Genomic DNA, 57,671 nt, shown 5'->3' on the forward strand with positions numbered 1-57,671 from the left:
CGATCTCCAAGCATCTTATTATAGATGAATCTTGCACAGCCGAAGGTCTTTTCAAACATAATCCTTTGTTCAGTTGTCGGATAGAGCCTGTATCGATACGCCTTGTTCATCATAATCACCTGCTCTGACTTTCTATGTATTTACGTATTATTTCTATTGGAGCGCCACCTGTTGTCAGCAAGCAATAGCTTCTTGACCAAAACATTTCCTTCCACAGCTTTCGTCTGACTTCGGGAAAATCTTTTTTATCAGCCTTGAACTGGCACTCTTGTAAGCGTTTATGAATTTTGATATTTCTGTGTTAGGATGGGCACGAAACATGATATGAACGTGGTCATTGTCATGGTTCCATTCTTCCAGAGTGATGTTATAAGAAGAGCTTATGCGAATGAATATATTTTTTGCATATTGGCTCATCTGGTCAGAGAATACCTTGCGACGATACTTTACCACCAGTATAAGATGGTAGTATAGCAAGAATACTAAATGATTATTAGTATCTAATTCCATAGTATAATCAATCCTTTCCATCCTATTACTGATTATACTGCAAAACTATATTCGAAGCAATTGTCTGGCTCAATTACTTACGTAAATTCGCCAGACCTGCCTTCATCCCCTACCTAAGAGGTGGAGGACGTCTGGCAGATTAGTTTAAAAGCTCCGGGTGCTTCACCAGCCAATTCGTTATACCAATCAACATATTACGCTCATCTTCATATTGCATATCACCATAAACCATATCAGCATTTTCTGAAGATTCTCCTAATTGCTGATAGATATTGTCATTATAATATCCTATGCAGGCGCTATTCATCCAGCTATACGGCGTAACCACATGCTCTATATTATCAAACAAGGAGCCCTTGAGGCTATAATATTCAAAGCCTTCTGGTGCTATCAGCTCAATCAGCGTAGGCAAAATATTCAGGTGTTCTCCCAAAATGGTGTCACCGAATATTCCACTATGCAAACCAGGATGGTGCATGGAAAAGGATGTCAAAATGCGCTCCCTCAGCAATGAGTCATTACGCGGCAGTATCCCCTTATCAAAAGGTGCCACAGCCGAAGCATGATCACCTGTCAAGACAAACAAGCTGTCCGGATATGCCTCGCGCATATCATGAACAAAATCAGCTACAGCTCGGTCAGCATACAATATTCCAGTAAACCTCCTCATATCCATGTCGCCATTTTGGAGCCTGCCCAAAGGCAGCTGCACTGCATCCTGCTCATGAATACCATAATCTTCATATGGTATGTTGTATGGCCCATGATTGGACGTTGTGTATATGAAATGAAGCTCCGGCATATTTGAAGCTTCCGCCTTGATTTTTTTTGACAATTGATTCAAAAAAATATGGTCGTACACACCAAGCCAGGTCTGTGGCGAACCAACCGGACAAAACTCCGGACCTCCTGCACACACATCAAAGCCAACCGCCGGCAGGAAATGCACCAAACTCCCCCAGTTAAGACCGCCTCCGTACCAAAAATGTGTCTTGTAGCCTAGTTTTTTTAATTGCCCGGCAAAATTTGTGGGAATCCCTGCCAAATTACAATTCCAGATATCCACATTTTCATTCAGCTCTATATCGCAATCATAGATGCCCAGCAAAAAACTGCTCAATGATGTCTGGGATATCATTCCGCCAGGTTGAAAATTATTAATTGCCACAGCATTATTTTCAGCACGCAGTTTTTTTGTGTATTTCGCCACATCCAGCATACTATAGGACTGATCATATAACAACTGACAATGACTTTCTTCTAAAATTACAAATATATGACTAGGCTTTTTGATTCTTGCACCTTCCGCCTTACGCTTACAAAATGTTAGTGGATTTTCTCCCGCAGCGCCCGTAAACTCAGGAATTATTTTTTGTATATCCTGCAATACACTCTGCTCATCCTTTTTCATAAACTCCGGCACAGGATTTCGCCAAAGTATTTTCAAAGCCACTAAATCATCAACCGTTGCCTTTCCCAAAAACACATCATTTTTAACTTCCGGCGGAACCTCATCCCACTCCGGCTTCAATCTATGGCGAAAAGTACCGCCAAAATTAAACCAGTAGTACAAAGCGATGGAAAACAAAAACACAAAAACATTAAAGCCATACTGCACTACGTTGTTTTCAAAAGACAAAAATGGTAACGATGGAATTTCCTGTATCCAATGCCCAAGGCAGGCACTGATAAGCATATACGGAACGATACTAAACAAAATCAATAAACCATGATTTTGATTGAAAAAAATATCCAGCAAATTCTTTTTATCCGCATTTTTCCCCAACCAAACATTCCTATTGTAAATGTCATGAAAGTGATAAAAAAATAGCATTTTACCAATAAACGCTATATACAAAATCAGCAGGTACAAGCTGAACCACAACAATCTTACTGTCTGTCCCACATCATACCATACAGAAAAAAACATCCCTGGCAAAGTAGCTACAATCAGGCTTATCAGATAATAGCGTGAATTTATATCCATTCCCCACCAAAAGCCATACGAAAAACATTTTTGCAACGTTCCCTTATCCCACTCGCCAAACCTACGTGGACCGTGTATATATATAAACAAAAAACGGAACACGGCACATATAATTGGTGGCACTATTGCCAACCGCAAATCTTGCTGCCAGCCATACCAAAATACTTCCATCCCAGACATATTCATTCACCTCAACCGCCCATTTTATCTATCTCTGATGCGCTAGCCTTAGATAAGAGGCCACCCAGAAATAACCCCTGAATGGCCTAATGCTCACAACACTGCTGCTTTCTTGCCGATTGCCATGACCTGTTCAGCTGTCATCTTGACAATGCGGGCAATCGTATTTATATTCATACCATCACGCAGCATATTTGTTATAATTTCATATCGTTCTTCCTCACGGCCTTCCTCGCATCCAAAGCGTATGCCATTTTGAAATATAGTCTTCGCCTCGTATTCCAAAATCTTGCCATTCACAATATCTTCAACTCCCTTCCTTACCACAGCATAAATCCTAACTGAAGAAAACCAACACTTTATCAAAGTACAGCTGCTTGCCTGCCTATGCTGACAATCTTCTCCATCGTCAAACCAGTTATGGTCACAATCTGCTCCAGGCTAAGCTTGTTTTTTAACATACTGATAATCATAGAATTCTCTTTTTCCTCACGTCCCAAGCGTACACCATTCTGATAAATAGTCTTTGCCTCGTATTCCAAAATCTTGCCACCCATGATATCTTCAGCTCCCTTCCTTACCATAGCATAATTTCTAGCTAAATGAGTATTTACCATATTACTAAATTCCAAAATGGAGTTTCTTGTTAATTCATCAATATCTCCCAGAAGCAAGAGCGCATCCAGACCTTTCACGATAGTTTGCAGGGAATTCAGCAATTCTGCCAGCTTATCACTATCTGACTCGCATTCTTTTAAAGATTTCTCCACAACAAACAAATAAAAAGGCAACAAAATCAACAACCGCTTCTTGAACATAATATCTATAGTATAATTCTGCATCTTGGCAACTGGAATCCTATAACTTATGCTGCCATCAGGTGTTTTCAGCTCTATAGACATATAATCCGGCGTATTGCGATTTGAGCGCAAAAACAAAACCGCTGCATTGGGAAATTCCAGAACAATCCGATTATTTTCCTGCACAGCATCATCCAGAGCTATGCAGGCGCCATATTCAAACAATCTTACCAGCATACTGCTATCCGCTGTACTCTGGCACTCAAGATGATACTTCTTGGCAGTGCCATCTTTGTCAATAATTCGAAAATAAGTATCCGTTATACGTTTCTCCACAGTACCATCTGGCATTTTCTGCTCATGGGTATCCTGCAAAAACTCCACCCTGGCATCCTTGCTGTAGCTTTCCGAAAATAGCTCATTCACGAAAGCTATCAAGAGATTTGGAAAATCATGTACTATCGTGCGCCACACATCATCGTAAATTGTAGCTTTGTACTCCCCTATTTTCATTATACCCACCCCTGTATATATTATACCAAATCGCAGATAGCAACACAACATTTGTTTTGTGTTTTATTTTGCCCCCTGCAACATTTCCTTCCTATACTTAGGAACATTCTTTAACGCCAATCCAGCCAACAAAACACAATAATGCCCAAAGACACCAATACCTTCATCAGCATGTATAGATAATTTAGATATATCCATTTTCTCTAATGCAACACAAATATATCGTACAATATCCTTAGTAGAATCTATAGCAAATGTATTGTTTGCCCAATAACACTCATCAAAAACACCTAATATACACAAAACAGAAATTTGCACAAATAATACATATTCGTACCAAAATAATACTCTACAAAATGACCATGCTGGATGTTCATCAGACATCCTTGCAACTACATGGTATAACCAAAAATAAGGATATATGATCCCCATGCTAATAAATAATAATAATCCAAATATATTATCTAACTCAACAGCACTTTTTAACCACAAAGGGAAATTTTGTATTAAAACAAATGAATAAGATATTAATATCATAAATGATATTAGCGCATCTAATTTACTATTTTCAGAGTACATACGATACAAAAACCATAATACCATTAAATTTAAAAAAAGAAACGCCAAACATGGCATAATCAAGCTCTTAGATATACTATTCTGAACAAACACACAAAGTCCTAAAACTATACAATAAACAGAAAAATTACTAAATACAATATTTTTTAATCTCACCAACTCTACCTGCAATTGATTTTTAAATCGATTAAATGCACCCATCAGCACAACACACTTTTCTCGCCATTCATGTAATTTATTTGACATAAATACCATAAAAAAATACCAAATCCACATACCATTCCTTACTCACAAAACAATATTAAAATATTCTACAATGAGAACACATTTTACATTTCCAAACTCCCGCGAAAACTATATGAACACACGGATAATCTTTCAATAATGAAATGGCGTCTTAAAATATACTCAATCCAAATCGCCTATTCCTTTCTCCAAAATACCAAAACCTGCATCATCCATCCACAATCTTACGCTCACCATACAAAGTCAAAAACCTGCTCGAATCAGCATCATACGAACTGCTGCTTATGTCATTTTCTTGAACCTTAATAATTACATCCAAAAAACACTCTATAAAAAGAACACTTCCACATCATGCAATCTATACTGGAAACAGTTATTCCAGTATAGATTCTATTTTATGTAACAAAGTTTTTACTATGGCACTGCTAGTATATTTTTCTTTCACTATCTTATATCCATTAGCAGCAATAGACTTCCGCTCATCATCATGAGATAAATAGTAATCTATCTTCTTTACTAAATCCTCTTTACCAGAAAATTCTATTATGTCCCTTCCTGCTACTATGTCTACAAAATCCAAATGCCCTGCATCAATGAGTTCAAAAGAATTACAACCCATTATTTCAAAAGTTCTTGGATTAACACCTGTATGCCACTCAGGATTTCTTGTTCCTTGATTTATATTTAGACAAATTTTACTGCCATTGTATAATTTGCGTAAATCCTGCCCTAATATAGGTTTATTTTGAATAACTTTGAGGCATCATCAGTTTGTGTGGAGGAATTCCCAGCCTGCTAAGCAGCCTCATAATCCCATGGCAACCTTACATCAATATCGGAGCAGCGTAGCATAATCATATCGATCATGTTGTCTATGTTACGAAATCCGTAGGCCATGTAAACGGATAGCTTGATTTTCCGATTGGTCGCCTCCAGTACGGCGTTGGACAGATAATGCTCCATTGTTGCCAGTATGGCATCGTAGTGGCGACGTATTTTCCGTTGGAGCTCGACAAACACCTTGATGCGGCAGTGCTGGGCCCATTTTATCCATCCGTCCAGTTCTTCCTTGGCGATAGCGACATTCTCGCACTGGAAAACAAGACGGAGTTTCTCTTTTAGCAGATAGGCACGATACAGCCGCTTGTCAGCCTTGGCAATGAATTCAAGCTGAGCCTGCTGTTTCTTGGTTAGATGCTCCGGAGCCTTTCCCAGAGCAAACCGAGAGCCTTTCAAGTCCTTGGCTGTGGTATCTTTCTCGGTAGCACCTTTCTTGGGTCGGCCACGTTCCTTCGTAGTCTTATCCGCTGAATTCTTCAAGGCATCACGCCATGCTAAACGACGCACCTCGTCAAGGGCTTCGGTAGCCCACTGTACAACGTGGAACGGGTCAATGCATCGCTTGGCCGCCGGACAGAAATCGTTGATGCATTCCTGAATCCATTTGGCACCATCCCCAGATACAAGCTGTATATTGGCCAGTTGCTCTTTGCTCAGCAGTTTGAAGAACTTGGTGGAAATTGTCTTGCCATGTCCTTCATGAGCCCAGATAACCTTGCCTGTGTCATGATTGATGACCACTGTTATGTACTTGTGTCCCTTCTTGTAGCTGGTTTCGTCAACGCCTATGCGGACAAGTCCCGCGAAGCGTGCGGCTGGATTGGCATCAAGTTCAGCCCGCATCCTGCTAATGACAGGGCCGATGGTATTCCAGGAAATCCCGAGCAAAGAAGCAACAGCGGTTTTCGTGCAGGACAAGGAGAGCCAAGTGGCCAGCTCCTCAAATTCCTTTGTGAAACGGGACTTATGCCTTGCCCAAGGAACAGATGCCGTAACAACCCCATGCTTGGGACACATGACACGATGTATATCTGCTACAATATAGACCTTGTGGGTATTCCAGTCGCAAATCCGCCAAGAACGGGTGCCACCACGGCCATTGTCATAGCGGACAGATTTTCTGCCGCATATGCCACAACGGCATTGTTCGCCTTTGGTAGGATGTGCCTTGATGGCAATTGTTCCATCTGGCAAAATTTTCATGTCATCTATAGCGGTATGCTTGACATTTAGGATTGATTTTAGTATCTTTTTGTTGAGCATACATTTCCCCCGTACGTCGTTTTTTTTTGCAGAAAATATCGTACAGGAAAATGTATGCTTTTTCAATAGCTATAAGGGATGAGGAGAGTTAGTTCCCCACACATTCTGATGGAGTGCCATTTAATATTAATTTTGTTATACCTGCAATTAGTCCAAGAAACAAGTCACCATAACCCTGTAAAATGGTGCACTGCATATGTATCATTAGTTATATTCCATTTTCCATCCACTTGTTCTGGACACAGCAAGCTTCGTTCAAATAACTTGCCTCCTCCAATCGGTAGATCCTGTGTCCGTCCATGCATCCGTATGCCATACTGTACCCTGTTCTTTTTAGACATAATTCTTGTACTGGCAATTTCATTATAATCTGCACAAAAATCAACATCTTCATACCATGTAAACATGTCATATATCCAAGGATGATGCTTTTTAGCACCAAAAGTAGCCGTAGATATTAAATTTGGACTTTCATATCCTATAAAAGCGTTATATCGTAACAAATCATCAAACGGCTTCAATATCTCTACATCCGTATCCAAATAAATTCCACCGTAGTTATATACAGCATACCACCTTGCAACATCTGAAACAAACACATATTTTTTCTGTTCATAGGCCTGTTTAGAAAATCTGAACATCTCTATTGGAAACGTATCCTCATCCCATAATTTCAGCTCATAATCTGGTAAAACCTCTCTCCAAGTGTTAATACATTTTTTTAACAAATCTGGCAATTCCCCCTTGCCAAACCAACAATAGTGAATAATTTTGGGAATACTCCCTTCTTCATCAAATGGTAACCTATTAGATCTAAGATACTTGTTTCTATAACAATTACTATAAACATCTTTATAAAACTTCAACATCTGTCGTCGTCCATGCAACCAATTTTCAAAACCCATTTCAAAGTCTCCAATCTTTAGCTCAACTGCAAAAGTCTGACTCCAACTCTTACTTGTATTCTAAAATATATTTACACACAACTAAGACAAAGCATTTTTCACAGCCTTCTCTATCGCTGCATCAACTTCATCCAAAAAAGCAAACCTGCGCCTATAAACAGCACGCTTCCTGGTAGGAACTTCTTCCATCGTCTTACGCTTTTCTATAAGAGGCACTTTATAAAAACGCTTATCCTCATCTTCTCTGCCACCAGCTTCCAGCCAAAAATCCCCAAAATTGGTTTTAAGCTTTCGGTCTGTTCTAACATGATTATTAGCATAATAACCATAATTAGACACAGCATATATATTTCTCAGCCCCAAACTACGCGCTACAGCCTGAGTCATATACAATATAAGATTTTTCGTCCTATATCCATGTGCCCACTTGGTCATGCATTTAACTATCTCCCGGGCTTCATCTACATTAGGTCCTTGCATTGCCCCAATATACATTGATTCCTGACCATTTCGGTCTTTATTTATCCAAAAAACAATTTGATAAAAATCCCTTCCTTCATACTGCAAAGTAACAGCAAGGCAACCTTCTTTACGCTGCCCAGCTTTCATCAGAAGATACAAAACAATCGGCTTTCCCTCAAACTCACCTTCCCACAATTTATACCTTGGCTCCGAATCATGACAGCAAATCTGCATAAATGCATCCGGCTGTAGGACACTGCTCAAATATCTATATGTTTCACATACCAGCTCCATGCGTTCTTTGAATGTTGCCCCATTATAGAAGAAGCACCTGGTAACCTGTTCTATATGAAACTGATGGCGAAGTTGAAATTTTCTTAGCACCTCATTACCCTCAAAAAAAGCCATCAGCTTTTTCATATCAGCATCATGCCACATAGCACGCAGCACAAACACAACCATACGCCTCTGCTCACGCGGATTGCTGGTATCATATATTTTTTTGCCCAATTCAATATAATTAATCATACAACACTCATTCCTTATGCGTCCTGCCAAAGTCTCCTTCTGCCAATGCCACGATATTCTCAGCCAACCTCCGTGGAGAAAAATCACTATAAGCCTTTTCCAGCGCACTACGGTACTTTTCCTTGTTCTCGTCATATGTATTGACAAACAATTCAATGCATTGCTTTAAAGCTGCCATATTACCATCTACAAAGCCCATTCCCATAGCATAATGCGCCAAAATCTCAGGATTGACATTGTGAGCTGCAATTATTGATTTCTTATACCCCATAGCGTTAGAAATAAGCGCAGCTGTATGATATAAATAACGTGGATTGCCATACGGGAGCACCAAAGTATCTACACTAGCCAGCCCCTTCTGCCATTCCGTGCCAATCAATGGACGATTCCAGAATTCGACATTTTCTACATCCTTGTACTTCTCAATGATACGGGCAAAATCATCCGCATCCTCCTGTGTCTGAGTAGCTCCCTGGCAGATCAATTTAACAGGTCGCTTGAAATCACAGGATATAAATGCATCCAAAAAAGCCTCAATCTTCTTTTCCTTACGATACTGTCCGAAAAAACCAAGCCTCAGCACATCAGCATCGTACTTATTGCGTTCAGCCTCTCCATCTATATCACGAGGAATATAATTAGGCGGTCCATACACTTTGATATTAGGCGAACTAAGCCGTAACTTCTTGGGAGCAAAAGTCTGCACCCCCACCCTGATATTTTTGTTATGCTTGAAGTAAATAGCTACCTTATTCAACCTTAGAGCTTCCTCAGGCGTAGCCCCATGAATAAGAAACAGTACTGGTACCGGAGAATGCTGCAAAGCACTCTTTTTCAACGCACGTAAATAACGATATGTGGCTGATGGAAATATAATTGCATCAAATTTATCCTGACAGGCATTTACATACATATTTTTATACCATTTCTGACGATGCCATTCACGCTTCACAGATAGCAACAGCTTTTTGACCCCTTTAGCTCCTTTATATGATACCCCTGTCCCCGGCAAATGATGCACTGGCACACCATAATTCCATTTAAATTCATGACCTTCTGGAACGTAAAATTCCACACTATGCCCTAACGCCGTCAATTCCTCAACCAGCAATCGATCAAAATCTATCTCATGACCGCCCGGCGTAACAACACTTTCCATTATTGCAAATCGCATAACACTACTCTTTCTCCGATGTGTCCATATACATCAGCTTTAAATATTTTACCATAGTATAAAACATGTGATTAACCGCAAATATAAAGCCAAGCTTGCCTTCCCGGAAGCCTTGCTGCAAAAAGTAAAAACGGATAAAGGCAAAAACAGGATGCAGAATAATATCCCTAAAAGAAGCTCGCTTACCACTATTATACATCTTTTCCGCCATCATGTTAGTATAAAGATTAAACTTTATATAATATGCATTCCATTCCGTGTAAGTATAATGCTCTAAGATACCATCCAACAGCCTTACTTCCAAATCTCCGAACTTAGCCTGTTCATGTACTATTCCCTGCCAGTGCACAGCTTCCCTCGGATAAAGACGCAAAGACATATCCGGCCCATGGCCACCATACCTCATCTTCTGCCCGAAGACAATCTGATACCTTTTGATATTGTAGACACAACTAATGCCACTTGCTATGGCCTTTTTTATAGAATCTGCCGCCTCGGAAGTAATCCTTTCATCTGCATCTAGATAAAATACCCAGTCTGTATCAATCTGCTGTAGTGCAAAATTGCGTTGTCCTGCAAAACCGTCTTCGCCCATTGGGTGAAGAATAAATCTGGCCCCCGCAGCTTTTGCAATTATTTCAGTCCTGTCCTCACTGCCGGAATCCACTACCAAAATATCATCCGCAAAAGAAGCACTTTTTATACATGCCTCTATGTTTTTTTCCTCATTTTTAGTCAAAATCACAACTGCCAAAGTTGCCATTGCTTCACCTTCTATCCCAATACCAGTCACAATTTCAGGTCGCATTACTATCCTCAGCCATACCAGTAGCAATCCACTGATAAGACATACCCAGGCCAAACCAAAACAGCTTCATTACAATCGAATCACCCATAGTATATTCCGTCATGCCCTGCAGCATAATTCCGGCAAATATCCCAAGAAAAGTCAGATAGCCTATATTCCTGCTGCCCAGCCAGCCACGAATGCAGTAAATAGCCGTACCAAGCCACCATGCAAGCAGACCGGTCACACCTAATATACCGCCCTCCGCCATAACCTGGAAAAAATTGCTATGTGCATGTCCCAGATACCGTTCCTTCGCTTCAGGCAATATATACTTCTCCTGATAATTATCATGAAATTCTCCATACCCGACACCAGTGATAGGATAATCCGCAAACATATTGCGGGCACTCTGCCAAAGCAAAAGCCTTTCGTTATTGCTCTGCATCTTGGTGTCAGTAATGGTCACCAACCTATTCTGCAAAATAGGAACACTATAAAAAATACCTGCTATGAATATGGCCAACAGGGCAATTACAGCAATCCCTTTAAGTTTTGATTTCATGAAAAACAAAATCAAGACAGGAGCAATAATCCCTATCGCCAGCCAGACACCACGAGTAGCATTAAGCAGGGTTGCCATCAACGCCACTACTAACACGCCATAAAAAACATATTTCTTCAAGCCGGATATTTTGTTTTCCATGGTCAAGACTATAAGTACTGGCATCCACATGACAAGATTACCTCCTGTCATCATATATCCTATGATACCTCCTACTCGAAACTTCCCTTCGACAACCCCCTGATAAATGCACACTGCATCATTAACAAAATGCGACAACAGAGCCATGCAAAACAGCACAATCAGCTGCTTTCTATCCCTGATAAATAACCAAAGCAGATAAAATCCTGCCATGCGATACAAATAATGATCTCCCAGTACCCGCAGGCTCCAAACCAAATCAGTCGAAAAAAGCGATGAAACCAGCATCATGCCCACAAACCACAAAAACGGCACTGCCAGCTTTTTGTCAATTTGCAGCAATTCACGCCAATCATCATGCTTTTTATATACCCTGAACAATGCAGCAACAATAGACAGGCTTAAAAAGACATTTCCCACAGCTATTGATGTACTGCTAAACAGAGCATATCCGCAAAGAAAATAGAAAATCCAGCGTTCCACCTTTTTTTCACTTCCGACAATACTCAAATCTCCCATGCATTCCTCCATCTGTTATATTTTAATTATTTGTCATCTATTATTTTTTGTGTATTCAGCATTTATTATTTTTTCAACTCTCAAGGCAAAAGCCTCCGGCAGGAGTGCTTTCTGATTAATACCTTCCAAAATTTTACTATCCATAACCCCTATATCAGCTTCCTGCACAGGAGGATAGGTGGAAAATAAACTTTCCAGCCTTTGCGGAAACAAATGCCCATCGAAAGTTAATGCAACAATACGCAAATTTTTGTGTCCCGACATTTTTTTAGCTTCCCTGAATACTTTAATTGCAGAACCAGCAGTCAGGTTGTGAACAAAAAAAAGAATCGGCACAGATGAATCCCGCAAGTTATTTTTCTGCACAGCTCTCAGACAACGATAATCAGCAAAAGGAAAAATAACCGCATCCAATGCATCCTTCTCTGTAGCCAGAAACAACTGACTGAACCACCCCTGCCGACTAAACCCAAACTTAACATACGATATTATCTTTTTCAAGCCACCAGCCTGATTGGAGGATTCAGACTTTCCCACCAGATGTACCGTATTTTTAGCTCCTGAAAAACCACATTCCATATTCTCCGGCACGTATAATGAAATTTCATGTCCACGCTTAGATAATTCACTCACCAGCAAACTCACGAAAAATTTTTCATAATCATTATAAACATTCAGATCAACAAAAATACCAATCCGCACATATATCCTCCAATCCATTACCTCTGCTCCACAGCCCGCTTCACGCACGCCAGCAGGCTGCCGCCTTCATACAGCACGCCCTTTGCCCCGGCGGCCTCGCCACACTCCACATCCCGTGGCTTGTCCCCCACCATAAAGGACTGCGCGGCATCAATGCCCAGCTCCCGACAGGCGGTGAAAATCATGCCCGGCTTCGGCTTGCGGCAGTCACAGTCCACCGCATACTCCGGCACAGCAGCCCCGGGATGGTGCGGACAGTAATAGAGGCCGTCAATTGGTGCGACACCCTGCCTCGCCAGTTCCTCATTCATCCACTGATGGAGGCGCACCACATCAGCTTCCTCATAGTAGCCCCGCGCCACACCGCTCTGATTGGTGACCACCACCACCAGATAGCCCTGCCGGTGGCAGTAGGCGATAGCCTCCACCGCCTCCGGCATCCACTGGAAATCCTCTATCCTGTGCAGGTAATGCACATCCACATTCAATGTGCCATCCCTGTCAAAAAAAACTGCTTTCTTCAAACTATGCCTCCGCATCTTCCCTGACCTGACGGTATCACGGCACAACGCCCATCATTTGCACTGCCCCCATCATTTACATATTGCACAATATTGCACCAACATGCGCCTATTATTTTCCGTACTTGAAATATCCCCCATTGTCCAGAAAATCGCAATATTCCTTTACAGCATCCCTCATATCATAGAAGCCTTGGTCATAGCCTGCTGCCAGCAGCTGTGTCTTATCCGCCTCTGTAAAGCACTGATACTTGCCCTTCAGCACCTCCGGGAATTCCCGGTACTCAATATGCCCTGTGCCCAGTGCATCAATCACCGCCTGTGCCACCTCATTGTAGGAATGGGCATGGCCGGTACCGCAGTTGTAGATGCCGCTTGGCCCCTCATTCTGCCAGAACCAGAGGTTGACCTTTACTACATCCTTTACATAGATAAAGTCACGGCGATGCTCACCATCGCCATATTCGCCATAACCGCCAAAGAGTCGGCATACGCCATTATCCTTGACCTGATGATACAGCTGATAGAAGATAGAAGCCATGTTGCCTTTATGATGCTCCTGGGGGCCGTATACATTGAAATACTTCAGCCCTACAATCTGGCTCTGGGCATAAGGCAGCTGCTGGCGCACATAGCGGTCAAAAAGCAGCTTGGAGTATGCATAGGGATTCAGGGCATCCTCGCACTCATCCCCCTCCCGGAAGCCATTCTCGCCACCGCCATAGGTGGAGGCGGAAGATGCGTACAGGAACGGGATGCGGTGATTCATACAGAAATGCAGCACGGCCTTGGAATACTCATAATTGGCCTCCATCATATAGTTCACATCGTACTCCATGGTATCGGAGCAGGCCCCCTCATGGAAAACCACATCCACATCCGTGCCATCAAAATCATCATTCAGAACCGCTTCCAAAAAGGCATCCTTGTGCATGTAATCCATGAACTGCAAGCCCCTGAGATTTCTATAGCTCTGATTCTCCTTCTTGCGATTATTCAAATCATCCACAATAAGAATATCAGTACGTCCCTGACGATTCAATTCCTTGACAATATTGCTGCCGATAAAACCGGCTCCCCCTGTAACAATAATCATAAATCTCGCTCCTCACAATTCTTCACAAGTCATACTACTACGGATATACTACTCCAGCTATATTACTCCAGTTATGTTATTCCAGTTATGTTATTCCAAATGTACTACTCCACATCCGTCAGCACCTTCTGCAGCTCCTGATTGCTGACAGCATAGGTGCCCAGCTTTGCTACTACCACGCTGGCAGCCAGGTTTGCCAGATAGGCCGCCTCCACAGGCTTCAGGCCACCGGATATACCCAGGGCAAATACGGAAATCACTGTATCACCAGCACCAGATACATCAAATACCTCCTGAGCCTTGGTCGGGATGTGAACCACGCCCTCCTCCGGCTGCACCAGTGACATGCCGTACTCGGAACGGGTGGCCAGCACATTTTTCACATTGTACTTGTCCATGACCTGCCGTGCCGCCTGCTCTATGTACTCATCCCGGTTGCGGATGGGCTTGGACAGGACAGCATTCAGCTCCTTGAAGTTTGGGGTGATATAATCAGCTCCTGCATACTTCTCCCACTCTACACCCTTTGGGTCCACAAATACCGGCACCGCCATATTGTGGCACTCATCAATAATCCGCGTGCACACATCCTCCGTGCAGGCTCCCTTGCCGTAATCAGAGATAATCACCGCATCCAGCCCATTCTGCAAGGACTGCTCCACATAATCTATCAGCCGCTCCGCATAATGCTCACTTACCGGCTCCGTATCCTCGAAGTCCAGCCGCAGCATCTGCTGATGGCCGCCGATTATCCGCAGCTTGGTAGTAGTCGGGGCCTCCCGGCGAATAATCCCCTTGTAATCTATGCCCCGTGCCGTAAACTTGTCCAATAGATTCTGGCAGTGATAGTCATTACCTGCAAAGCCTGCAATAGATGTCCGGCAGCCCAGAAGTGCCAGATTGTGTGCTACGTTGGCAGAGCCGCCCAGGGTATCCTTGGTGCTGGTGACATGATTAATCGGCACCGGTGCCTCCGGCGAAATACGGGTTACCTCGCCATAATAATACCTGTCCAGCATCACATCGCCCACTACCAGGATTCTTACCTTGGCAATATCGTTCAGCACAAAATCCAGCAATTTCTTCCTATCAACAGTCATCGCTTATTCTTCCCCCTTTGTTACGCTTCAATCATCAGCTAGCAGCTTAACTCACTACGGCAACATAATTGTTCTAATTACAGCAACACAATTATCAACACTAAAGCAACATAATCATCAATATTACAGCAAAATAATTATTCACATCATAATAACATTATAGCAGTCACAGCTTTGCCATATCAATCACACGGCATTCGTATTTTCCATACTCCCTTGGCATTTTTCCTGCCATGTTTTCATACTTGCCCAGCAGTTCCCACACATACTGCATCACGATTTCCACCGTAATCTTCTTCATGCAGGCCATGTTGTCCGCTCCCTGCTTCGGACACTCATGAATGCCGCAAGGGTGGCATGGCTCCGGCGTCTTAATGAGCACATCCCGGGCATCATAAGGGTAAAATCCCGGCACCGGCGATGCACCGAACATGGTGACAACAGGCACGTTCTGGGATACCCCCACATGCATAGGTCCCGAGTCAGTAGTCAGGAACAGGGCGCACTTCTTCAGGAGAGCCCCCAGCTCCCCCAGGGAAACCTTGCCGGTGAATACCTTGATATCACTGCTGTCCCTGTGCTTCATCTGGGCAATGCAGTCCTCCACCAGCTCCGTGTCCATAGGACCGCCAAAAAAGGCAACGCCGTAGCCCTTTGCCAAAAGCTCATCTGCACAGCGGGCAAAATAGGTATCAATCCACCGCTTCGTCTTCCAGCTGGCACCGATATTGAAGGCCACCACCTTCTTATCAGGAGCAAAATTCTCCTGCCAGATTTTAGCCGCACTCCTGACCGCCGCCTCCGGCAGCCACATCTCCAGTCCGCCATCGTCAATCCTGTCAATACCCACGGCCTGCTCCAGCACATCAAAGTGGGAATGAATCTGATGCTTGACCGCCTTCAGATTTGGCAGTACCTGGTCAAAAAGCAGGGCAAAGCCCGGCTTGGCGTAGCCCACAATCCTGTCAGCGCCGCTGAAGGCCGCAATAGCGGAAGCCCTCTCGTTGCGATGGAGATTAATCACCAAATCAAACTTTTTCTTTCGTATGCCCCAAATGTATTTAATAAAGGACGGCAGGCTGTCATCCCTGCCCTTCTTGTCAATCAGCAGGCATTCATCAATATGCCTGTTATACTGCACCAGATCTGCCAGCTTCTTATCTGCCAGCAGGGAAATCCGTGCCTTGGGATAGTTGGTGCGCAGGGTTCTCAGCACCGGCGTCACCAGCATCAGGTCACCGATGTGCATCAGGTTTATCACCAGTATATTCTTGTAGTCCCGTGTAATGCTCATGCCTTTGTTTTCACCTTCTCAAATGGCTGGATAGAAGCCAGTGCCTCCAGCACCATATTTGCCTTGATGCGCTCCATGCAGCGGCTGCCGCTGCACTCTCCCTTGCCCCAGCAGGGAGAGCAGCTTTCTGCCAGATAGATTGTCCTGCTGTTGCTGTTTTTCGGCCCCCATACCTCGGGAGCAGTAGGCCCGAAAACAGCCACCGTTGGACACTGCACCGCCTGTGCTATATGCATAGGCCCCGTATCCACGGATACCATGGCCGCCGCCCGTTGCAGGAACACTGCCAGCTCCGGCAATGACAGGCTCCCTGCCAGCACCCTGTCCTCGCCAATATGACCTGCCTTGGCCATAGCCGACAGGGCCGCCTTTTCACCGCTGCCGCCGATGAGGTACACCGGCTTCTCTCCTTCCAGCTGGCGAATCAGCTGCACCGCCAGGGGCAGGGGCAGGTTTTTCCGCTCATAGCTGCCTATCGGGCACAGCACATAATATCCGCCCTGCCCCGATAGCTGCCATTTAGCAGCCTTGGCCTCAAAGGAAGCTACAGCTTCCCTGCCCGGCACCAGCTTCAGCTGCAAGGCTTCCTCATCAAGGCTGTCAGCCCCTACTCCCCAAGGCTTCAGCACTTCCAGATGATTCAGGGTTTCATGCTTGATTCCGCCCCGGATATGGCTTGCCGCCCAGGTCAGGAACCAGCCTGCATGCTGGGCATCATAGCCCAGCCTGTAGGGAATCCCTGCCAGCCTTGCCACCGCAGCCCCCCGCAGGGCAAAATTCATGCAGACAGCCAGATCAAACCGCTCACGCCGCAGCTCCTTTGCCATCTGCCACATGCCCCCAAGGCCTCGATGGGCGCCCTTTTTGTCATAGGCCAGCACCCTGTCAATAGCAGGCAGCATCTCCGCCACAGGCGCCGTCAGGGGCACCGTCAGCATCACCAGCTCCGCCTCTGGCCACTTCTGCCTGATTGCCATAGTCAGGGGGCCTGACAGTATCACATCCCCGATAAAAGCCAAATCTATAATCAGTATTTTCTTTATATCCAGCTTGTCAATATCAGGCATAACCACAACTCCGTAACGCACATGCAAAATTCATTTATATATTTATCAGACTTATCAAATTTATCAGCTTGATAAGATTTATCCGCCGCATCAGCTTCATCTGAGATACCTTGCCAGCTTTTCCTCAATCATCTCCGGCATAATCTTCGCCAGGCAGTCCAGCCCCTTGGGGCAGGCACGCTTCCAGCAGTACCGGCACTCCCGTGGCACCTCCACGGCATTTTCCAGCTGGCCATACGGGCCGTTGCGGTTGGCATCTGTAGGTCCCATGAACATCACCGTGGGAGTGCCCATACCGGCAGCCAGATGCACCGGCCCCGTATCGCCGCCCACCACGGCCTTTGCTTCACGCATCACATAGGCCAGCTGCTTCAGATTTGTCTTGCCCACCATGTTCACCGGCGGAATCTCCGCCAGGCGGCTGATATCCTCTGCCAGCTGCTCATCCAGGGCACCGCCCCCCACGATTACCGGCAGCAGCCCCCTGCTGTAAATCCAGTCAGACAATCTGGCAAAATACTTCACCGGCCACCGCTTGTTGGGCCAGTTGGCTCCTACCGCCAGCACCACATAGGGAATATCCCCCTTGCAGCCTGCCACATAGAGATAGCTCCTGGCCAGCTTGGCATCATCAGCCGAAATCACCACGGGAAATACTACCTTGTCCACCCGGCAGCCAAGAGCCCGTGCCACATCAAGGTATCGCTCCACAATGTGCCCATTGGCATGGGCACCGATTACCGGACTTGACACCTTGTCACTCAGCTCACGCATGTTGCAGGTGCCCAGCTTCAGGGCAGCCTTGGAGCTCCACGCGATGGCCGCGGACTTGAACAGCCCCTGCAAATCAAGGGCGGCATCGTATTTATGCTGCCGAAGCTTATCGCAGAAAGGGCCATAATTGGCCAAAAATCCCCCCAGGGATTTAAACTTCTTTTTCTCAAAAACAATCAGCTCGTCAATATAAGGATTGCCCTGCAAAATATTATAGGCCGGCGGCTCCACCACCCATGTAAGCCGCGCCTCAGGATAAGTTTCCTTGATGGCGTAGGACACAGGCAGGGCATGAATTACATCCCCTATGGCACTCAGCTTCACTACCAGCACATTCTGTATATCCATTACGCTACTTCCTTATTTTTCTCCTTTGATTTTGGCGATGACATTAGTGGTGGAACGCCCTTCCACCAGATTCACCAGCTCCACGCTGCCGCCATAGCCCAGCACAATCTGCCCTTCCGGCAGGGTTTCAATAGTATAATCCCCGCCCTTGACATACACATCGGGATGCACCTGGCGGATAAGCTCCTCTGCCGTAGGCTCGTCAAAGAGCACCACGTAGTCCACCGCCTTCAGGGCACCTACTACCTCCGCCCTGTCCAGCTCATTGTTGATAGGACGGCTGGGTCCCTTGATGCGGCGGACAGAGCTGTCCGTATTCAGCCCCAGCACCAGGCAATCCCCGAAGGACCGTGCCTTGTTCAAATACCTCACATGGCCTGCATGAAGAATATCAAAGCAGCCATTGGTAAAAACCACCTTCTGCCCCCCGTCACGCAGCACCTGGCAAAAATCTGCAATCTTGTCCCTATCTATAATCATCGAAACTTGCTCCTTAACTCGTCTGCACTGACCACTGCCGTGCCCATCTTCCTGACGGCAATGCCGGAAGCCTCATTGGACAGGCGGCTTGCCAGCACAGGCTCCACCCCGGCTGCCAGCCCGAGAATCACCGTGGCAACGCAGGTATCTCCGGCACCGGATACATCATAGACCTCGCTCTTGTCCGTAACAGGGATGTGGGCTACACTGCCGTCCTTCTGGAACAGCGTCATGCCGTCCTCCCCCCGGGTAATCAGGGCACCCTTTGCCTCCATGCGCGCCAGCAGTTCCCTGCCTGCCTCTATCAGCTCATCCTCAGTCTCCAGCTGCCTGCCTACGGCTGCCGCCAGCTCCGCATCATTCTGCTTTATATAGTCAACAGTCTTGAACCTGAATATATCGTATCGGGAGTCAACTATGGTAGGAATGCCATGCTTCCGGCAATAGCTGAAAATCTGCGCCAAAAGCCCATCCGTAATGGTGCCGCTGCCATAATCGCTGAGCACCACGCCCTTTACCTTTGGCAGCACCTCTGACAGGTATGCCTCCAGCTGCTTCTCGCAGTCAGGCGGCATGGGCTCCCGGCTCTCCTTGTCCACCCGGACAATCTGCTGGCTGACAGTAGTTCTGCCCCCTGCCACAATCCTGGTCTTGGCAATAGTAGGCCGCCCGGCATCCCGGACAAAGCCCCTGACATCCACGCCCCTGCCGGACAGAATCTCCACCAGTCCGTCAGCGCCACTGTCATCCCCCACCAGACCGGCGGCAAAAACCTTGCCCCCCAGGGTTGCTGCATTATTGATTACATTGGCGGCACCGCCTGCCACCACTTTTTCATGGGATTGCTCCAGCACCAGCACCGGAGCCTCCCGGGAAATTCTGGAAATATTGCCATACAGATAAATATCCGCAATCATGTCACCGATGACCAGCACCGGCTGACCTGCCATCTTGTCTATTGCCTCCAAAGGACTCATGCCTTCACCCCTTATACACGCATAAAAACTCTGCCACTGCAAAACCAAAGCACCTGCACAGGCATCACCACGGGGTAAACTGTAACGTTATTCTGTACTGGTCCCGCTTCTCACGATAGCGCACAATCAGCTCCGCGCAGTGTATATTGTGATACCAGTAATAATCCGTATCCATCAGCTTATTGGTCATCCCGTCAAACGCCCAGCCAACAACAATCCTGTCCTTGGGGCTGAAGGTGTAGCTGAAGCCTGCCGTAATCTTCTTGGAATAGCTGTCCAGGTCAAAATCGAAGACACTGTTCTGGCTGTTGCTCTCGCTGTAATGGTACCCAAGATAAGTAACCCAGCGGTCATCAAACTCCTTCAGGGCCGTAATATCATAGCCCATGCCCTTTACCCTGGACTCGTTGTAGCTCTCATCCGTAATATCATAGCTGATGCTTGGATAAACACGCCATGTGCCCAGCCTGATAGGATCGATGCTGATACCTGCCTTGTAGTAGGTATGCATGGAACACCTGTCATTCTGCGTCCAGGCACCACGCTCATAGGCAAAGATATAAGTAAATGGTGCCTTGCCAATCCGCAAGCTGTAATCCCAGCGGAAGTTAGGTGCCTTATGAATCCACTTGGCATCTGAATCTTCAAAGAAACCGCTCTGCAGCTTGAATGTACCGATACCTTTGGTAGTATAAATCAAGCCGCCATGAGATGTAAACTTGGTCTTCTGGGCCAATATCCAATCATAATACGCATTTACATTATCCATCACCGGGAAGTAATGGGTATCCTTGATAGCGAAGCCTTTATCATTGTCGTAGGAGGCCTTCGGCATGTACGGGCCTTTATCCCCTTCCTTGCTGACCTGCTTCGGCACGGAGTACACAGGAATGCTGCCCAGCCAGTAGCTGACACCGTAGGAAATAGTCTGGATGCCGGGATAATACTCAATCTTCTTCGCAGTCATATGATAATCTGGATTTTTGGCACTGCACTTGGTAGCACTGGCATTGTACAGCACCACCTTGTCAGGATAAAATTCAATCCGCTTTGCCTTCACATACTGATGGTCAATCTTGCCCTCTGCATTCTCCATCTTGCCGGTTTCCTTGCCCCAGTTGTACTGAGTCTTGTAGCCGTTCAGGATAATCCTGGCCTGGGCATCCGTCAGCTGCAGCATATATGCCTTGTCGTCCACCTGCACATCCTGGGAGGCAAGGTTGCCATCTGCATGCTCCGTAATAAACCGCCGCTTATCCAGGGAGGTCATCACCACATTTCCCTGCACCACAAAATCACCGGTGTTCTCATCATAAAAAAGCTCATCGCCCTCTACTGCCACCGGCACATTCTTGGTTGGATCCAAAGGCTCCCGCAGATTTTCCTTCATCTCGTAGGCATCCAGCAAAAGCTGCTTTTGATCCTCATTCAGGGCATTTTCCCGGGCAGTGCGCTTGCTATTTTCCACATAGTCCAGGATGGTCGCATCCGTATCACTTTCACTGTTATACACTGCTTCTGCCCTTGGCAAATCCAGCACACCGCTGCCGGAAGCGAAGGTCACTGCCACCGCCAGCCCGGCAGCCAGCCCACATATTTTTTCCTTATTCTTCAGCATCAAATCATACTCCGCCTATAATACTTTATAAAAAACATACTACCTTCTATAATACTTCATTCCCACCGCAAATACAAGCAAAAAGGCTCTCAAAACGAGAGCCTCCTGCAACTTATTTTTTGATTTTATCGTACATGTGGCAGCTTATTCAGCCGTAGTCGGAATAGCATAAATCACTTCGTCATTCAAGGTCTGGATATACAGCTCCGTTCCCTCCGGCAGGTCGATATTCTTGCCCTGCACAAAGGCACCGCCAATAATGCCGATAGGCCCCAGCACCAGCATGCCTGCCACGCTGGCCCCTGCGGCCATGCCCAGCTGCTCCATGCTTTTCTTGGATTCCTCACCCAGCACCATGTTCAGCTGGCGGCCATCCACAGCAGTCAGATACTTGAAGTCCAACTCGATTTCTGCATTCCTGCCAAAATTCTTTGCCTGGGAAACCTTGGTAACAACGGCCTCACCAGCTGCCCCCTGGGTAAAGAGCAGCATGCCATCCTCTACCACATCCTCGGCAGCCTGCAGGCGAACCACATCCCCCACCTTCAGGTTCTTGGCGTTCAGCCTGTCCACCAGAGCCACCTTGGCAAGGGTATTGGCTGGAATGCTGGTCTGCACCAGAGGGATTGTCTTGGATCCGAAGGCATCCTGGGACAGCCCTTCCACCCGATGCTTGAAGGTACCCTCGGAGGTCTTGCCCCTGAGGCTCATCTCCATGGCATTGACACGGTCCTGCATGCACGCCATGCTGACCTTGTGGGAAACAGCCCACTCCAAGGCATTCATCTGGGTAATCAGGGACGGGCCATTGGAATTGTCATAGGTGGCATCATACAGGTCATTAATCCTGTCCATGATGCTGCCACCCGGATGACCTCCCTCATAATCCTTTTCCAGCTTGTTTATCCTGTCCAGCAAGGGGCCTGTCTGCACCGCACCGTACAGGGTGGTCTCCACAGCGGCCAGCTTATCATCCGCCGTATTTGCTACATCTGCAAAGGCAGTCCCCGACATGGTGAACATAAACACGCCGCACAAAATGATCCTAAAAATCTTTTGAAGCATACACACTCCTCCTTTAAGCAACTACTTGCAAGCATTCTGCAAAATTTCCATGCTACCATTATACTTGCAAACCAGCCTAAATGCAAAAATACCGAAGAAATATAATACAATTTTAATTTACCGAAAATTTACTAGACAAAAAAGTCTTTTTCCCTTATACTAGCATGGAACGTAATGTTCAACTCAAAAGCACTTATATTTTTTGTTTTTTCATGTACTGGGCCGGGGCGATGCAAGCTCCGGCCATTTTTTTGCGGAAAAAATCCGCCCGGTAGCTGCACGCCCGGGCGGATTTCTTACAAGCATCTAAAAGATTATCTGGCAGCCAGATAATCTGCCACCTTTTTCAGTGCCACACCGGCCGCCTCAATGGTGCGGTCAATTTCCTCATCGGTATGGGCGCCGGACATGAACAAGGTCTCAAACTGGCTAGGAGCCAGGTAAATCCCCTGCTCCAGCATGGCCTTGAACCAGACCTTGAAGGCCTCCTGATCGGCAGCGGCCGAAGTCTCATAATCTGTAACTTCCTTGTCACTAAAGAAGAAGCCGAACATGGACCCGGCCTGCTGTACCTGCAAGGTTACCCCTGCCTCCTTGGCCTTCTGAGCTACCCCCAGCACCAGCTTCTTGGTCCTGATGGTCAGCACCCGGCTGTAGTCAGGCTCTCCCGGCTCCGGCGGTGCCGTAATAATCTTCAGGGTTTCCAGCCCGGCTGTCATAGCCAGCGGATTGCCGGAAAGTGTTCCTGCCTGATACACAGGCCCTGCCGGGGAAACCTTTTCCATGATGTCCCTGCGTCCGCCATAGGCAGCCACCGGCAGGCCGCCGCCAATAATCTTGCCCAGGCAGGTCAGGTCAGGCTTCACCGCATAGGCAGCCTGGGCTCCCCCCAGGGAAGCCCGGAAGCCGCACATCACCTCGTCAAAAATCAGCAGTGCCCCATGCTCCGTTGTAACCTTGCGCAAAAGGTCAAGATACCCCGGCTTCGGCAGCACCAGCCCCATGTTTCCTGCTACTGGCTCCACAATCACCGCGGCAATCTCCGCTCCCTGCTCTGCAAAAACAGCCTTGAATGCCTCAAAGTCATTATAAGGGATGGTGATGGTATCCTGGGCCGTCCCCGGCGTAACTCCCGGGCTGTCCGGCACGCCGAAGGTAGCCATGCCGGAACCGGCCTTTACCAGCAGGCTGTCGCTGTGGCCGTGATAGCAGCCGATGAACTTCACAATCTTGTTGCGCCCCGTATAGCCCCGGGCCAGACGCAATGCGCTCATGGTGGCCTCCGTGCCGGAATTCACCATGCGGATAACCTCCATGGAAGGATATACCTCCATGACCTTTTTGGCCAGCTGGCTTTCAATCAGGGTAGGCGCACCGTAGCTGGTGCCACGGGCTGCCGCCTCCTGCAGTGCCTTCACCACCTGGGGATGAGCATGCCCCACCACCATAGGCCCCCATGAGCCTACATAATCGATATATTCATTACCATCAATATCAAAGATATGGCTGCCCTCCGCCCTTGCGATGAAAGGCGGATTGCAGTCCACGCTCCGATAGGAGCGCACCGGGCTGTTGACTCCCCCCGGCATCAGCTTCTTGGCTTCCTCAAAGGCAGCCGCAGACTTTTCCAAATTCAGCATACAGTCATCATCCCTTCAGCCAATATACAGGCATTATTCCTGCAACCAATGTACCAAACTTATCCCTTCAGCCACTTTGCCGCATCGATGGCATGGTAAGTAATAATAATATCCGCTCCGGCACGCTTCATGCTGGTCAAGGTTTCCAGCACAATGCGCTTTTCATCAATCCAGCCGTTGGCAGCAGCCGCCTTTACCATGGCGTACTCACCGCTGACATTGTACACAGCCACCGGGTGATGGATGCTGTCCCGCACCTGGCGCACCACGTCAAGATAAGCCAGGGCAGGCTTCACCATGATGATATCCGCTCCCTCGGCAATATCCAGCGCCACTTCCTTCATGGCCTCCCGGCTGTTGGCAGGGTCCATCTGATAGGCACGGCGATCGCCGAACTGCGGGGCGGAATCTGCCGCATCCCTGAATGGCCCGTAGTAGCCGGAAGCGTACTTCACCGCATAGGACATGATGGAAACATTGGCAAAGCCCTTTTCATCCAATGCCTCCCGGATGGCAGCCACCCTGCCGTCCATCATATCAGAAGGAGCGATAATGTCCGCACCTGCCTCCGCCTGGCTCACCGCCACCTTCTGCAAGAGCTTCAAGGTAGCATCGTTATCCACATAGTGGCCGCACAGCTGGCCGCAGTGGCCGTGATTGGTGTACTGGCACAGGCACACATCGCCCACAATAGCCAGCTCCGGCACCTTGGCCTTGATGGCCTTGATGGCACGCTGCACCGGGGAATTCATATCCCAGGCGCTGGAACCGATTTCATCTTTGTACTCCGGCAGGCCAAAGACCTCCACGCTGGGAATGCCCAGGCAGGAAATCTCCCGTGCCAGCTCCACAGCCCTGTCCACGGACAGGTGATAGCACCCCGGCATGCTGGGGATTTCTTCCTTCACGTTCTCCCCCGGCACCACGAAAATCGGGTACACGAAATCCTTTACGGACAGGCTGGTCTCCCGTACCATGGCACGGATATTTTCCGTTATTCTCATGCGGCGTGGCCGCAGCTTCTGCTCAATCATGACAATGCCTCCACTAATCCATCAACTAACCCATCAATGGTATACTCCTTGGCCTCTATATCCACCCGGATACCCTGCTCCCGGCAGGTAGCAGCGGTCACAGGGCCGATAGCGGCTGTCTTTGCGCCGTTAATCAGCTCTGCTGCCCCTTCACCCAGAATCTTTGCCAGGTTTTTCACCGTGGAGGAGCTGGTGAAAGTAATCACATCAATCTCCCCCTCAGAAAGCTGGCGGCAGATTTCACTGCCATCCGCCTCCCCTGCCACCGTCTCATAGGCAGGCACCACAGTCACATCAATGCCCTTTCTGCCAAGCTCCTCCGGCAGCACATTCCTGGCCTCTGCCGCCCTAGGGAGCAGCACCTTGTCTTCAGTGCTTACCTTGCCCTCCAGGGCAGCCAGGATGCCTTCCGCCCGGAACTCCGACGGAACCACATCAGCTATGATACCATATCCCTGCAAGGCCTTGGCAGTGGCACTGCCGATGGCGCAGATTTTTGCCCTGCCCAGGGCGCGGCTGTCCCTGCCGGCAGCCAGCAGCCGGTCAAAGAAGTAATTCACCCCGTTGGCAGAGGTAAAAATCAACCAGTTGAAGCTATCGATTTTCCCCACAGCTTCATCCAATGCCCCGAAGCCATCAGCTGGCGGCTGAATACGGATGGCAGGCGCCTCTGTGCAGGCCGCTCCCAAGGTTTCCAGCTTTTCTGCCAAAAGGGATGCCTGTGCTCTCGCCCGGGTAACCAGCACCCTTTTGCCAAAAAGGGGCTTTAGCTTCGGATTATCAAACCATGCCAGCTTTTCCCGGAGCTTCACCACGTTGCCCACCAGGAAAATGCATGGCGGCTTGATGGACTCACTTTTCACCAAATCCGCCGCCTCGGCCACTGTAGAGGTCCATACCTGCTGCTGTGCCTTGGTGCCCCAGCGGATAATCGCCACAGGGGTATCGCCGCTCCTGCCGTTTTCCATGAGCCTTGCCGTGATCTTCGGCAGGTTTGCCACCCCCATCAGGAACACCACTGTGTCCGTAGCTGTAGCCAGCTGCTGCCAGTTGATATCCGAGTTTTCCTTGGTCGGGTCCTCATGGCCTGTCACCACTGCAAAGGAAGCAGCCACTCCCCTATGGGTGACAGGGATGCCTGCATAGGCAGGCACGGAAATGGCCGAGGTCACCCCCGGCACAATCTCAAAGGGCAGCCCGTTCTCCTGCAAAAGCAGTGCTTCCTCACCGCCCCTGCCAAATACGAAGGGATCGCCTCCCTTGAGCCTGACCACGGTTTTGCCCTCCTTGGCCAGATCCACCAGCAGCTGGCAGATCTTGTCCTGAGTCATGGTGTGCTGGCTGGATGCCTTGCCCACATAAATAAACTCCGCCTCCTTGGGCGCATACTGCAAAATCCGCTCATCCGCCAGCCGGTCATACACTACTGTATCCGCCATCTTCAGGCAGTCACATGCTTTCAGCGTCAGGAGGCGGTAATCACCCGGCCCTGCCCCGATCAGATAAACCTTTCCATTCATGCCATTCATAAAAACTTCATAACCTCCTACCGCTTACAGCTCTATGCCAAGGGAGCGCAGGATTTCCCTGCCTCCCATATCCAGCAGCTTATTCGCCAGGGAAATGCCCAGGTTCTCCGCCTCGTCAGCAGCCCCCTCCACGCTGTCCCTGAAAAGCTTCCTGCCATCCAGGGAGGCAATCACCGCCTCCACCCGGATAGCCTCCGCCTTGCCTGCATGGGCATCTTGCAAAATATCTGCGTTATTTACCGGCTGGGCATATACCCCCACCGGCACCTGGCAGCCCCCCTCCACCGTGGCGAGAAAGCCCCGCTCCGCCGCTGTGCAGGCACGGGTAATGCCATCATCCAGAAAAGAAAGCAGTTCCCGGGTTTCCCTGTCATCTATCCTTGACTCAATGGCCAGAGCCCCCTGCCCAACCGCCGGCAGGCACAGAGACCGGGGCAGCACCTGACGGATGCGCTCACCGAAGCCCAGCCGCTTCAGCCCGGCACAGGCCAGGATAATACCGTCAAAATTCTCCTCCTCCAGCTTCCGCAGCCGGGTATTTACGTTGCCCCGCAAATCAACAATCTGCAGGTCAGGCCGGGCATGGAGAAGCTGCGCCCGGCGCCGGAGGCTGGATGTGCCTACCTTTGCTCCCTCCGGCAGTGCCCCAAAGCTCCCATATCGCTGGCTTACCAGGGCATCCCCCGCATCAGCCCTTTCCGTAACAGCCGTAATCACCAGTCCCTCCGGCACTACCACCGGCATGTCCTTCAGGCTGTGCACCGCTATATCTATCTCACCTGCCAGCATGGCAGTCTCCAATTCCTTGGTAAAGAGCCCCTTGCCACCGATTTTTGCCAGAGGTGCATTGAGGATTTTATCCCCTTTGGTGGTCATGAGCCGCTTCTCAATTGCCAGATCAGGATACCTTTTTCGCAATTCCCCAATGACAAAATCCGCCTGCCACAGGGCCAGCTGGCTGCTTCTGGTTCCCACTATCAGCTTTTTCTTACTCATCGGCATCAACCTCGTTTCCCATCTCGCCTATATCCTCCAGCTGAAAAAGATTCTGCATGGCGCCTTTCAGCTCCTGCTCATGAGCCGTGCCCACCGCATCATGGACGCTGCTCATAGGCTCCCTGAGCAGCTTTCGCACCAGCATCTTCGTCATGTTCTCCACTATCCGCACATCGTCCTCGGACAAGCCCTTCAGCTTGCGGAATGCCCTTTTCAGCTCAATCTGCCTGATCTGCTCCGCCTTTTCCGACAGCCGGCTCATCACCGGCTGCATGGAAAGATACTGATACCTGTCCAGAAGGGCTGCCGTTTCCTCCAGCACAATGGCTTCTGCCGCCACAGCCTCCTGCTGGCGGTGCTGCAGGTTGTCATCCACCACCGACTCCAGGTCATCAATGTTAAACAAGCTGATGCCGGGCAAATCCCCCACCGCCGGGTCCACATCCCGGGGCACGGCAATATCAATCAGCACCAGCTGCCGCTCTGACCTGCGCCTCTCCATGGCCTTGGCCATCTCCCTGGGGCTGATGACATAGTGAGGGGCTCCCGTGGAGGTAATGATGATATCCATATCCCCCATCAGCTCATAAACCTGGGTCCATGGCACGGCCTGCCCCAGAAAACGCATGGCAAGGGCCTCCGCCCGCTCCAGATGATGATTTGCCACAAAAAGCTTCGGTGCCCCCTGGCTGAGGAGATGGGATGCCGTCAGCTCCGCCATCTTGCCTGCCCCAAAAAGCAGTACCCGGCAGCCATCCACATGCCCTAGTGTCTTCTTGGCCAGCTCCACTGCCGCATAGCTGACAGAAACCGCGCTATAGGCAATCCTGGTCTCCGTCCTCACCCTCTTGCCCGTGGCAATGGCCCTGTGGAACAAAAGGTTCAGCATGGTGTCAGTGCCGCCATTTTCCAGGGCAACTGCATAAGCATGCTTCACCTGGCTGAGAATCTGCCCCTCGCCGATAACCAGCGAGTCAAGGCTGGACGATACCCTGAGCAGGTGGTCCACGCACTCCCTGCCCCAGTAGGTATAGGTATAGTCCGCCAAAAACGCCTCATCCAGCAGCACCCCTGTCAGCCAGTGCCACACCTTCACCACAGGGAATAAATCCCCTGCCTGCTCCACCACCGCATAAACCTCGCTGCGGTTGCAGGTGGACAGCACCACAGCCTCCCTGATGCCGGACACCTCCTCCAGGTTGGCCAGCACCATCATGATCTTTTCCTGAGGTATACTAAATTTTTCCCTGATCTCCACCGGTGCTGTCCGATGATTCAGCCCCAGCACCACTAATCTCTTTTCTGACTTCATCTTTCGCCTGTTCCATTCTGCCCTGTAAAATCAAATCCATAATCTCCTGCTTCATGGCCTGCCGCCACAGCTTCTGCCGCCTCTGGGTGCCTTCCACAGTCTTCAGAAGCTCCTTCCTGGCTGTGCCCAGCCATTCAAGAAACTCGCCCACTCCCGGGTGATAGCGTTTTTCCATGTCCGCCTTCACCAGCCTGGCAAAAGCCGGGCTGCTGCCGCCTGTAGCCACTGTCATTTCCAGCTCTCCCTGCCGGATGACCGCCGGCACAAAAAAATCGCAGTCCTTGGGCTCAGTGGCACTATTCACCAGCGCCCCTGCCGCCCTTGCCTGGCGGCATACCTCCGCGTTGGCGGCAAAATCATCCGTAGCCGCAAAAACCAGCCGGAAGGCACCGTAGCGCCAGCGGAATTCCTCATGGGTGGATTTCTGCCAGATAACCCTGCCGCTGGCCATCAGTTCCTCTATCTCAGGCAGCACCCGGGGCGCCACAACCACCACAGTAGCCTTTTCCGCTACCAGATGCTTTATTTTCCTATAAGCAACGCTGCCGCCGCCCACCACAGCTGCCGCCTGTCCTTCCAGGCGCATATTAATCGGATACATAGCCGCCCCCATTTATCACACAAATTCGTCACAAAAACGAATAACATTCACCTTTCAACCATACCAATTATATTACAAACCACGGCAAAAAAAAAGACCATGATGAACTATCACGGTCTTTCCTGCAAAAAATTATTCCAATTCCATAATATTGTGCTTCAATACATAAATGAGTGCCTGAGTCCTGTCATTGACATTCAGCTTGCGGAAAATATTTGTCAGATGATTTTTGACGGTCTTCTCACTGACAAACAATGCCTGAGCGATATCCTGATTGCTGAAGCCCTTGGCGATGCATGCCACCACATCCATCTCACGGGCAGTCAGCCGCTCGTTGCGGCCTTCCCGCCACAAGGTCTTTGCCTTCTCCTGCACATCATCACTAGGCTTAATGCTGCCAAAGATGCGCTTCTGCAGCTCCGGCAGGAGATAAAAGCCTCCCTCTGCCACCGTATGGATTGCCTCCAAAAGCACGCTAGGCTCCACGCCCTTCAACAGATAGCCATAGGCACCGTTCTTCAAAAGTTCCAGGACATAATTGTCGTTGTCATGAATGGTAAGTGCAATAATCTTGACATGGCACCGTGCCGCTACCAGCTGCTTGCACACTTCCATACCGCTCAGCCCCGGCATATTCAAGTCCAGCAGCAAAACATCAGGCTGTAGCACCAAAGTCCTAGCCAAAGTTTCCTGGCCGTCCTCAGTTTCGCCTACAACCTCTATGTCGCTCTCAAAATCCAATACACCTTTGATGCCCTGACGAAGCAATGTATGGTCATCCGCTATCAAAACTCTTATTGGCATACTATAATCCCCCATTGTATATTTTGACCGATTTCAAAATACAGTTTGGGTATATTATACCACACTTGAACAATTTATGAAACTATTTTAGCCTTTAATATGATAAAAATTTCTGAATTAGCTACACTGGAGTGTACACTTTTAAATAAATTCCCCAAAATAGGCAAATCCCCCAGGAACGGCACCTTGGACATGGATTTGATTTCCTCGGAGGAAATCAGCCCGCCTATCACCATGGTCTCACCGTCCTTCAGCCGCACCATGGTATCAGCGGAACGCTTCTGGAAGCTGTAGGCATTCATTTCCTCCACATACTGAGGCGAGCTGACCTCGGTATGGATTTTCGAAGTAATATAGCCATCCTCGTTCACCATGGGCAGGCACCGCAGGATGATGCCTGCCGGCCGGTACTCAATAGAGGTTGTCACCGTGGAATTAGTGGTGGAAACCGTCGGCACCGGCACCTCGCCGCCAATGTTGATGACCGCTTCCTGCCCCTGCATGGTGACGATGTTTGGCCTAGACAGCACATCCGCCTTGCCATGGCTCACCATGGCCTCAATAGCCGCTGAAAACTGCCACTCGTATGGCTTGCCGCCAGGCCCCTTGCCAAAGCTGACAATGCCTCCTGCCGTGCCGGATTTCTCAAAGACAGGGCGTTTTGCCTCATCCCCATCGTAGTTGTACTGAGGCAGGGTTGTCCAGTCCCACTGTATGCCCAGCTTGCTGGCATCCTCCTTGTTGACGGACACCACCTTTGCCTCAATGGAAACCTGCCTGGCAGGCACATCCAGCTTCTGTACCAGCTCCCGCGCCCTCTCAGCCTCCTCTGCCGTACCATAGACCAGCAGGGAGCCCGTGCTCACATCCGCCAGCACCCGCTGCCTTTTTTCACTATTCACGGCTTGCAGCTTTGTGCTCTCCTTCGTCTCTCCCTTTGCCGCCTCCTTGACGGATTTGCCTGTACCGGCTTGCCCTTTGCTGTCTCCCTGCCCCAAATACATGGCCACGGCATTTTTTATATCCTGCAAAGGAGCGTATTTTACCGGCAGCACATGCACACGGCCAAATCCCTGCTGCAAATTCCCTCTGCCTGCCACAATCCAGGTATTGCCATCCCTGGTTGCATCAAATCCGCCTGCCCGGATAATCTGCATCAGCATCTCCTCAGGCTCCGCCTCATCTACTTTCAATGAAATGCTGCCCGTTACCGACCTATCCAAAATGATATTTATGTTGCCCATTCTGGCAATAGAACGGAGCAATTCCCCCACATCCCCATCCTGCACATTCAGGGACATGGCATCTGCCCTGCCGCTCCCCAGCAGCATCAGGCATACCACCATACTAATAAAAAACCGTTTCATCATATTCCCCCATTTCTCCCCCAAGATACTCACATCAGCCTTTCGCCTATTCGCAGCCTGTGCGCACAGCCATTGACTGCAAGCACTGCCTCATCCTGCTCCACGCCCTCTAGGCATATCCCCGACCATGCTTCTCCTGCCAGAAGCAGCCTGCTTTTTCCCCCTGCCAGCACCAGGGCTCCCATGCCATCCCCGGCATGAATTATCCCCTGCAGCTGAAGGCCGCTATCCTTTTCCTTGCTATCCGCCCCGTCTCCTGCCTTGCCAGCAACCGGTCCGGCACTGGCAGCTGCCTGCACCTGACCGGCTGCTGCCTGTCCTTTTCCTTGTATAGTTCCTGTATTCACCTTGCTATCTGGCAACCTCCCCCTGGCTGTCTTCTGTCCGGCAGCTGCCTGTCCTGATTTCTGCTGCCCCTCAGACGGATGCTCCACCAAAAAAGGATTGCGCAGATTTTCCCTGTCCAATGCCCTGCTGCCGCCACGAATGGGCAGGGCTGCCGCCCGCTTTTCCATCCCTGCCCTCTCCATGCTTCCGGCAGACAAGACTGCCTGCTCCTGCCCCTCTGCACTATCTGACAGCACAAAAAGAGCCATAACGGCACAGGCAGCCAGCGTAAAAAACACTGCCGCCCGAAGCCGCCATGACTCCTTAAATTTCTGCAAAAACCGCTCTCCCCACTGCCGGAAATTCTCCCTGCCAAGCTCCCAAAACTCCATCCTGATGCTCCCCCTTGATTTCTGCGCAGGCACCTGCTGAAAGGACATCTCCCTGCCATGCCTGCATCCGTATAAAATTTTCAAGGAGCATCCCCTTATATCCGCAGAACCCCTCCGCAGATAATCCACTATAGCGCACAGGACACCCACTGCATCCCGGCTTAAGCTAAGTATACTTCATCTTCATCAATAAATCAAGTAAAGTTTTCAGAATTTTTGCACAATTAATATTAGTATAGATATATATATTAATATATATATATTAATTCATACTCATTTAAGCAACTTCCTCATAACCATGCCCAGATGCTTAAAATTCAGCGGCTTGGACACATGCTCATTCATGCCGGCATTTTTCGCCGCCCGCACATCCTCCGCAAAGGCATCCGCCGTCATAGCCACAATGGGCACCGTCTTGCAATAAGGCAGCCCCATAGCCCTGATGGCGCAGGTAGCATCATATCCGTTCATCCGCGGCATCCTCACATCCATGAAGATAATATCATAATACCCATCCTCATGCTGGGACACCTGCTGCACAGCCTCCTTGCCATCAACGGCTTCCTCCACGGCCAGCCCCGTAGTCTTCAAAATCTCCATGGCAATCTCCCGGTTCAGCTCATTATCCTCCACCAGCAGGGCACGCCGCCCGGAAAAGTCAAGGCTCTCAATCCCTGCCAGGGACTCATCGCCACCTGAGGAATCCATGCCTGTGCCATTTGTGCCCTCATCACCGGCACCATTTTCCTGCAGCTTCAGATACACCGTCACCGTAAAGCGCGAGCCTTTTCCCAGGCGGCTCTCCACCTGGATATCCCCGTCCATCATCTGCACGATGCTGTGGGTAATGGCCATGCCCAGGCCTGTCCCCTGAATCTTGTCAACCCGTTGGTCTTCCGCCCGGCTGAAGGGCTCAAAAATCCGCTTGACGTATTCCTCGCTCATGCCCATGCCGTTGTCCTCGAACACGAACTCATAGCAGCCGCGGCCCGCCCTATCGCAGGACTTTTCCGACACGGCAAGCTTCAGCATGCCTCCGTCCGGCGTATACTTTACGCTGTTGCCCATCAGGTTGGTAAACACCTGCTGCAGCCGCAGGCTGTCACCTATCACATGCCTGTGCTCCAGCTTCTCCACCTGCAGCTCCAGGGTATGGCTGCGTGCCTCAATCTGGGGATTCATCATGGACACAAGGCTGTCCACCAGCTCCGCCAGGTTAAAGGGCTCATCCTTCAGCTCCACCTTGCCGGACTCAATCTTGCTCATGTCCAGCACCTCATTGATCAGGTTCAGGAGATGCTTGCTGGCCATGCTTATTTTCTTCAGGCTGTCCAGCACCCGCTCCCTGTCATCCACATGGCTGGCGGCAATCGCCGTCATGCCGATAATGCCGTTCATGGGGGTACGGATATCATGGGACATATTGGACAGGAACACCGTCTTGGCCCTGTTGGCACGGCGGGCCTCCTCCACGGCTTCCTCAATCCGCTGCTGCTGGGCAATCTCCAGCTTCTTTTCCTCATTGATGTCCTTGAAAGCCACCGCAAACTCATTTTCCTCGTTATCAGGCTTCACCAGCAGGCACTGCAGATACCTTATCCTGCCGTTTCGCAGCACACGGTAGTTGATATAGTGCATCTGCTTGCGGAAAAAAATCCGCTTGACCTGGCGGATAGAGCAGATATCATCAAAGAGGCACTTATCCTCATCCAGTACATCCTTGCCCACATACCTTCTGATATTCTCCTCATAATCGCTCTCAATATTCACATCATCATAAAACTCATTCATGGACTCGCTCATGCGATAGCAGGTGCAAAGCCCCGTATCCATGCTGACGCCATACACCGTCTCGTAAGGCATAGTCAAGGCACGGATGAGCTTTCTCTGCTTGTCCACGCTGCCCCTGTCCATCTCGTTAAACGCTTCCAGGTTGTCCAGATTCCCCATAATAGTGTTTTACCTTTCTGCCGGAACTCCCCGAACCGGCATCTATCCATCAAAGCTATAGCAATACAGCTTTCTCGCAGTATCAGAGCATCAGCTTCGATATTCCTCGTCTGATGTTCTGTGCTCACTGTACGGATTGCCTGCTTATAATCTTTCCTTTTCCATGAATTCAGCAAACTCATCTGCCGGTATAGGCTTGCAGAAATAATATCCCTGAATGTAGTCGCACTGGAACCTGCGCAGAAGCTCCACCTGATACTTCTGCTCAATGCCCTCTGCCACCACCACGCGGCCGGTCTCGTGAGCCACCTGGATAATGTGACGCACCAGGCTGGTATCACTGTCAGGCATATCCTCCTGCCAGCCGTCAAAGAGCCCCTTGTCCAGCTTCAGGCAGTCAATAGGCATGCCGTACAGAAGCCCCAGGGAGGAATAGCCGCTGCCAAAATCGTCCATGGCAATCCTGAAGCCGCTGGACTTGATGGCACGCAGGAAGGTAATCAGCGTATCCTCATCCACGGAAGCATCGTTTTCCAGCACTTCCAGCTCAATCAGCTCCTTGTCGATGCCGTACTTGGCCATGGTACGCTCCATTTCGTCCACAAAGCGCCGTCCCTGGGCGATATTGCGCCGGGACACATTTACGGACACAGGCACCAGCTGCCGCCCCTCCTGGCGCCATGCCGCCAGCTGGCGGCACACCAGCTCAAACACATGACGGTCAAGAGTCTCCAGATTACCATCCCGCTCAAAGAGGGGCAGGAAGATATACGGCGGCAAAAAGCCATGCTCCGGGCTGATCCAGCGCACCAGTGCCTCCGCACCGCTCAGCACAGGGCTCGCGCCCCTGACATCGTACTTGGGCTGGAAATACACCACGAACTCGCCGTTCTGCATAGCCGCCTGGAAGCCATCCTCCAGAGCCTTCTCCTGCTTCATCTTCTTGACCACCTTCTCATCAAAGAAGCTGACGGCATTGCAGTTCTGCTGCACAATCTGCTTCCCTGCCAGCCGGGCATTACCTGCCACATCCATCGGCCAGCTTTCGTCCACATCCAGTGCCATGCCGCCATATTCCACCGGCATGGCATTGATATTCAGCTGTCCCTCCACGGCACTGGCAATCTCCTGCTTGCGCTTTTCCTCCTCGCTGACAAAGTCCTCCAGCCGGACAATGTACACGCCTGCAGTCAGGTACAGCCTGCTGCCCTCCTTATGGGCATATACCTCCGTAATCCCATCCAACAGCTCCCGGAGCCGCCTTTCCAGCTCCCCCCGGTCACAGCCCCGCCACATCAGGTAGAACATATCGCTGTTGCCCCGGTAGCCGGACTCACCCTCCCGGCAGCCAGCCTTCAGCTTGTCCGCCACCAGCTGCAGCACAGTGTTGCCGAACTTGTAGCCCATAAAATCATTAATCGCCTTCATGCCCCGGATATTCACTACAATCACAGCCAGCGCCTTCAGCTGATTCTTCCGCACCAGCTCCAGCATGTTAAGCTTATACTTTTCCAGGTTGCCCAGCCCTGTCAGGGCGTCCGAATACGCCAGGTCGTATATCCTCTCCTGGGACTTCAGCTGCCGCCACTCGGAATAGCCGTAGCCGCCCAAAAGCAGGAGCAGCATTATCCCCAGGATAAACGTCACGGAATTCAGGATGCCGGTAATCCTTTCCTGTACCACATAAGTGGGAATCACATCCAGCACATACAGATCGCTGACCGAGGAAAGGGGACGGCATGCCAGGTAATACTGGGTGCTGTCCGGCATTGTAATACGCTCAACACCGTACCGGTTCTGACGCACCTTGGTATAAAGTCTCACCAGCTCCGGAGCCGCATCAGGCTGCTGCCAGCCTGCCAGATAGCTGTCCATATACCTTGCCAGCTCCCACTTCCGGGCCTGTACGAACATTCTGCCCTCGGCATCAATGATAAAGCTCTCATCATTGCCGTCAAAAGCACTAAAGTTGAACATGGTTTTCAGGGCATTCACATCAAGAATACCGTAGACGCTGCCCATGATGAAGCCTTGCATCTGAATCGGCACGGAAAACACCATGGCATTCAGATTGTCAAAGGCCGTCCTCTTGGTATAGACAACCTTTCTCTCCCCCCGCAGAGAAAGCTTTATGCCCGGAAAATCCGTCATCCTGATATCAGGTCCTTCCAGGCCGCGGCCATAGATATCCACCGCACCTACCCGGGTAAAATTATTTACCTCCGTCAGGTAGCGCACCCTCCGGGCAGTACCGTCCCTGCTCCAGGCCAGATCCCTTGCCACATACTCCATGCTGGAAAAGATGCCTGCAATCTTTCTGTCCACATACATGCTGTTCTGGCGGGTAATATCCAAAAGCTCCGTCTGGACATTGGATACCAAAAGCAAAGAAAGCCTGTCCCGGAACATCAGGATAACGCTTAGGGAAACAGAAAACAGCAAAATACCTGCAATCAGTATGCGCTGCATTGCCACAAGGCGCCGCTTGCTCTTTTTATTCATTGCCATCACCAATCTTCCCTTCCGTTCCCTGTACCAGCCAGTTCATATCATGCAGCAGCCCCTTGTCGGAAAGGGTTTCCCCATCCCGGATCCTGCGGGTGCCGCTCTGGTCGTAGACCGGGCCGTAAAAAACATCCCAGTTTCCCTCTGCCAGCCGCTGACGGGCAGACTGCACCACCTGCTTCTGTTCCTCATTCAGCACCCCGTCAAATACAGGGGCAATATCCACCACCTGGTCATCCATGCCCAGATAGTACTGACGGCTATGGAACCTGCCATCAATGCAGTCCTTAATCAGCTTGATATAGAGCTTTTTCCAGTTCCACACCGCTGCCGTCACCATGCTGCCATTATGCTCCCCTACGTTGTCATAGTGATAGCCCACGCTCCTTATGCCCCGCTTGGCAGCCTCAAAGGAAATAACATCGCTGTTTTGATGGTAAGTAATCAAATCAATAGGGAACTCATCCAGCAGCTTGTTTGCCACAGCCTTTTCCTTCTCGCTGTCATCCCAGCTGCCTGACCAGCGCACATGCACCACCGCCTCCGGGTTGACGCTGCGCACCCCCAGTGTAAAGGCATTAATCCCCCTGATAACCTCCACGATGGGAATAGCCGCCACATAACCCACATGATTGGTCTTGGTGCAAAGGCCTGCCACCACGCCGCTGAGATAGCGTGCCTGATACATCCTGCCAAAATAGGTAGACATATTCTCCATTGTCTCCACGCCGGAGCCATGGAAAAAATAGATATCGGGATGCTTTTCCGCCAATGCCTTCATGCCATCCGTATAACCAAAGCTGGTGCCAAAAATCTCCCGGCAGCCTTCCGCAATCAGCTCCTCCCCGGCCTGCTCCACCTGGTCATCACTGATATAATCCTTGTAGTGGATCTGCACCCCCAGCTCCTGGGTAGCCGCCAGAAAGCCCTCATAATGAGCCTGGTTCCAGCCTCTGTCCATAATGCTGCTGTCCAGAATAACTCCCACATGATACAGCCGCTTGTCCACGTCCACCTTTTCCGTATCCAGCACGGAATCGTAATGCAGCAAAGCAAAAACACATACACATGCCACCACGCCAATAATAATCCCAAGCTGCTTTTGCAGCCATCCCTTCTCCATAAGACATCCCTCCTCGCGATTATTGTTTCATCCTAAAAGCTTCTAGCAAAACAGAAATTTTGTATCTTTTTTGAAGCTATTTTTATGACTTCTTGTTCAATTATATAAAATTCATGCGAAATTTGCACTATTTTTTTACACAACTTTACTACACAAGCTTCTGTATACATTTGCCTGCGTCATTTACAAAACGTATTATCTATTTAGGAAATCCTGTCCACAATTTGCGGATATAATACTTTTTTGCAACAAAAAATCCGTCTGTCCTGCGACCTGACGGTCACAGGGCAGACGGAGCTTCACTCAAAAAAAGGTATCAAAAACACTACACAAAAAGCACTGCCTCAAAGGGCAATCCCCGGCTAAAAAGCTCCGGGCGCCCCGGAAAGCTTATCAGCCCTTTGCCTTTACCTCCTGGAGGCTAGGGCCCATGATACGCTTGTATGCCTCTACACCAGGCTGGTTGAAGGCATCCACATCGGCCAGCTCGCCCTCGTAGGCAATGGAAAGTGCCAGCATGTAGAGAAGCTGTCCCAGATTGTAGGCATCCAGCTTCGGCAGGGAGAACAGGGCGTTGAAGCGGTTGTTGGAAGCCAGTGCCTTGGCGTTGGACTCCCGTGCCACCTCCAGTGCCTGGCTCATCTTTACGCCGGAAATATCAGCCAGCTTCTGAGCCTCAGGGAACACGTTAGGGATTACATAATCCTCATCCCAGTTCTCAACCCGGATAAACTGAACCACCTTGTTCAGCTTGCCTTCCTGATGCTGCTGGGTCTGGGCATGCATGTCGGTAGTACCAACAGCCACGATAGGGGTTCTGCCGTAGAACACCTCGTTGCCCTCACGGTCAACGGACTTGCCCAGGGACTCAGCCAGAAGCTGGATGTACCACTCAGATACGGACTTCAGGTAGTCACCATAAGGCATCATAACCTCCATATCACGGCCATACTTCTCAGCAGCGATGAATTTCAGCACTGCATTCAGCAGGGCAGGGTTCTCCCATACATCATCACCCAGGCAGGCCTGATCCATATCCTTGGCACCGTTCAGGAATGCCTTGATATCAAAACCGCAGACAGCAGCCAGCACCAGTCCTACATCGCAGAAGATGGAGAAACGGCCGCCTACGCCATCCGGAACACTGTACTGTGGCCAGTTGTTATCCATAGCCAGCTTCTTCAACAGGGTTGGCTTCTCCTCATTAGGATCGGTAACAGCCACAACCTCAACCTCGATATCAGGATTCTGCTTCAGGGCATCATAGATAACCATGAAGTTGGACATGGTATCCAGGGTGCCGCCGGACTTGGAAATAACCATCAGGCTTACCACAAACTTGCGCTTCTTGTGGCTCAGGCATACCTTGGCGCTCCTGGCCAGCTGGCGGATGATATCGCCGGTCCTTCTCGGGTCGATATTCTGGCCGCTGAAATAAATCTGCGGCAGGCCGTCACGCTCCTCAGTGCTCATGGAGTTCCAGAACTCGCCGCACTGCACGTCAAAGATTACCTTGTCGCCCAGGTAGGAACCGCCAATGCCCAGGGACACCACTGCATCAACGCGGTTTCTCACGGAGTCGGTCAGCTCCTGCAGATGTGCCATGGAGGCAGGGTTGTTCAGATGGCCTTCCTCAACATATGGCAGCTGGGAGAAATAAACCTTCTCAGGGGTGCCATCCTTGGAAAGATGGCCACGGATAATACCGTCCTTCCTCATGACCTTGATAGCCTCGGTAGCAGCCTTGATCTTGTCAGACAAAGCCTCCACATCAGCCTTGGTTACCTTGCCTTCGCCTACCAGATTGTCATAGTCAAAGGAAAAGCCGGATTTCAAAGTTAAACTCATTAAGATTACCTCCCTATGGAAATCACACTAGATTACATTATCTATTATACTCGTTTTTATCGGACATTGGTAGCTATTTTTCCTGTTTACGCAACAAAAATGCAATTGCATAAAAATTTGCACCAATTGCATCATTTTACAAAAAATCCTCATCCTCGACAGGCTCATTTGGCACTGAGAATCTCCCGTGCCTCCTGCTTCATCTGCCGCAGGGTATAATAATAGGCAATTGCCAACGGCACGCAGGAACCAATCCAGGCGGCAGGGCTGGCCATGGATGCTCCCCAGAAGCCCAGCAGCTGCACCAGCCAGATGGCTGCTGCGGCACGCATCACCAGCTCCATAATACCGGCAAAGGTAGGCACAAAGCTCTTGCCCAGCCCCTGCAGGGTGCTCCTGTAGATAAACAGCAGGGCAAGAATCCAATAGCAGACACCGGTGGTAGTCAGATACACCTGCCCATAGTCGATTACCTGAGGCTCCGCATCCCCTACAAACAAAAACATCAGCTGGGAACCGAAGACAATATTGAAAATCCCCACCAGAATACTGAACGTGCCTGACATCATGATGCACTGGTTCACGCCCTTCTTGATGCGCCCCAGCTTCCTGGCACCATAATTCTGTGCCGTATAGGCTGCCATAGCCATGCCGAAGGACATCATGGGCATCAGGGCAATGGTCTCCACCTTCTGTGCCGCCGCATAGGAAGCCACCGCCACAGGCCCCAGCCCGTTCAGTGCCACCTGCAATATGACGGCGCCGATGGCTATGATGGAGGTCTGAAAGGCCATAGGCAGCCCTACCCGGAGATGCTGCCAGAGAAACTCCCTGTCCAGCCGCCAGTCCCCCGCCTGAATCCTCAGTGCCGGCACCTTCCGCCAGATGTAGAGCCATACAATCAGCCCTCCCAGTGCCTGAGAGACGATCATGGCCTCTGCCGCCCCCGGAATGCCCCACTCAAAGACCAGCAAAAAAAGCGGCTCCAGCAGGATATTGATGCACAGGGACGTGGCCAGAAACATGGTGGGATGGCGGCTGTCACCCAGGGCCCTCAGCAGATTTGCCCCCACAATAAAAACGCTGAACAGGGGCGAGCCCCCCACCACGATGGAAATAAATGCCTCCGCCCCATCAAGAATATCCGGCGGCGTATCCATCAGCACCAGGATATCCCGGGCAAAATAAGCTCCGATAAAAGCCGTCACGAAGCTGACAGCCATAGTCAGCACCACGCAGGCGGCGGCACTGCGCCGCACCCCCTCATAGTCCCTGGCACCGAAACGCTGCCCTGTAATAATGGTCAGCCCGGCTGTCATGCCCATGATGCAGCCCACCAAAAGAAACATCAGGCAGCCGGTGCAGCCCACCGCAGCCAGGGCTTCCACCCCCAGGAACCGCCCTACAATCAAGGTATCCACGAAGCCATACAGCTGCTGGAAAATATTGCCGGCAATCAAGGGCAGGGTAAAAAACAAAATCAGCCTGGCAGGACTGCCCTCAGTCATGTCCTTGGTATTATTATTTGCATTTTCTGCCATCATATTCCCCCTATTTATCAAACCACATCTTATCAAGCCATATCCAGAAAGCTATCTCCCCATATCTCCTATCGCCAAGCCTCACCCCCGGCCTCCGCGCTATTCCAGATACCTGGTCACCAGGTAGCGGAGCTTTTCCCGGAGGACAATCACGCTGTCATCCAGGGCAGCAGAGGAAGGCATCAGCTTGTTGTAATGAAAAACCTGACGGCGGTTGGTGCGGTAATCCGTAGGATAGGCTGTCACCTGAAAGCCCTCCTTCTCAAAGTTCAGCACCGACCGCTCCATGTGAAAGGCGGAGGTCACCAGCACAGGCCGCGCAAGCCCCCTCTCCTTCATGATGCGGCCGCTGAAGACCGCATTCTGCCGGGTGTTCAGGCTGTCCGGCTCCAGCAGGATATCCGCCTCCGGCACCCCCAGCCGCATCAGCTCACGCCTGGCAATCACCGCCTCAGGGCCGCTGTCTTCATAGACCTGCCCCCCGGACACCAGCACCGGCACATGGAGCCTGCTGTAGAGCTCCGCCGCAGCCAGCAGGCGGCTGGCAGGAGCGGCACACACATTGCCCAGTTCTCCCATGTTGGGGGTATCGGCAGTAGCACCGCCCCCCAGCATCACAATCACATCCCCGGCCGGCGCCGCAGGCTGCTCATAGGATCGCTCCAGGCTGCCCATCAGCATGGAGGATACCAGCTGGGTGGACATGAGATAAAAAATCCCCGTCACCAGGAAAAGCGCAACAGCCGCCCTTACCTCCCGCCTGCGCCACAAATAAAATGACAAAAGCCAGAAGCAGACAAAAAAAATCCCCGGCGGCAGCACGAAACTGGCACCGAATTTCAACAGATAAATCACAAAAATACCTCCATAAGCATAACGCACATCAAATTTTGGTAAAATCCACTCAAAATTCCCTAAAAAATCATTCTCTTTGCAGGATTTTTACTTTTTTGGTAGAATTATTTATTATTATACCATAATGTATGAAGAATGTAAGAAAAGAATTAAAAAGGAGAGATTATCATGGCATTAATTCCAGCAAACGAAATCAAGGCACAGAACAAGGCAAACGGCAAGGGTGAAATCACCATCTGCCACATTCTCGGCTCTGAGCAGCTGGGGGGCAACGACATGTTTGCCAGGGTTACCATCCCGGCAGGCTGCTCCATCGGCTACCACGAGCATCACGGCAACACCGAGACCTACCACATCCTGCAGGGAGAGGCCCTCTACAGCGACAACGGCAAGGAAATGAAAATCGGCGTGGGCACCACCACCTTCTGCCCGGACGGCGAAGGGCACAGCATCGAGAACTGCGGCACTGAGGACCTGGTGTTCATCGCCCTGATTAGCAAGAGCCTCTAATCCCCCGCAGGGCATAGAGGACCAGCAGAATTTACGAGGTATATTGCATGGACAAATTCAACCCATCTGACCTGCAGCTGAATAATCTTTACCAGAAAATCCTGGACAGTGCCGGTGTCAACATCTTCTGGAAGGACATGGATTCCCGTTTTATGGGAGCCAACAAGGCACAGCTGGATTTTATGGGACTCACCCTGGACGAGCTCATCGGCCATACAGTAGAGGAGCTGGGAGCCGTAACCTCCCAGTATCCTCCCCTGGTTGATGATGCCGAAATTCTCGCAGGCAAAACGGAAAAGCATGTCACCGGCAAGCTGCCGGATGCCAGCGGCAGGGCCAGGGATGTTATCGTCAGCAAGGCGCCGCTGATCATCGGTGAGGAAGTGGTGGGCATCATCGGCACCATCGAAGACATCACCGAAAAATGCGCCCAGCAGGACATGATCAGCCAGCTGAGGGAAATCCTGTTCAATGTGCCTTCCGGCATCTGCGTGTACAAGTGGCAGACAGGCAGCCAGGCCTACCAGCTGGTACAGGCAAATCCTGCCCTGCTGGAAATGCTGAACCTGACCGAGGAAGACATTGCCAAGGCAGACAGTGCGGAATCAGCCATCAAGGCCTGCCTGCATCCCGAAGATGCATGGCAGATTTCCTATGCCATGAAAAGGATGGCAGAGGGTGCTCCCTCCGTAACCTGCAACTGCCGCTTTTACCCGAAGGGCATGCAGAATTTTATCTGGCTGCAGGCAAGAGTAAAGTATGTGCAGCATGATGAGAACACCGCCCTGGTGTACATGGTGCTGACGGATATCAACGCCGAGAAGCGCAGCGAGCAGGCCCTGGCCGAATCCCAGAAGGCGTACCATGAGGTCGCCACCGGTGCCGGGCTGGTGGTATGGCACTACGATATGGTCAACGGCATCATGGAGTTCCTGGAAAACAAGGTATCCGCCCATATCCAGCAGAAGCATGCCCTGCCCCAGAAGCTTTTTGGCGCCCCAAAGAGCTTTGAGCACAATATTGCAGCAGAAAGCCTGGAGGACTTCCGCCGCATGAACCAGGCTGTCAGGGCCGGCAAGTCCGCCACCTGCGACGTGAAGTTCAAGCAGTTCCCGGGACAGCCGCCTCACTGGGAGCGGCTTATCTATACCCTGCCCCAAAGTGACAGCAATGACGCCCCTACTGATGCCTACGGCGTAGGCATGGATATCACGTCAGAAAAGCTCCGTCAGCAGCAGTATGACAAGGAGCTGCAGATGCTGCACACCGCCGTCAACACCAACCTTTTATCCAAGTGCCATTTTGACCTGATAGACAACAAGCTGCTGGACTATGTGGCAAACTCCCCTCACGCCCTGAAGCTTTGTACCGGCATGAGCTATACCGCCTCCATGGAGGTGCTCCATAACCTGGTCATCTCCCCGGATGAAAAGGACATGGTTGCCAGGGAGATGAGCCTGGACAACCTGATGCACAGGTATGTAACCAGGGACAGGGATTTCAGCATCGAGTACCGGCGCCACTGCGATGACCTGTCCCCGATTATGGTGGAGTGCAACGTGAGCATTTTTACCGGCAAAACGGGCCACATCGAGTGTTTTGTCTATTTCTATGATATTACCAACAAATTCATCAACTATATTATTTCCGACAAGCTGACGGAGCTGGGCTATACCAAGGTGGCTATTGTCAACAACCTTACGGGCACCATGACCTTTTTCAGCAAGGAAACAGGCGTGATTGAAAATACCCCTGACAGGCCCCTGTTTTATGACGAGGAATTGTACCGCTCCATCCTGGAGGCATATCCGGAAAAGGCAAAGGCGGAGGAGCTTTTCAGCCAGATGTCCCTGGACTGCATCGTGGACAAGCTGGATTATGTGTCTATGTATGACGTCTCCTACGACTTCCGCAACGATGCAGGTGAAGACTGCCGCAAGAGGATGCAGGCCTTCTACCTGGACAAGACCAGGACCAGCATCTTTATCATCCAGAGCGATATCACCAGGCAGTACCTGGCGGAACGCCGCCATCTGGAGGAGCTGGAGCAGGCTATCATGGAGGCGGACAAGGCAAATGAATCCAAGTCCATCTTCCTGTCCGGCATCAGCCATGATATGCGCACGCCGCTGAACGGAATTCTTTCCTTTACCAATTTTGCCCTGGACACGGAGGATGAGAGCCAGAGGACGGAGTATCTGAAAAAAATCAAGCATTCCGGGGAGCTGCTGCTGTCCCTTATTAACGATACCCTGAATCTTACGCGCATTGAGAGCGGCAAGGTGAAGATAAGCCGGGAGTGGATTGCTGCCAGGGACATGATAGACGAAATCCTCACCAGCGTATCCATGGCGGCATCGGAACGGCAGATACGGCTGGATATTGACATGACGGATGACAGGCTGCCGCGCAATATCATCTCTGACAAGCTGAAGCTGCAGGAAATCCTTTTGAACCTTCTGAGCAATGCGGTGAAGTTTACCAAGCCGGGAGGCTCTATCATGTTTAGTGCCAGCCTGCTGGAGGCAGACAGCATGACCGAGAGTGAAATCGCCCAGGTAAAATCGCCAAACCAGAAATGGGTGAAATTTATTGTTGCGGATACCGGCATCGGCATGAGTGCCAAGTTCCTGCCAAAGCTTTATGATGCCTTCTCCCAGGAGGAATCCCAGGAGGTGCAGAATCCCAATGGCACCGGGCTGGGGCTTTCCATCGTGAAGAAGTATATCGACATGCTGGGCGGCACCATCTCCGTGGAGAGCCAGCTGGGCAAGGGGACTACCTTTGAGCTGCATATCCTGCTGGAGGAAAGCCTTGAGGCTGAGGAAAACTGGTGCAAGGATGTAAAGGAATTTGACTTTAAGCATCTCCATGTGCTGCTGGCAGAGGATAATCTTCTCAATCAGGAGATCGCTGCCATGCTGCTGCAAAGCAAAGGAGCTGCCTTGGATGTTGCCAATAATGGCGTGGAAGCGGTTAATACTTTTGAGAATGCGCCGGAAGGGACATATCAGCTGATACTGATGGATATACGCATGCCTATTATGAACGGGTATCAGGCTACGGATAAGATACGCCGTTCCCATCATCATGATGGAGCGACGATTCCTATTATCGCCATGACTGCGGATGCTTATGAGGAGGATATCAAGAAGTGTCTTGAGCATGGGATGAATAGCCATGTGAGCAAGCCGATAAATCCTGATAAACTGTATGCGGAGATTGCAAGGTTCTGCTGATGCGGAGCGATGGAGTTGAACGACAAGCACTTTCGTAGATGTATCACCTTACTACAAAAGCACGTAACAGATGCAGCATCTGTTACGTGCTTTTGGTTTCCAAAATTATAACCGTACCACCTGTAGGGGAATTTTTAACGTAAACCTGGTACCTGCCCCCGGCTGGCTCTCCACCCGGATTTTTATCCCGTGCCGGTCGGCAATCCACTTGGCAATAGACAGCCCTAACCCCGTGCCTCCCGGCTGGCCAGCCTCCTTGGTGCGTGAGCTGTCCACCCGGTAAAACCGCTGGAAAATCTTCTCCTGCTCCTCCTCAGCAATGCCTATGCCGGTATCCTCAATCATCAGCTCCAGGCAGCCTGCATTCTCAGGGCAGCGGCTGGAGGACAGGCGGATAACGCCCCCTGCCGGAGTATACTTCACCGCATTTTCCAGAAAAATCCGCAGCATCTGCCGCATTGTCACCTTGTCAGCCAGCACCATGGCAGGCTCATTTGCCAAAAGCTGCAAATGATGGCTGCCAACTGCCATCTGCATCTTCCTGAATACATCTCCCACCAGTGCCTGCATATCCAGAAGCTCCTTGTGCAAAATCTGCCGTTTCTGGTCGGCACGGGCCAGGAACAAAAGCTTTTCAATCAGCTCCTGCATATTTTCCGCCTCTGAGCCGATAGCCTCCAGCCCCTCCTGCAAGGTTTCCTCGTCATGCCTCCCCCAGCGGCTCAGCATATCCGCATACCCCCTAATCACCGTCACCGGGGTTCTCAGCTCATGGGAAGCATCCGACACAAAACGCTGCTGCTGGTCAAATCCCTGCTGGATGCGCTCCAGCATGCGGTTAAAGGTCACCGCCAGCTCCGAAAGCTCATCCTTGGTGTCGGATACCTCCAGCCTGGTTCCCAGGTCGCTGACCTCAATCGACTTCACCGTATCCGTCATGCTGCGGATAGGTTGCAGCAGCCGCTGACTGACAAAATACCCCAGAAACAGCGCCAGCACCAGCCCCAGCACCATTTCCACCAGCAAAATCTGCTGAATGAACCCAAGGAGCCTGGTCTCCGTAGTAATCGTCCTGAAAAAATGCAGGCTATAGTGCTCCCCGTTGATAGCCACCGGCACTTCCTTATAGTAAATCACAAAATTGCCGATCTCCACTACCTGAAAGTTGGGATTTGCCCACAGGGGCGGCTGCTCCCTGACATGCTCCTGCAGCTGCTGCAAGGAGGGAGAAAACACATCCGTATCGTACACCACATCTCCCTCTGCATCAGTTATCTTCAAAAAAACCCCCGGCACCATGCCAAAAGTCATATTATCTGCCATATTCTGCCGCAGGTCATTGCGGCTGACAATCACCTTGTCGCTGCCATTTGGCACCGCCTCTCCTGCCCCATGGCCAAAAAACGCATCAGGCTTGACACTGTCATGCCGCATATATTCACGCTTTTCCTGTTGCCGCTGCCTTTCCTTTTCCCGTTCCTCCGGCTTAAAATGAGGCGGCACAGGCAAAGTTTCCGTCACATGCTCCTCCACGCTGCCAAACCTGTTTTTCAGCTGCTGCACCGCATCAAAAATACTGAAGGACAGCTCTCTTTCCACCTGATGGTACTGGGTATAATAAATCCCCACTGCCGTAAAGGCGCAGGTAGCAAAAAGCAGCACCACCATCAGCACCGCATACACCAAGGTCAGCTTGACGGAAATCCGCATCCTGGGCATCCGGGACAAGCGCAAAAGCCGCAGCCTGTGCAAAAAGCGCAGGCGGCTACTCTTTGATAACATAGCCTACCCCCCGCATGGTGTGAATATACTTCTCGCCAAATTTGTCATCCAGCTTCTGCCGGAGATAGCGGATATAGACATCCACCACATTGGTATCCCCCATGTAGTCATAGCCCCACACATTGGACAAAATCTGGTCGCGGCTCAGTACGGTGCGCTTGTTGCGCAGCATGTATTCCAAAAGGTCATATTCCTTTTTGGTCAGCTCCACAGGCACATTTCCCACCATAACCTCATGCCTGGCAATATACATGGACAGGCTCTTGATGGACAAGACTTCCTCGCCGCCGGCCTGCCCGGCCTCACCGCCGGAGGCAGCCGCCTGCCTGCGCAGAACCACCCGCATACGCGCCAGAAGCTCCGGCGTGGCAAAAGGCTTGGTAAGATAATCATCTGCCCCAATATCCAGCCCCTGCACCTTGTCCTCAATATCATCCCGGGCAGTCAGCATAATAATCGGCACCTGGGAAAACTCCCGCACCTTGCGGCAGACAGAAAAGCCGTCCAGCCCCGGCAGCATCACATCCAAAAGGACAATATCATATTCCTCCCGGGCAAGCCGCTCACAGGCACGGCTGCCGTTATCCTCCACAGCCGTGGTACATCCCTCGTGCTCCAGCTCCATCTGCAAAAAGCGGGCAATCCGCCTCTCGTCCTCAACAATCAGTACCTTGCGCCCCTTCATATCCTTCACGCTCATTCCTTTATCCACTCATTTATCATTTCATTGCCACTTTGTTATCATTTTATTCGCCAGACTGGCATTTTATTTATCAATTCATTAATATCTATGCCGCAGCTGATTATTTCTTCACATACTTCTTGCGGAACAGATTGAGGAAATGAGTACAGCTGCTGGACAGGGTGCGGTTTTTCAGCCACGCCACCACCGTATGGGTATGTATCTCGGACTCCACCAGATGCTTGAAAATAACCTTGTCAGAGTTCACCATGCTGCGTGCCGACAACGGCACCAGGGAAATGCCGATACCCATCTGAGTCCACAGTATATTCTGAATCTGACTGTCACTGACACTCAGGATGTTGGGCTCAAACTTGTGCTTCTGGCACTGCTCCAAAAAGCCAGTATGCCAGCGCAGCGGCACCAGAAGGGGCTTGTCCGCCAGCTCATGGATATGTATCCTCTCAGGGTCCTCGCCGCAGCAGCACAAATCCTTGTGCATGGCAAGCACCAGGGGCTCATCCGGCAGCACGATGGACTCATAGGTGCTGCTGTCCACCTGGGTTCTCGTAATGGCCAGCTCTATGATATGGCTGTCCAGCAGCTCCAAAATGCGGGCGCCATCACTCTCCCAGATATTAAAGTTCACCATAGGATAGGCACGATGAAAATCCGCCACCAGCTGCGGAATCAGCATGGCACCGGAGCTGGTAACAGTCCCGAGCTTGATAGTGCCTGCCACCCCGGAGCCGATATCCGTAATCTCCCTGAGGGTGCCATCCACCATGCCCAGGATGTGCTTTACCCTGGAATACAAAAGCTGCCCCGCATCCGTAAGCCGTATCCTCCTGCTGCCCCGCTCAAAAAGCTGCACCCCCAGGCTGGTCTCCAGCTTCTTCATCTGACGGCTCAGAGCAGGCTGGGCAATACTCAGCCTGATAGCCGCATGGCTGATATTTCCTTCCTCAACAATGGCATAAAAAGCCTGCATATCCTTTATTTCCATATTGTTCCCCCGCTAATACACAAATATTATGATATTTTAATATTTCCTATACCATTATTCTACTACTTACAAAAAAAAACAGCAACAATATGTATAGAAAACATATTGTTGCTATCACATAAAATAAAACCCCCGGTCTCACCCACCGGGGGTTTTCGTTTGCAACTCATGGAGCTACTCCGACACTTCCTATGTCACACCTATCATACCACACGTCACATCATTTGTAAATCCTTTTTTACCCCAGTACAGCTACCTGCCCAGGCAAAAGCTCCAGCCTGCCCCCTGACAGCTTCACATCGGCCAGATTGCTGAGAAGCACATTTTCCCCAGCCCCGGATGGCAACGGCACCTCCCTTTCAGACAGCCCGAAATTGGCAACCACCAGCGCAGACTTGTCCTCGCCTCTCCGCTCGTAGGCAAAAATATTTTCCTCATCCTCCAGCACAGGCACAAACCTGCCGTAGGTAAAGACCTCCGCCCACTCCGGGGATTTTCTCAGGGCAAGCAGCTGCTTATAATAATTCAGCACGGAATCCTCCCTGCCCTGCTGCTCTGCCACATTAATTTCCTGATAATTCGGATTGACCTTCAGCCACGGCGTACCGAAGGTGAAACCGGCATTTTTTTCACTGCTCCACTGCACCGGTGTCCTGGCATTATCCCGGCTCCTATGATAGCAGGCCTCCAAAGCCTCCGCTACGCTGCACCCGGCACTCAGTGCCAGCTGATACTCATTCTTGGTGCTGATATCATCGTATTCATCAATGGACGCCATCCGGCAGTTCTGCATGCCAATTTCCTGCCCCTGGAAAATAAATGGAATCCCCCGCAAAAGGACGCTCACCGTCCCCAGGAGCTTCGCCCCGGTCTCATTCTGCAATTCCTCAGGCAGATAGGTGCACACGCCTCTTGGCTCATCGTGGTTCTCAATAATATTCGCCAAAAAGCCTATTTCCTGAGACTCCAGCTGCGCCCTCACCGTAACCGCCCGGAAATCCTCAAACTGCACCGGCCTGCTGTCATACCAGCCATGTTCCCCATAGGTCAGCTTGTGGGCAGAAAAATCAAACATGGTGGAAAAATGCCCATCCTCACCGATGAACTCCTTCAGCTCCTCCGGCTTCATATTAAAGACCTCGCCCACCGTGAAGGCATCATATTTAGCAAAGGTATGCCGCTTCAAATCCTCCAGCATCTCGCCTACGCCATCCACAGACTCCACCATGCGCCAGCAACCGGCCAGACCGTCCGGCCCATCCGCCGGAAAGCTCCTGAACTCCAAATCCTTCTTGATATTGATGATGGCATCAATCCGGAAGCCGTCCAGCCCCTTGTCCAGCCACCAATTAATCATGCTGTACAGCTCCTCCAGCACCCGGGGATTTTCCCAGTTCAAATCAGGCTGCTCCTTGGCAAACATGTGGAGGTAATAATACTCCGTCCCCTCCACCTTTTCCCAGGTGCTGCCACCAAAATAGCTGCGGTAGTTGCTAGGGGGCTGGCCATCTTTTCCCTTGCGGAAATAAAAATAATCCCCGTACTCCCCCTCCGGGTCCTGCAACGCCTTCTGAAACCACTCATGCTGATCAGAGCAATGATTGATAACCAAATCCATTACAATATACATGTCCCGCTTGTGAGCCTCAGCCAAAAGCTCATCAAACTCCGCCATAGTGCCAAAAATCGGGTCAATCTGCTGATAATCCGCAATATCATAGCCCTGGTCCACAAAAGGAGACTTGTAAATCGGGGAAATCCAGACAATATCCACCCCCAGCTCCTTCAGATAGTCCAGCCTGCTGATAATCCCCCGCAAATCACCGATACCATCACCATTGGCATCCAGAAAGCTCTTGGGATAAATCTGATAGGCAACCTTGTCATGCCACCACTTTCGCTCCATAAACACATCTCCCCTGCAAAAATGCACAATGCAAAATATAAAAATACAAAATCCCACACCAAAAACCTCGATGCGGGATTAGCAAACAAAAAATTATTCTCCTGCCTTTGGATAATGCGGATGGGCCTTCACATAGTCCACCGGACGGCTCCAGTCAACATGCACGCCGGTATTCTCCCAGAGCCTGGTCAGCACCAGCTGGAAGCTCTTTTCATCAGCCAGCGGGTCCACCGTCACCTCGGAAAAATCCCGCAAGGTCTCATGAGGCACACGAATCTCATGCTTTTCGCTCAAAAACTTCTCCGCATCAGCCACAGCCTGCGCATCATCCAGGCAGACCTTCACAGTCTTTGCCTCACGGTCATACTCAACCCAGCCGATAGAATTGCGGCAGCTGACTGCCACGCTATATATCTTATCACTCATCTCGTCATTCTCCTTCACAAGCAAAATACTCAAGACTATTATATAGTATAACCCTGTTGTTTGTCGAGAAAACTTCGCGAGAACTATCTCAATTCAATTTGCTGCCAGGCGTATATACCGTCACTTTCTTAAAAAACCTGCCGCCAATCTCCATGTATTCCCGCACCTCGCCTCGGTAAAACTTTACCCTGCCAGCCAGAAGAGGCTCCGGCAGCTTTTCGGGCTTTGCCAGACATTCCACCCAGCGATAAGGCACCTGATTGCCTTCCTCATCCTCATCGTAGTACAGGGTATCCTCCGGGCGCGGCTCCTCATCCCCCCGGCAGGCCTCAAAATGCAGCTTGATCTGCTCCATGAACATCAGGCAGATTTCCTCGGACATATCAAGGGTTCCCTCCTGGCTCTCATCCGCCCCGTTGTAGGCTGCCATAAAAATCGCCTTGCCGTAGATAATCTGCTCCCTGTCCGGCTCCGGGAAGCGGCGGTTAGGCTTCATTCCCAGCACAGCAGCCAGGTCATTCACCAATATAAACAGGGAAATTCCCGGCTGAATCTCAAAAAATTCCACCGCACCATAATTTCCCTCCAGCACATCACGGATGGCCTCCTCATGCTCCCCATGACCTGCCGGCAGGCGGATAATCTCCGGCTCCTTGCCCGGCTCTATCAAAATCGCCCTCATCAACTGCTGTTTCGCCATAAATCTCATTTCCTCCTAAAAAAAATCATATAATATTGTTTGTCAAGACTTGTTATTAAAAAAATATTGTGATAGTATAGTTATCAAAGAGGGATACTCTAGAATGTCCGTTATTCCTTTCATCGTCTGGCCTACTCCTTTTATACGGGAGCCTGACATCGCGCCGTGGCTGCTGGATCGTCTCCGAGCGAATAGCAAAAGCGGCTGCTGAGGGCACCCACCTGCAATCGCAGGTTAGACCTGTTGGTCGACGGCATTTCGGAACCCGCTTGCAAAGAGGGAAGTCGTTCGCGGCTTCCCTCTTTCTGTATGCAGTTTTACAGTATGCAGGCACACAGTACACCCTTTATCATGCCACAGGCATCGATATGCCGATAAACATCCCTCAACTATATCCCCTTGGCAGCGAACACTCCGGCAGGATAGACTTTTACGCCTGTACAGCAGTTATTCACTCCTGCCCTGCCAGGATAATCGCATGCTTCATGCGTGTAACGTTGGACAGCATATCATCCTCCGGGAAAAATGCCCGCACCGCCTGAATCTGCTCATCCTCCCCGTCAGCCACCACTACCTCCACCCTGTCCCCCAGGATTTTCCGTGCCTGATGCACCACCAGCCGGATATGCTCCGAATCAGTCAGGATAATGTAGTTGTTGGCAATATCGCTGTGGGCAGCATTCACAATCTCCTCCACAGACGGCCCTGAGGGGTCACTGCCATCCAATATAACAGTAGCCCCGGCCTCCTGCAACCTCTGCCCCAGCTCCGGGGTATCCGCCACCGTCATCAGTGCCAGCGGCATCAAAAAGCTCTGCTGCACCATTGCCATGGCATGAGGCTCCGCCATGATATTGATATGGATTTCCCCGATATGCCCCCAGCCCACGGCACGCTCCAGCACCTTGCCGGGATGCTCCGAATGAAGATGGATAAACAGGCTGCGGTAACGCCTCTCCACCACTACAAAATTGCCAATCTCCTGCAGCTCCCGCTCGATAAGCTCCACGGAAAGCTTGGGATTTGCCACCATAAAGGTAACGCAGTAAGGGCGCACCATATCATCAAGGGGGCTGATCAGCTTTTCCTGATGGGCAGCCCGGCTGGAAAACGGCAGCATCGGTGACACGAACTCCCCGATAAGCCCCTTCAGGCAGCCATTCAGAAACACCTGCATAATCATCTCCCCGGAGTCAATTTTCTCCGAAAAGGATTCCTCCCCCGCCTTGATGGCCGCCTTCAAAATCTCAATAATCGACAGCCCGTCACGCACCGCATGATAGGCGCCCTTCGCCATAATCTTGGACGCCACAATAATCGGCCTGTCCTTCTGCTCCGGCACCGCCTTCTGGGCATAAAGGATGCCGTACTGGAACGCCTTGCCAAACTCCTGGGAGGACGCATTGTACTTGCCGGTCAGCCCCTTGGCCAGCCCCCGGAGAATCTGGGACAATATCACCCCGGCATTGCCCCTGGCTCCCAGCACCGCCGCATCCGCCACGCGCCTGGCCAGGCCGCCGATGCTCTCATTCACCGAATCCTGCAGGGGCAGCACCGCAGCCCCCATAGTTCTCAGCACATCCGTCCCCGGCATGCCGCAGTAAAAGAACCTGCCATTCTTCTTGACCTGATTAATACCTTCATATTCCAAGATAAACTCACTATAGGCACCAATAATCATGCGCTTATAATCAGTACCTGTGATAACCTCATTATCCTTTGCCATAACAAAACTCCCAAAAACTGTTCCCCTTGCCTCGCAAAAGGATTCACAAATCCATGCATTAAAACCCTACGCTAAATTATAATCCCTTATACTAATTATAATACATAATCCGCTTTAAAAGTAGATGAAAATTGTATATAATATAAGTATTCGCGAAATTCTCTCATTAACCTCTTTTTTGAGGAAAAAAAGTAAGGAGATTTTTATGGAAACTTCCGATTTGCAAAATATACATGCTACAGACAGCAATGAAATGGCAGCAGCCACAGCAACAGAAGCCGGGACTGCCACTGCCAAAAGAAAATATACCCGCAGGGCAGCCGGCAAGAATGGCAGAAAGGTCCGAGGTGCCAAGGCGGCAAAGGCAACGCCGTCCAAGCCCCGCTATGACAGGATTTTTTCCCTGGACATCGGTACCCGCAGCGTCATCGGCATCGTAGCCGAGCAGACACCTGAGGGGCTGAAAATCATTGCCACCGAGAGGCAGGAGCACAAAACCCGTGCCATGATTGACGGCCAGATTCACGATGTGCCCCAGGTGGCAGCAGTCATCGACAACGTAAAAAAAGCATTGGTCAAGCGCACCGGTCCTCTGAAAAGTGCTGCCGTAGCAGCTGCAGGCCGTGCCCTCTACACCATGACAGCAGCTGCCGAGATGGAATTCAGCGGCATCATCACCAGCGAGCAGGAACGCGCCCTGGACTTTGCAGGAGTGCAGGCAGCCCAGGCAAAGCTGGCGGAATCCCACACAGTGGATGACCTTTCCAACTACTACTGTGTAGGCTACAGCACCGTAAAATACGAGCTGGACGGCACCCAGCTGAAAACCCTGGTGGGACAGCGGGGACGCATTGCCTCCGCCACTGTCATCGCCACCTTCCTGCCAAGGCAGGTCATTGACTCCATGCATTCCGCCCTGCAAAGCGTCCAGCTGGACATGCAGGCACTGACACTGGAGCCTATTGCCGCCATCAATGTACTGATACCTGCCACCATGCGCCACCTCAACCTGGTACTGGTGGACATCGGTGCCGGTACATCAGACGTTGCCATTACCAAGAACGGCTCCGTCATTGCCTACGGCATGGTACCCCAGGCAGGGGACGAGATTACCGACGCCCTGTCCCAGCAGTTCCTGCTGGACTTCAACGTGGCAGAGCAGGTAAAGCGGGATGTTACCAATGGGCTGCAGGGCAAATTTGCCGACATTATGGGCATGGAATACGACCTTTCCCCGGAGGAAGTCCTGAAGCCTATCATGCCGAACATCAAAAAGCTGGCAGAGGCAATTGCCCGGCAGATACTGGAGCTGAACGGCGGCGAACCGCCACAGGCCATTATGATGGTAGGCGGCGGCTCCCTGACACCGAACCTGAGCAAATTCGTAGCCGAAATCATGGATTTGCCAATGGGCAGGGTAGCAGTGCGGCACCCGGACAAAATCGATGGCGTGCTGGATATTCCGGAGGAACTGAAACTGCCTGATGCAGTCACCCCTCTGGGCATCCTGAAAATCGCCTCCATCAACACCCTGCATTTTCTCAGGGTATATGTCAACGATGCCGAATACAGCCTGTTCAACTTCCGTGACCTGACCGTGTCCGATGCCCTGCTCAACGCCGGCATCCTTCTGAAGAAGCTCAACGGCAGGCCGGGACTTGGCACCATGCTGAAAATAAATGGCGAAAATAAATTCATCCCTGGCACCATGGGAACCATGGCGCAGCTGACCGTAGACGGCAGCCCGGCAAATCTGGATACGCCTATCCATGACGGCAGCCGCATACAGGTCATCCCGGGGCAAAACGGTGCCGCCCCTGAGATTACGCTGGAGGATGTGCTGGAAATACCGCCATCCTACACAGTGTTCATCAACGGGGAGGAAACCCATATTGCCGCCCAGTTTATCATCAACGGCCAGACGGCACAGCCGGGACAGCTTCTTCATGACGGTGATGAGATCATCAGCAAGGAAACACGCAATCTGGGCGAGGTACTGAACTCCGCAGGCTTTCCACCTACAGGCAAAAAGGTAAAATACACCCTGAACGACAAGGAGTCCCAGTACACCATCTCACCAAAAATATTACTCAATGACAATCCTGCTACCCTCACCACCGAGGTACACCAGCAGGACTACATCGAGTACATCGCCCCTGAGCTGCCAAAGCTGGGGGATGTGCTGAACGTTTCAGAGCTGGATGCCTCCCTGGTTATTTACTATGAAGGTCAGGAGCACAAAATCCCGTCCGCTACCGTATCCCTTGAGGTCAACGGACACCCTGCCACCCCGAACACGCTGATTGCCGATGGCAGCAATGTCCGCTTTATGAAATCACTGCGGGCTGCCACTACCGTCAGCGATGCACTGCTGGCAGTAGGCTTCCAGCCTCCGGCAGCCAAGAGCAGGGTAAACTTTACCATACTGGTGAACAAGCAGCCGGTGAACTTTACCGACCCTATTAAAAACGGGGATGAGCTGGCTGTGGTTATCAGCGAACATGACAGCAGCAAGCCATTTATGGACAGCGGCACCGCTTCTGGAAGCACCGCTGCCAGTGCTGCGGTAAATCTGACAGGTGCCAACGAGCCACGTCCCATGACACCTGAAGCCATCCGGGACTCCATCCGTCTGGCAGACAAAATCAACAGCATCCCGGGACTCAGCGAGGCACTGAAAAATAACAGGTTCTAAAAATGAATCAATAATCAACAAAGAACTTAATAAAATACACAAAGGAAAAATCAGAGGTTTTGCAAAAATATTGCATTAGCTCTGATTTTTTCTTTTTGACCTATTGACTTTTTGACTAATAGTGATATAATCAT

At 50.5% G+C, this 57,671-nt stretch carries 48 protein-coding genes, 1 other RNA gene and 1 pseudogene; 4 read left to right on the forward strand and 46 right to left on the reverse strand.

The features are described 5' to 3' along the window. The 39 genes and pseudogenes from FYJ84_RS08720 to FYJ84_RS08910 all read right to left on the reverse strand — a co-directional run. The coding region (locus FYJ84_RS08720; RefSeq protein WP_205764176.1) for a helix-turn-helix domain-containing protein at positions 1-113 on the reverse strand (113 nt) is incomplete at its 3' end. A 2-nt stretch (positions 114-115) separates the two neighbouring features. Continuing rightward, positions 116-510, reverse strand: a pseudogene (gene tnpA / locus FYJ84_RS08725) (IS200/IS605 family transposase). Between the two features lie 139 nt (positions 511-649). Beyond that, positions 650-2,677: an LTA synthase family protein gene (locus tag FYJ84_RS08730; RefSeq protein WP_205764170.1), complete on the reverse strand. Its 2,028-nt coding sequence runs from the start codon at positions 2,675-2,677 to the stop codon at positions 650-652. 93 nt (positions 2,678-2,770) lie between these two features. Further along, positions 2,771-3,004, reverse strand: a complete 234-nt coding sequence (locus FYJ84_RS08735; RefSeq protein WP_154407224.1) for a hypothetical protein — start codon at positions 3,002-3,004, stop codon at positions 2,771-2,773. Positions 3,005-3,039: 35 nt separating this feature from the next. Beyond that, positions 3,040-3,990, reverse strand: a complete 951-nt coding sequence (locus FYJ84_RS08740) for an RpnC/YadD family protein (protein ID WP_154407225.1) — start codon at positions 3,988-3,990, stop codon at positions 3,040-3,042. A 63-nt stretch (positions 3,991-4,053) separates the two neighbouring features. After that, positions 4,054-4,845: a hypothetical protein gene (locus FYJ84_RS08745; RefSeq protein WP_154407226.1), complete on the reverse strand. Its 792-nt coding sequence runs from the start codon at positions 4,843-4,845 to the stop codon at positions 4,054-4,056. A gap of 343 nt (positions 4,846-5,188) precedes the next feature. Then, positions 5,189-5,566, reverse strand: coding sequence for a glycosyltransferase (locus tag FYJ84_RS08750; RefSeq protein WP_328596361.1), 378 nt, complete (start codon positions 5,564-5,566; stop codon positions 5,189-5,191). A 44-nt stretch (positions 5,567-5,610) separates the two neighbouring features. After that, a complete protein-coding gene (locus tag FYJ84_RS08755; RefSeq protein WP_154407228.1) occupies positions 5,611-6,918 on the reverse strand; it encodes an ISL3 family transposase in 1,308 nt (435 codons plus the stop codon). Between the two features lie 164 nt (positions 6,919-7,082). Beyond that, the gene (locus FYJ84_RS08760) at positions 7,083-7,823 is read right to left on the reverse strand and encodes a glycosyltransferase family 32 protein (protein ID WP_154407229.1); all 741 of its coding nucleotides are present in this window, start codon (positions 7,821-7,823) and stop codon (positions 7,083-7,085) included. Between the two features lie 81 nt (positions 7,824-7,904). After that, positions 7,905-8,813 (reverse strand): DUF535 family protein, encoded by a 909-nt coding sequence (locus FYJ84_RS08765; protein WP_154407230.1) that lies wholly within the window; start codon positions 8,811-8,813, stop codon positions 7,905-7,907. 7 nt (positions 8,814-8,820) lie between these two features. Then, the gene (locus FYJ84_RS08770) at positions 8,821-9,987 is read right to left on the reverse strand and encodes a glycosyltransferase family protein (RefSeq protein WP_154407231.1); all 1,167 of its coding nucleotides are present in this window, start codon (positions 9,985-9,987) and stop codon (positions 8,821-8,823) included. 4 nt (positions 9,988-9,991) lie between these two features. Beyond that, positions 9,992-10,750 (reverse strand): glycosyltransferase family 2 protein, encoded by a 759-nt coding sequence (locus FYJ84_RS08775; protein ID WP_154407232.1) that lies wholly within the window; start codon positions 10,748-10,750, stop codon positions 9,992-9,994. 34 nt (positions 10,751-10,784) lie between these two features. After that, positions 10,785-11,999, reverse strand: a complete 1,215-nt coding sequence (locus FYJ84_RS08780) for an O-antigen ligase family protein (RefSeq protein ID WP_205764171.1) — start codon at positions 11,997-11,999, stop codon at positions 10,785-10,787. Positions 12,000-12,032: 33 nt separating this feature from the next. Beyond that, positions 12,033-12,749, reverse strand: a complete 717-nt coding sequence (locus FYJ84_RS08785) for a hypothetical protein (protein WP_205764172.1) — start codon at positions 12,747-12,749, stop codon at positions 12,033-12,035. Next, positions 12,719-13,225, reverse strand: a complete 507-nt coding sequence (gene gmhB / locus FYJ84_RS08790) for a D-glycero-beta-D-manno-heptose 1,7-bisphosphate 7-phosphatase (protein ID WP_328596359.1) — start codon at positions 13,223-13,225, stop codon at positions 12,719-12,721. Before gmhB ends, FYJ84_RS08785 begins: the two co-directional genes overlap by 31 nt. 109 nt (positions 13,226-13,334) lie before the next feature. Next, positions 13,335-14,318, reverse strand: a complete 984-nt coding sequence (gene rfaD, locus FYJ84_RS08795; RefSeq protein ID WP_154407236.1) for an ADP-glyceromanno-heptose 6-epimerase — start codon at positions 14,316-14,318, stop codon at positions 13,335-13,337. Positions 14,319-14,422: 104 nt separating this feature from the next. Further along, positions 14,423-15,418 (reverse strand): D-glycero-beta-D-manno-heptose-7-phosphate kinase, encoded by a 996-nt coding sequence (gene rfaE1, locus FYJ84_RS08800; protein ID WP_154407237.1) that lies wholly within the window; start codon positions 15,416-15,418, stop codon positions 14,423-14,425. A 166-nt stretch (positions 15,419-15,584) separates the two neighbouring features. Continuing rightward, positions 15,585-16,712, reverse strand: a complete 1,128-nt coding sequence (locus FYJ84_RS08805; protein WP_154407238.1) for a glycosyltransferase family 9 protein — start codon at positions 16,710-16,712, stop codon at positions 15,585-15,587. Next, on the reverse strand, positions 16,709-17,779 hold the full coding sequence (locus tag FYJ84_RS08810) for a glycosyltransferase family 9 protein (RefSeq protein ID WP_154407239.1): 1,071 nt from the start codon (positions 17,777-17,779) through the stop codon (positions 16,709-16,711). The genes FYJ84_RS08805 and FYJ84_RS08810 overlap by 4 nt, the downstream gene beginning before the upstream one ends. 96 nt (positions 17,780-17,875) lie before the next feature. Further along, positions 17,876-18,895: a glycosyltransferase family 9 protein gene (locus FYJ84_RS08815; RefSeq protein ID WP_328596362.1), complete on the reverse strand. Its 1,020-nt coding sequence runs from the start codon at positions 18,893-18,895 to the stop codon at positions 17,876-17,878. An 18-nt stretch (positions 18,896-18,913) separates the two neighbouring features. Beyond that, complete coding sequence (rfaE2, locus tag FYJ84_RS08820) at positions 18,914-19,381, reverse strand: D-glycero-beta-D-manno-heptose 1-phosphate adenylyltransferase (protein WP_154407241.1); 468 nt, start codon at positions 19,379-19,381, stop codon at positions 18,914-18,916. Continuing rightward, positions 19,378-20,358, reverse strand: a complete 981-nt coding sequence (locus tag FYJ84_RS08825; protein ID WP_154407242.1) for a bifunctional heptose 7-phosphate kinase/heptose 1-phosphate adenyltransferase — start codon at positions 20,356-20,358, stop codon at positions 19,378-19,380. The genes rfaE2 and FYJ84_RS08825 overlap by 4 nt, the downstream gene beginning before the upstream one ends. 64 nt (positions 20,359-20,422) lie before the next feature. Beyond that, a complete protein-coding gene (locus tag FYJ84_RS08830) occupies positions 20,423-21,979 on the reverse strand; it encodes an LPS-assembly protein LptD (protein WP_154407243.1) in 1,557 nt (518 codons plus the stop codon). A gap of 141 nt (positions 21,980-22,120) precedes the next feature. Then, a complete protein-coding gene (locus tag FYJ84_RS08835; RefSeq protein WP_154407244.1) occupies positions 22,121-23,041 on the reverse strand; it encodes a hypothetical protein in 921 nt (306 codons plus the stop codon). 314 nt (positions 23,042-23,355) lie between these two features. Continuing rightward, on the reverse strand, positions 23,356-24,681 hold the full coding sequence (gene hemL, locus FYJ84_RS08840; protein ID WP_154407245.1) for a glutamate-1-semialdehyde 2,1-aminomutase: 1,326 nt from the start codon (positions 24,679-24,681) through the stop codon (positions 23,356-23,358). Between the two features lie 59 nt (positions 24,682-24,740). Beyond that, a complete protein-coding gene (gene hemB / locus FYJ84_RS08845; RefSeq protein WP_154407246.1) occupies positions 24,741-25,715 on the reverse strand; it encodes a porphobilinogen synthase in 975 nt (324 codons plus the stop codon). Further along, positions 25,712-27,235: a uroporphyrinogen-III C-methyltransferase gene (gene cobA, locus FYJ84_RS08850; RefSeq protein WP_154407272.1), complete on the reverse strand. Its 1,524-nt coding sequence runs from the start codon at positions 27,233-27,235 to the stop codon at positions 25,712-25,714. The genes hemB and cobA overlap by 4 nt, the downstream gene beginning before the upstream one ends. Before the next feature lie 33 nt (positions 27,236-27,268). Beyond that, positions 27,269-28,240 (reverse strand): hydroxymethylbilane synthase, encoded by a 972-nt coding sequence (gene hemC, locus FYJ84_RS08855; protein WP_154407247.1) that lies wholly within the window; start codon positions 28,238-28,240, stop codon positions 27,269-27,271. After that, on the reverse strand, positions 28,233-29,552 hold the full coding sequence (hemA, locus tag FYJ84_RS08860; RefSeq protein WP_154407248.1) for a glutamyl-tRNA reductase: 1,320 nt from the start codon (positions 29,550-29,552) through the stop codon (positions 28,233-28,235). Before hemA ends, hemC begins: the two co-directional genes overlap by 8 nt. After that, the gene (locus tag FYJ84_RS08865; RefSeq protein WP_205764173.1) at positions 29,476-30,153 is read right to left on the reverse strand and encodes a precorrin-2 dehydrogenase/sirohydrochlorin ferrochelatase family protein; all 678 of its coding nucleotides are present in this window, start codon (positions 30,151-30,153) and stop codon (positions 29,476-29,478) included. Before FYJ84_RS08865 ends, hemA begins: the two co-directional genes overlap by 77 nt. Positions 30,154-30,285: 132 nt before the next feature. Further along, entirely contained in the window at positions 30,286-30,957 is a 672-nt protein-coding gene (locus FYJ84_RS08870) for a response regulator (RefSeq protein WP_154407250.1), read from the reverse strand. A gap of 74 nt (positions 30,958-31,031) precedes the next feature. Continuing rightward, positions 31,032-32,324 carry a type II secretion system protein GspD gene (locus FYJ84_RS08875; protein WP_205764174.1) on the reverse strand — a complete coding sequence of 431 codons (1,293 nt, stop codon included), beginning with the start codon at positions 32,322-32,324 and terminating at the stop codon, positions 31,032-31,034. Positions 32,325-32,353: 29 nt separating this feature from the next. Next, on the reverse strand, positions 32,354-33,127 hold the full coding sequence (locus FYJ84_RS08880; RefSeq protein WP_154407252.1) for a hypothetical protein: 774 nt from the start codon (positions 33,125-33,127) through the stop codon (positions 32,354-32,356). Positions 33,128-33,316: 189 nt separating this feature from the next. Beyond that, on the reverse strand, positions 33,317-34,993 hold the full coding sequence (locus tag FYJ84_RS08885; RefSeq protein ID WP_154407253.1) for a hybrid sensor histidine kinase/response regulator: 1,677 nt from the start codon (positions 34,991-34,993) through the stop codon (positions 33,317-33,319). A 144-nt stretch (positions 34,994-35,137) separates the two neighbouring features. Continuing rightward, positions 35,138-37,501: a bifunctional diguanylate cyclase/phosphodiesterase gene (locus FYJ84_RS08890; protein WP_154407254.1), complete on the reverse strand. Its 2,364-nt coding sequence runs from the start codon at positions 37,499-37,501 to the stop codon at positions 35,138-35,140. Then, a complete protein-coding gene (locus tag FYJ84_RS08895; protein ID WP_154407255.1) occupies positions 37,488-38,621 on the reverse strand; it encodes a BMP family ABC transporter substrate-binding protein in 1,134 nt (377 codons plus the stop codon). The genes FYJ84_RS08890 and FYJ84_RS08895 overlap by 14 nt, the downstream gene beginning before the upstream one ends. 393 nt (positions 38,622-39,014) lie before the next feature. Next, the gene (locus FYJ84_RS08900) at positions 39,015-40,469 is read right to left on the reverse strand and encodes a glucose-6-phosphate isomerase (RefSeq protein ID WP_154407256.1); all 1,455 of its coding nucleotides are present in this window, start codon (positions 40,467-40,469) and stop codon (positions 39,015-39,017) included. A 164-nt stretch (positions 40,470-40,633) separates the two neighbouring features. After that, positions 40,634-42,010 carry an MATE family efflux transporter gene (locus FYJ84_RS08905; protein ID WP_154407257.1) on the reverse strand — a complete coding sequence of 459 codons (1,377 nt, stop codon included), beginning with the start codon at positions 42,008-42,010 and terminating at the stop codon, positions 40,634-40,636. 99 nt (positions 42,011-42,109) lie between these two features. Next, positions 42,110-42,865, reverse strand: coding sequence for a YdcF family protein (locus FYJ84_RS08910; protein ID WP_277007037.1), 756 nt, complete (start codon positions 42,863-42,865; stop codon positions 42,110-42,112). Between the two features lie 168 nt (positions 42,866-43,033). On the opposite strand from FYJ84_RS08910, the gene FYJ84_RS08915 reads away from it, so the two are divergent. Continuing rightward, entirely contained in the window at positions 43,034-43,375 is a 342-nt protein-coding gene (locus FYJ84_RS08915) for a cupin domain-containing protein (RefSeq protein WP_154407258.1), read from the forward strand. A gap of 47 nt (positions 43,376-43,422) precedes the next feature. Further along, positions 43,423-46,614 carry a hybrid sensor histidine kinase/response regulator gene (locus tag FYJ84_RS08920; protein WP_154407259.1) on the forward strand — a complete coding sequence of 1,064 codons (3,192 nt, stop codon included), beginning with the start codon at positions 43,423-43,425 and terminating at the stop codon, positions 46,612-46,614. A 105-nt stretch (positions 46,615-46,719) separates the two neighbouring features. On the opposite strand, the gene FYJ84_RS08925 is transcribed toward FYJ84_RS08920, so the two are convergent. The 6 genes from FYJ84_RS08925 to FYJ84_RS08950 all read right to left on the reverse strand — a co-directional run bounded on the left by FYJ84_RS08925 (position 46,720) and on the right by FYJ84_RS08950 (position 53,116). Continuing rightward, positions 46,720-48,396, reverse strand: a complete 1,677-nt coding sequence (locus FYJ84_RS08925) for a sensor histidine kinase (protein ID WP_154407260.1) — start codon at positions 48,394-48,396, stop codon at positions 46,720-46,722. Further along, positions 48,380-49,096, reverse strand: a complete 717-nt coding sequence (locus FYJ84_RS08930) for a response regulator transcription factor (protein WP_277007509.1) — start codon at positions 49,094-49,096, stop codon at positions 48,380-48,382. The genes FYJ84_RS08925 and FYJ84_RS08930 overlap by 17 nt, the downstream gene beginning before the upstream one ends. 103 nt (positions 49,097-49,199) lie before the next feature. Next, positions 49,200-50,084, reverse strand: a complete 885-nt coding sequence (locus tag FYJ84_RS08935) for a LysR family transcriptional regulator (protein WP_154407261.1) — start codon at positions 50,082-50,084, stop codon at positions 49,200-49,202. Between the two features lie 238 nt (positions 50,085-50,322). After that, positions 50,323-51,990: a glycoside hydrolase family 13 protein gene (locus FYJ84_RS08940; protein WP_154407262.1), complete on the reverse strand. Its 1,668-nt coding sequence runs from the start codon at positions 51,988-51,990 to the stop codon at positions 50,323-50,325. A gap of 93 nt (positions 51,991-52,083) precedes the next feature. Further along, the gene (locus FYJ84_RS08945) at positions 52,084-52,416 is read right to left on the reverse strand and encodes a hypothetical protein (RefSeq protein WP_154407263.1); all 333 of its coding nucleotides are present in this window, start codon (positions 52,414-52,416) and stop codon (positions 52,084-52,086) included. 88 nt (positions 52,417-52,504) lie between these two features. Beyond that, positions 52,505-53,116 carry a DUF3846 domain-containing protein gene (locus FYJ84_RS08950; protein WP_154407264.1) on the reverse strand — a complete coding sequence of 204 codons (612 nt, stop codon included), beginning with the start codon at positions 53,114-53,116 and terminating at the stop codon, positions 52,505-52,507. Positions 53,117-53,208: 92 nt separating this feature from the next. On the opposite strand from FYJ84_RS08950, the gene ssrS reads away from it, so the two are divergent. Then, a non-coding RNA gene (gene ssrS, locus FYJ84_RS08955) (6S RNA) lies at positions 53,209-53,385 on the forward strand. A gap of 182 nt (positions 53,386-53,567) precedes the next feature. On the opposite strand, the gene FYJ84_RS08960 is transcribed toward ssrS, so the two are convergent. Next, a complete protein-coding gene (locus FYJ84_RS08960) occupies positions 53,568-54,842 on the reverse strand; it encodes a DAK2 domain-containing protein (RefSeq protein ID WP_154407265.1) in 1,275 nt (424 codons plus the stop codon). Between the two features lie 205 nt (positions 54,843-55,047). Between FYJ84_RS08960 and FYJ84_RS08965 the strand changes: the two genes are divergently transcribed. Further along, the gene (locus FYJ84_RS08965) at positions 55,048-57,537 is read left to right on the forward strand and encodes a cell division FtsA domain-containing protein (RefSeq protein ID WP_154407266.1); all 2,490 of its coding nucleotides are present in this window, start codon (positions 55,048-55,050) and stop codon (positions 57,535-57,537) included. Positions 57,538-57,671: the final 134 nt, after the last annotated feature.

Source organism: Anaerovibrio slackiae, from assembly GCF_009695585.1.
GTDB lineage: Bacteria > Bacillota > Negativicutes > Selenomonadales > Selenomonadaceae > Anaerovibrio > Anaerovibrio slackiae.

Excerpts from the sequence above, each read along its gene's own strand:
- FYJ84_RS08730 (WP_205764170.1), bottom strand. The coding sequence starts at position 2,677 with ATGTCTGGGATGGAAGTATTTTGGTATGGCTGGCAGCAAGATTTGCGG.
- FYJ84_RS08740 (WP_154407225.1), bottom strand. The coding sequence starts at position 3,990 with ATGAAAATAGGGGAGTACAAAGCTACAATTTACGATGATGTGTGGCGC.
- FYJ84_RS08745 (WP_154407226.1), bottom strand. The coding sequence starts at position 4,845 with ATGTGGATTTGGTATTTTTTTATGGTATTTATGTCAAATAAATTACAT.
- FYJ84_RS08755 (WP_154407228.1), bottom strand. The coding sequence starts at position 6,918 with ATGCTCAACAAAAAGATACTAAAATCAATCCTAAATGTCAAGCATACC.
- FYJ84_RS08760 (WP_154407229.1), bottom strand. The coding sequence starts at position 7,823 with ATGGGTTTTGAAAATTGGTTGCATGGACGACGACAGATGTTGAAGTTT.
- FYJ84_RS08765 (WP_154407230.1), bottom strand. The coding sequence starts at position 8,813 with ATGATTAATTATATTGAATTGGGCAAAAAAATATATGATACCAGCAAT.
- FYJ84_RS08770 (WP_154407231.1), bottom strand. The coding sequence starts at position 9,987 with ATGCGATTTGCAATAATGGAAAGTGTTGTTACGCCGGGCGGTCATGAG.
- FYJ84_RS08775 (WP_154407232.1), bottom strand. The coding sequence starts at position 10,750 with ATGGCAACTTTGGCAGTTGTGATTTTGACTAAAAATGAGGAAAAAAAC.
- FYJ84_RS08780 (WP_205764171.1), bottom strand. The coding sequence starts at position 11,999 with ATGGGAGATTTGAGTATTGTCGGAAGTGAAAAAAAGGTGGAACGCTGG.
- rfaD (WP_154407236.1), bottom strand. The coding sequence starts at position 14,318 with ATGATTATTGTTACAGGGGGAGCCGGTTTTATCGGCAGCAATATTGTC.
- rfaE1 (WP_154407237.1), bottom strand. The coding sequence starts at position 15,418 with ATGACTGTTGATAGGAAGAAATTGCTGGATTTTGTGCTGAACGATATT.
- FYJ84_RS08805 (WP_154407238.1), bottom strand. The coding sequence starts at position 16,712 with ATGAGCATTACACGGGACTACAAGAATATACTGGTGATAAACCTGATG.
- FYJ84_RS08810 (WP_154407239.1), bottom strand. The coding sequence starts at position 17,779 with ATGCCTGATATTGACAAGCTGGATATAAAGAAAATACTGATTATAGAT.
- rfaE2 (WP_154407241.1), bottom strand. The coding sequence starts at position 19,381 with ATGATTATAGATAGGGACAAGATTGCAGATTTTTGCCAGGTGCTGCGT.
- FYJ84_RS08825 (WP_154407242.1), bottom strand. The coding sequence starts at position 20,358 with ATGAGTCCTTTGGAGGCAATAGACAAGATGGCAGGTCAGCCGGTGCTG.
- FYJ84_RS08835 (WP_154407244.1), bottom strand. The coding sequence starts at position 23,041 with ATGCTTCAAAAGATTTTTAGGATCATTTTGTGCGGCGTGTTTATGTTC.
- hemL (WP_154407245.1), bottom strand. The coding sequence starts at position 24,681 with ATGCTGAATTTGGAAAAGTCTGCGGCTGCCTTTGAGGAAGCCAAGAAG.
- hemB (WP_154407246.1), bottom strand. The coding sequence starts at position 25,715 with ATGATTGAGCAGAAGCTGCGGCCACGCCGCATGAGAATAACGGAAAAT.
- cobA (WP_154407272.1), bottom strand. The coding sequence starts at position 27,235 with ATGAATGGAAAGGTTTATCTGATCGGGGCAGGGCCGGGTGATTACCGC.
- hemC (WP_154407247.1), bottom strand. The coding sequence starts at position 28,240 with ATGAGTAAGAAAAAGCTGATAGTGGGAACCAGAAGCAGCCAGCTGGCC.
- hemA (WP_154407248.1), bottom strand. The coding sequence starts at position 29,552 with ATGAAGTCAGAAAAGAGATTAGTGGTGCTGGGGCTGAATCATCGGACA.
- FYJ84_RS08865 (WP_205764173.1), bottom strand. The coding sequence starts at position 30,153 with ATGTATCCGATTAATATGCGCCTGGAAGGACAGGCGGCAGCTGTGGTG.
- FYJ84_RS08870 (WP_154407250.1), bottom strand. The coding sequence starts at position 30,957 with ATGCCAATAAGAGTTTTGATAGCGGATGACCATACATTGCTTCGTCAG.
- FYJ84_RS08875 (WP_205764174.1), bottom strand. The coding sequence starts at position 32,324 with ATGAAACGGTTTTTTATTAGTATGGTGGTATGCCTGATGCTGCTGGGG.
- FYJ84_RS08885 (WP_154407253.1), bottom strand. The coding sequence starts at position 34,993 with ATGGGGAATCTGGACAACCTGGAAGCGTTTAACGAGATGGACAGGGGC.
- FYJ84_RS08890 (WP_154407254.1), bottom strand. The coding sequence starts at position 37,501 with ATGGCAATGAATAAAAAGAGCAAGCGGCGCCTTGTGGCAATGCAGCGC.
- FYJ84_RS08895 (WP_154407255.1), bottom strand. The coding sequence starts at position 38,621 with ATGGAGAAGGGATGGCTGCAAAAGCAGCTTGGGATTATTATTGGCGTG.
- FYJ84_RS08900 (WP_154407256.1), bottom strand. The coding sequence starts at position 40,469 with ATGAGTTTAACTTTGAAATCCGGCTTTTCCTTTGACTATGACAATCTG.
- FYJ84_RS08905 (WP_154407257.1), bottom strand. The coding sequence starts at position 42,010 with ATGGCAGAAAATGCAAATAATAATACCAAGGACATGACTGAGGGCAGT.
- FYJ84_RS08915 (WP_154407258.1), top strand. The coding sequence starts at position 43,034 with ATGGCATTAATTCCAGCAAACGAAATCAAGGCACAGAACAAGGCAAAC.
- FYJ84_RS08920 (WP_154407259.1), top strand. The coding sequence starts at position 43,423 with ATGGACAAATTCAACCCATCTGACCTGCAGCTGAATAATCTTTACCAG.
- FYJ84_RS08925 (WP_154407260.1), bottom strand. The coding sequence starts at position 48,396 with ATGTTATCAAAGAGTAGCCGCCTGCGCTTTTTGCACAGGCTGCGGCTT.
- FYJ84_RS08930 (WP_277007509.1), bottom strand. The coding sequence starts at position 49,096 with ATGAGCGTGAAGGATATGAAGGGGCGCAAGGTACTGATTGTTGAGGAC.
- FYJ84_RS08935 (WP_154407261.1), bottom strand. The coding sequence starts at position 50,084 with ATGGAAATAAAGGATATGCAGGCTTTTTATGCCATTGTTGAGGAAGGA.
- FYJ84_RS08940 (WP_154407262.1), bottom strand. The coding sequence starts at position 51,990 with ATGGAGCGAAAGTGGTGGCATGACAAGGTTGCCTATCAGATTTATCCC.
- FYJ84_RS08945 (WP_154407263.1), bottom strand. The coding sequence starts at position 52,416 with ATGAGTGATAAGATATATAGCGTGGCAGTCAGCTGCCGCAATTCTATC.
- FYJ84_RS08950 (WP_154407264.1), bottom strand. The coding sequence starts at position 53,116 with ATGGCGAAACAGCAGTTGATGAGGGCGATTTTGATAGAGCCGGGCAAG.
- FYJ84_RS08960 (WP_154407265.1), bottom strand. The coding sequence starts at position 54,842 with ATGGCAAAGGATAATGAGGTTATCACAGGTACTGATTATAAGCGCATG.
- FYJ84_RS08965 (WP_154407266.1), top strand. The coding sequence starts at position 55,048 with ATGGAAACTTCCGATTTGCAAAATATACATGCTACAGACAGCAATGAA.